Genomic DNA, 41764 nt, shown 5'->3' on the forward strand with positions numbered 1-41764 from the left:
CTGGCGGGTGGGGCCGACTCGACCTGAGATACTCATCGAAACCTAGCGACGGGCGCTGATCGAGGTCGACCCGGGCACGACGTGCACGAAAAGGAACCCATGAGTCAGGACCGCTTGAAGAGGCGCCCTCATCGGCTCGTCCAGGACCTGATCTATCAGCTCTTTCACTTACGTTCGGAGCGGCCGCTCAGCAAGGAGGACGCATCGAGCAGGATCACGGCCTTCGTCTACGGAGACATCCTGATTCTGGCCGCGCTCATCGCCCTGTACCCGGAGGACCTACTCACCAGCAAAGCCCTGATCTACATCATCGGAACCGGTACATCGACGTTCATCGCACACGTGCTGGCCGAACATGTCGGCGTCCGGGTGACTGCACCCGACCAGGCCACGACACCTCACCTTCGAAAAGAGGCATGGCACGCTGTGCCCATCGCGTCCGCAGCGGTTGGGCCCGCGCTTTTCATGACGGCTGCTTTGGTGGGGTGGGTTGATCCGGGACTAGCGCTGCAGCTGGCGATCATCATCACCGTCGTTCGGCTGGCAAGCCTCGGCTGGGTGGTCGGACATCTTCGAGGCGAACGGGCTGCCCCGCAGACATTCATCCTGGGCATCGTCCTGGCCGCACTGTGCCTCGCAGCGGCGTTACTCAAAGCCGTGATCACCGCCTAGAACATCCCCGCCGTCGACGTCTCGGCCCCGCACCGGTCAACCGGAGGCGCGCAACGACAGGCACCACGGCCTGAACTTCCAGCACTGGACGGTCCCCCCGGGCAAGCTCGCCCTCACGCTCCTCCAGTTGATCGGCGCTGGAGGCGGCCCTCTCCCTGTCGGCCTGGCAGCGGAACGTCTCGCGCTACACATCCTTAACTGGCTCTTCGTAAACGAGAGTGTGGGTGGGGTGTAGCCGGGGTGATCGGTGTGGGCGCGTCGAAGGCGGGATAGAGGTCGAGGCCTTCCGATGATGGAAGTTCCTACGCTGCCCATCCGAAAGACCTCGACGTGCTCAACGCTACCTTTCATGCCCCTGATCTGACGACGTTCTGCCGGCTCGACGAACTCGGCTTGGAAGCCGTCGGCCAGCAGCTGTGCCCGGGTCGGGCGGTGATCGAATGCCGTGTCGTTCAGGCAAATCCGTGGTGCCGAGGCTGCGGCTCTGCGGGTGTGCTCCGTGACACGGTGACGCGCCGGTTGGCGCATGAGCCGTTCGGTCACCGGCCGACTACGTTGCTGGTGCGGATACGCCGTTACCGGTGCACCGAGTGCGGTCGCACCTGGCGACAGGACACGGACGCAGCAGCTGAGCCCCGGGCGAAGATCTCGCGTCGCGGACTCAGGTGGGCGCTCGAGGCGGTCGTGGTCGATCACCTCACCGTGTCCCGGGTCGCTGCCGGTCTGGGAGTGTCCTGGCATACCGCCAACAGCGCCGTCCTTGCGGAGGGCAAGCGGCGGCTGATCGATAACCCGCAGCGGTTCGACGGGGTGACCGCGATCGGCGTCGACGAACACGTCTGGCGGCACACCCGACGTGGCGACAAGTTCGTCACGGTGATCATTGATCTGACTCCGATCCGCGAGAAGACGGGCCCGGCACGGCTGCTGGACATGGTCGAAGGCCGCTCCAAACAGGTCTTCAAGACCTGGCTCGCAGACCGCCCGCAGGCATGGCGGGACGGGGTGGAAGTGGTGGCGATGGATGGGTTCACCGGCTTCAAGACCGCGACCACGGAGGAGCTCCCGGACGCGGTGCCGGTCATGGATCCGTTTCATGTTGTTCGGCTTGCCGGCGACGGGTTGGACCGGTGCCGGCAACGTGTTCAGCAGGCGACGCTCGGGCATCGGGGTCGTGCCGGTGACCCGCTCTACCGGGCCCGACGGACCCTGCATACCGGCGCGGATTTGCTCACCGACAAACAGAACGCACGCTTGGAGGCCGTCTTCGCGTCCGAGGAACACCTCGAGGTCGAAGCTACTTGGGGCATCTATCAGCGGATCGTCGCCGCATACAGGGAACCGAATAAGACACAAGGGAAACAGATGATGCAGGCAGTGATCAACTCCGTCACCAGCGGCGTTCCCGCAGCCCTGGTCGAGATCCGCCGAATCGGCCGGACCCTGAAACAACGCGCCGCCGACGTACTCGCGTTCTTCGACCGACCCGGCACCAGCAACGGCCCCACGGAGGCCATCAATGGGCGGCTCGAACACCTCCGCGGCTCAGCCCTCGGATTCCGGAACATCACCAACTACATCGCTCGATCACTCCTGGAATCAGGCGGCTTCAGACCCTACCTACACTCCCAATTACGATGAGCCACTTTAATAGGGTAGATCCGCTTATTTCCGGGGATTTTGGGGCTTTTGAGTGTGTGCGGTGTTGGTCCCCTCCCCCATTGTTTTTGCCTGCTGGCGAAGCATCGCGGAGCTGTTCTCCTCTGGGCTGGTCAACCCGTAGGGCGGTCTGTGTGCCGGGGAATCTGGGAGGAAATAAGCGACGTCGGAGCGCCGATCAGATTGGTTGGTTCCGGCCCGCTCAGCGCAGCTGAGTTGGGCGGTGCAGCGGGGACGCATAATCCGCAGGAATCTCAATGATGTTGTCAACGGATTCCTGCGGGTCGGTTAGGGCCCCGGTCACAATGAGGTGATCCACCAATGGGGCTTTGGAATCACGGGTGGGGATCCCCCCCCTCTGGATCAAGCGATCTCCTGTAGGGTTTCCGACCTGACACGTAGGGCGGCGGCGCAGAAGGAGGGGCAAACGTCAGGGGTTGCAGTAGTCACAAATACTTGGGGGTGCGGACGTTGTATCGGCTATGTCGCGGGTGTCGTGGTAAGGGCATTTGAGGCATCCAAACGTCTCAGCACGCGTCTCGCTGGTCGGCGTACCGCATGCACTGCACTGGAGCCCCGGTACCCGGCCGACTCGCCAGAACCCTGGAGTGCCGCAGGCTGGGCACAAGGAGCGAAGCTTATGGGCAAGGTCTTCGGCCGCGAGGCCGATTACTTCCATGCGTGTTGGGTTTGCGCTGGCACGCATGTCGGTCTCGATTAAGACCAAGCCGTTTGAAGATCGAGTCAACGCTCTCGAAAAGGCGCGCTCCAGGTCCTGCCAGCTCGCGATTCCCTTGCAGATGTACGTTCCGTCCTTGCCGTCAGGGCGAACGACCAGATGGTGTCCAGGAAACTGCACTTCACGGGCGAACGCCTGGGCTGCCGCCCACTCGCCGGTGAGCAGGTGATTGAAGTTTGTTTTCCCTTCGCCTATTCCCACCACCTCGAGATTGCGCTCGTTGTCCATCCAAACGATTAGTTCGATGTTCCACGGGAACATGCCGATGTAGGGATCCGGCCCAAAGGAACCCTCGCTGGCGATACCCAGCAACAGGCCCGATAATTCCATGCCCACCGATGCCTTCTTACGGGCAGTTTCCGATTGTGTTCCTGCGCGGGAAATGTCACGTGTGAAAGTACCGAGCAAGTCCGTGTCGTAACCCGTGACATGTTCAACCCGGCACCCAAGTGCATGCTCCAGCGCGGGTCCTAGCACCCGCTCCTTCCCATGTTGGGTCAGCAGAGCGACGCGTTCACCGGCATAGATTGCATGCGGGATTGGATCATCAGATTCGGCCTTGGTCACAACTCACCTTTCATGGAGCAGCAGAGGCTGAAGTGGCCGGCACCTCATCCCAGGTGCCGAGGCCGGGACAGTCCCCAAACCTTCGAAGACATCCTAATATACGAATTACGTTTCATGAATTGCAATGCGTATGTATGCGGCGATTTGTGAAATGCTGGCAGCACGAGCTTGCATCTGCGGCCAGTGAGTCCAGGGGACCCGGCAGGGTTCATTACTGCTCTTGTTCACTCCGTCGGGAAATAATCAGAGAGTCCTAATGTGGTAGACCCCATCATCCTTTTCTTCATTCTTGGGGCGCTGGCCGGGCTGCTCCGGTCGGAGCTGCGCCTTCCGGCGGCAATCTATGAGTTCGTCACCATCGTGCTGCTGCTGGCCATTGGCCTTAAGGGCGGTGTGGAACTCGCCAAGCAGCCCTTTGGCGAACTGCTACCCCAGATCCTGGCCGTAGTGGCGATGGGATTCTTCCTTTCCCTTCTGGCCTTCCCGGTGCTGCGCTACCTCGGACGCTTCAAACGTGCCGACGCAGCCTCCATTGCCGCCCACTATGGCTCCGTCAGTGTAGGTACCTTCGCCGTAGCCATCGCCTACCTGGGCACTCGACAGGTCGTCTTCGAAGAGCACATGCCGCTGCTTCTGGTGATGCTGGAAGTACCAGCCATCATCGTGGGCATAGTTTTGGCGCGGGGAGTCTCCAAGGAGACCAGGTGGAAAACGGTCGCTCACGAGGTCTTCCTCGGAAAAGGCATTGTCCTGCTCCTGGGTGGCCTGTTCATCGGCTGGATCGCCGGACCCGACGGCCTGTCCTCCATCGAACCCCTGTTTGTGGACATGTTCAAAGGGATCCTTGCCTTATTCCTGCTGGAAATGGGGCTGCTGACAGCAACGCAGCTCGGAGGCCTGCGCAAATACGGCGTGTTCCTAGCGGCTTTTGCCATCATCATGCCGCTGTTCTCAGCCGTCATAGGTGCAGGGCTGGGCTGGGCATTAGGACTGTCGGTGGGCGGAACAGCTATTCTGGCAACACTGGCGGCAAGTGCCTCCTACATCGCGGCGCCGGCGGCCATGCGCATTTCCGTACCGGAAGCCAACCCCACGTTGTCGCTGGCGGCATCCCTAGGGATCACCTTCCCGTTCAACGTGGTGGTGGGGATCCCGCTCTACCACGCCCTGTCCATCTGGATCCATACCTTCGCGAGGGGATAAAGCCATGGAAAGTCACCGACGCAAGCTCCTGACCATCGTCACCGAGGCCGTCCTCGAATCAACCCTCGTCCGCGACATCGAGCAACACCACGCCCACGGATACACCATCACCGACGCGCGCGGGAAAGGCAGCCGGGGCGTCCGCGGAGCAGGCTGGGAAGCGAACAGCAATATCCGTATCGAGGTGGTCTGCGACGCCGTGATAGCGGAAGGCCTTGCTGCACACCTTCGCGAGCACTACTACGAGGACTACGCCATGATCCTGTTTCTGAGCGACGTCGAGGTCCTGCGGCCGGCCAAGTTCTAGGCCTTCGTGCCCTCCGCGGGCTGCCCCTTTTCAGGCACGAGCACAGCAAGGAGTTCGTCAAGCTGATGGCCGGCATCAACAGGGTGCCGGAACGGGCGGCCGAACACCACAGAATAGATGTTCCGCCTGCCTGCCCGTGTCCTGGTGATGTAGCCGGCCTCGACAAGGTCAGCAGCAATCTTCTGGGCGGCACGCTCCGTGACCCCCACCGTGGCAGCCAGGTCACGTAGCCGTATCTGCGGATCACGGGCAATGGTCAACAGTACGTGGGCGTGGTTAGTCAGGAACGTCCACCCGATGCCGCTGCCTGACACTTCGCTTTCCTTTGCTTCAAAATCTTCAGTCGCCACCCCTTGGACAATAGCGGATCTGGGCACGACGAAAGCGCCGCCGGTCCCAATCCACAGCAAGCACCCACAACGCTTATGATCGCCAGGCGCAGGAATCGTCTCGTTACCAAGCCGCCGGTCGTAGACGGCTAGATCAGGCTGTAAGTGGTGGTGCCAGCGATACCAAGGTGTAAGTAGTGCCGTCGCGGAGCATGGCCCAGAGGACATTGGGCCGCCGTCGGGCGAGCGAGAGCATGGCCTGGATGTGAGATTTCCCTTCCACCCGTTTTCGGTCGTAATAGGCACGTGAGGCCGGGCAGGATTTAAGCGCCGAGAGCCCGGAGAGGAAGAAGACGCGGAGCAGCCGGCGATCGTATCGTCTTGGCCGATGGTGGTTGCCGCTGATCCTTCCGGAGTCCCTCGGCGCCGGCGCCAATCCCAACAACACCGGCGAACCGGTCCGCAGACTGAAAAACCGTCATATCTCCGCCGGTGGCACCAAGGAATTCGGCGGCAAGGACAGGGCCAAAGCCGGGCATGCTCAACAGCACCTCGGTATGCCGGTGTTCAGTAACCTTCTCGCTGATCAGCGCATCCAGTTCTTCCAGTTCCTCGTTCAAACTTGCCACTTCGCGGGCGAGGGCTGCGACAATCACCTGCCCGATGCGTTGGGCAGGAACGACGGTCTGCTGGGACTTCGCGGCTTCTACCGCAGCCGCAGCAACCGCTGCCGAGGAACGAGCACCGTGTTTCTTCAACCACGCCTGGATTCGCGCCTGGCCGGCACGGCGGATCCCATCCGGAGTCCGGTACTTGGTCAGCAACATCAGCACGGCTTTGGATCGGCTGTAATCGAAGGTCCGCTCCAGCGCGGGGAAATACTCCAGGAGCTGAGCTTTGAGTCGATTAATCGACCTCACCCGATCCGCCGACTTGTCAGCCCGCCGGGCCGTTAGGAGTCGCAACCCGACGCTGATCTCGTCACCGGCGCGCAAAGGCTGCAGGTCAGTCCGCATCCGGGCCTGGTCGGCGATCACAGCGGCATCCTTGGCATCTGTCTTGCCGTCACCCCTATAAATCTTCGAGGCGTGGTGCACCGTCCGCCCAGGAATATAGAGAAGGTTCTGACCATGACCGACAAGCAACGCGATGAGCAGCGCCGGTCCGCCATGATTCAAGTCCATCGCCCACACCAAAGGACCACCGTCCGATAAGTCCAGGACCGTGCCCAAAAGTTGGATGAGCGCCGCTTCGTCGTTGGGAACCTTCTGCGAGAGCAGCCTGTTTCCCTCGCCATCGATCACAACGCAGTGGTGATGGGCTTTGCCGGCGTCGATGCCGGCCCATAATTGCACCAAGAACAGCCTCCAGTCTGTTGGATGAGAAGAGCCCAGCAGATAACCGCGCCGTCGTGTCCTTATCCGGCGATCATGTCGCGTCTCTCAATCAGCGGTCGGGTCATCGCGGGGTGGCGGGCGGCCAATCCTACGGAGCCGTCACGTGCAAGCGTGCGGTCCACAGCAGCCAAGCCATACCCGCCTCCCCTGGGTGGCCACGACCCTACAATGACCGCGGAACTGAGCCCGGTAACAACATAAGAACAGCAGCAAAAAAGTCTTTACACGGCCAGACGCGTTGCGTATGACGGACACACGATTGCGGGCTTGAGGTCCCACACACAAGCCGGTAAGTGACCAAGACTGATGGAATGAAAAACTATTTGACTCCAGAAAATGGCCGTCAGCTCGTCAAAGTCGAGGGCCGGAACGATATCGGCGAGATCGTAAACGGTGGGCATAACTTCGGATCCGTGCGCGCAATCTATTGCGTCGGTATTCACTTCCCGGAGGACGGTTTCTGCGGCTACTACGACAAAAATCGCGTCACTTCTGTAGAGAAATAAGGGCTCGGACGGCTACGACCAGTGGCCCTGAATGACGGAGATTCCCCGGCCACCCACGGAGCAAAAAGAGGGTTGGCTGTCCGAACGGTAGTGAGGTCCGTTTCTGCGGTGCGAGCTAGCGAGCACCGCTGATTTGTTCGCCTGGGCCGGCTCCGTTCGGGCCGGGCAGCACCCCGCCGGTTTCCGGCGGGGGTGCTACTCCCCCGGTTTAGGCTTCGTCGGCGTAGTCCGCTTCTTCGGCGGTGAGTTCTTCCTCTTCGGCCTGTACTTGCGCGAACGTCTCCCCCGGCTGCTGCACTCCACTGTTTTCTGCCTTCACGGATTCCTGTGTTTCTGTGTTTCCGTGGTTGGTGATGATGGTTTCAACCTCACTGAGGGTGTAGCCCCATGTGCTGAGCTGGGTCAGGTAGTGCTTGGCAGTGCTGGTGGGGTTGCGCCATGACTGGCGGGTGAGGCTCTTCTCAAATCCTGCGAGGATGACGGCGAGGGTGTTGGTTTCGTGGCGTCCGGTGGGCTTGGCGGTGATCTTCGCCAGCTCGCCGTAACCGTCTTTACCTCCGAGTAGTTCGGCGGCGAATCCGGTGTGCTTGGAGAGGCCATCCGCAACGGTGTAGGAGTGATTCCCCATTGACTGGGCAATAAACCGCAGAGCGTTCTTCGGGGCTGTTTTGCCTTTGAGCAGGGTTTTGAGGAAGTCCACGCGGACCGTTTCGGCGGCGTCCCATGCTTTATTGTTTTCGATCACGCGGCGGCGTTCTGCTTTTTCGTCCTCGGTCATGGGCCCTGTCCGGGTGGCGCCGGGTTTGGTGAATCCTGCTGCTTTCCAGTCGGTATTGACCAACGTGATGCTTACTTCCCCGTTGTAGCTGATTCCGATGTGCGCGGCGTCTGCGTCGTCGTCGGTGAGTGGTTCACCTTCGATGGTGCGCAGGTCGCGGATATTCGCCATGGGGCCTTTGTAGTCGTAGTAGTTCAGATCCTCGTCAACGATCTTCAGTCCTTGGGCGGTGACGGTGGCCGCTGCATCGGCCATGAGCGCGGCGCGGGTGCGGTCGTCGCGGAGCCGTTGGGCGGTGTGGTCAAAGCTCTGCGGGTTGTGCGCGGCGGTGGTTTCGAGTTTGGTGATTGCTTCTGCGTCGCCGCTGAATTCCTCGATCACTGCGGTCATGTCCAGTGTCATGCCTTGGGCGAGTGCTGCGCTGGCGGTGTCATTGGCGCGGACTTTCAGTGCCGCGTCCACGGTGGTCTTTTTTGCGCCAGTCTTTTTCGCGATCTGGGTGGCTGAGACTCCGAGTAGGGAAAGCTGGTGGAACGCTTCGGCGCGGTCGTTGTCGGTGAGTCCTTGGCGCTGGTCGTTTTCCACGACCTGCTTAGCTAACCTGTCGGCCTCTGTGAGGCTTTCGACTACGTAGACGGGCATCAGGTCGAGCTTCGCTTCTACGGCGGCGAGGGTGCGCCTCTGTCCGTACAGGACGTGCACTCCCCCGCTGTCGGTGCGGTGGGCGACGACTGGCTGGATTACTCCGTGTTCTTTGATGGAAGCCAGGAATGCTTTGTCGAGCTGCACGTCGGCGCGGACGTTGGCGTCGATGGTCAAGGTGGTGGGGTCGATCATTTCGAGAACAGACATAGCGGTGTGCTCCTAGTTCGCAGGGTGGGTGGGGAACCTGTGGTGACCAGCAGTGTGGGTTCCTCTCCCCCGTTGGTTTTGCCTGCTGGCGGAGCTTGCGTAGCTGTGCCTGACGGAGCAGTGCTCAACGCCGTAGGGGCAAGGGTGGATCAATTCTGGGAGGAAATAAGCGACGTAGGAGCGCCGGACAGGATTGGTATGCGCGTAGCCGGCGGAGCCGGTTGACGCTGTGGAGCAGGTACGTATGATCCGAAGGACAGCAGCAAAAAGACGGTTGTTTAGGTCTTTACAGTCCGAAAGTAGAGAGGTCCCTTTGGGTTTGCTGTCAGCGTTCAGATGTTGAACCCGATGGCGATGACGCTCGGAGTGGTAAACCTGTTGTGCACATATGAACTGTGGGGCGCAGGATCGAGGTTGGAGCGGGCTACCACGCTCAGGGGGTTGTATGTAGCTGCAGGACTGCGGACACCAAGGCACTCCGCGATGGAGCCCGATGGTAAGTAACCTGGTCTTCCAACCAGGCGATCTGCCGATCATCGAGGCGAAGTTGAATCTGTATCCCTGCAGTCCCTCTAGGTCGTCGAATCCGGCGTGGCATTACCGAAGCGGTGGATTCTGTTTCCGGCCTAAACATTCGGCTGATTTCATCTGGTGTGACGGCGTTGAAAGCGTCAACCAGGAGATCGCTGTAGGTGATCTGTTCGGTCTTGGCGGCGTTCTTGACTCGTTCCAAGACATCTGGCGGCAGATAGACACCGACGTTGCGAGGTGCCCCTGCGACAGTCTGGGACGCTGGCGTTGAACTGTTCCTCGGTTGCACCTCTGGGCTTTTGACGGCTGGTGGCTTCGACTCAGACAGGGCCCCGACTTCGGCTTCACTTGCGGAGCCCATTGATGAGGTGCCGGAATTTTCGGCAGAACGTACTCTCGGTTTCAAGAGTCCTTGCAGGCTAGTTCCGCGCTTTATTGATGTTTCTTGGGGCTTGAAGGCTGCGGCCAGGTTTGGGCGGTCGGCGCTCATGCTGCTTGTCCACTTTCGATCTCATTGAGTCGGGAGAGGATCTCTCCAGTAAGGGCTTCGTATTCTTCAGCTAGCCCGCCGGCGTTGCGTGAAAAGAACCCCTCGCTGGGCTTCTGGCCCGCACGTAGGGCTTTCAACCGGTCTTTCTGAGCTTGTGTAACGGCACCTTCCAGTTCATGGAACAGTAAGCCCTTCTTGCGGGCGTCAGCACTCGCGCTCTCTAAGTTTCGGATACGAGTAGTGAATACCGGTGCCACGGTGCCGAGCATTTCTTCCAAGGTGCTGCGGACGCTGCGTTCCAGGCGTAGAGATCGCGGCCCAACCGCGAAGAGTACGATTCCCGCCAGCTCGAGAGCCGGGTTGCGATCGCGGACTGCTAGGAACCGGCGGGCTACGCGTTCGACGCCGTCAATGCTGGCGTCATCAGACTTGGTGGGTATAACGACTGCTGCAGCAATAGCAAAAGCACCTTCGACGAGAATTCGCTCGCCGGGCGGTGTGTCGATAATGATCAGGTCATAGTTGTCGGACAACGGTCGAATCGCCCGGTAGAGCATGTCTCCGAAGTCCCCTGCATCAGCGCGGTTAGCTCGAGAGAACATGAGTCCCTGGATGTCTTCAAGTGCTTGCCCACCGGGTATGACGTCTAGGTTCTCACGAACGTTTGCCAAAATTGGTGCTGCGGTGCCAGTGACAAGTGCGTTGAAAAGTCCTTGTCCGTCGTTGTGTTCGTAGCCGAGGTCTCGTGCCAAATCGCCTTGGGGATCAAGATCGATCATGAGAACTTTTGCGCCCGCGATTGCTGCGTATCCGCCGATGTTCGCAGCCGTGGTGGTCTTGCCCACACCGCCCTTGCCATTGGCGAAAGCTATGGTTCGCTCAATTGAAGTCGAGGCGGCAGCTGGTGCTGCCTCTGGGGTATGGATCGAACGTGCCACAGCTGTCACTTCTTCTCTGGATTGGCGAACTCTTCAAGCATCATTGCTCAAACTACTACCGAACCAGCGGTTGCAACGGTAGGTAACGGGGCGTGTCCCTTCATTACATTAACCGTCTTACTTCTAGTACACGTTACTACTCCTTTTCCTATATGACTTATGGCATGCGTTATGGCATTACGAACACCGTGAACATAAACCTCATGCGTTATTGATGCAGGCATGAGTCGAAGGACGATACGTATCCTCAGAGAGATGGCTTTTTATGCTGACCTATCAACTATTTGCTTCGTCGTCCGGCCAAGAAAAAGATCGGTCAGTGTGTACCCGTTGTCATCAGGCGCTTCTCTATCCCAAAAGGGATACGGCTCGTCAGGTTCCAACAGCTCGAGAGTCTTACCGGCCTGGCGATTGTCGAGCCAATTCCGCCATTGCAGTCGTTCGACACGATAGCGAGCCAGTTGGACAAACAGCTCTTCAAGAACCCCTAGATACTCGGCAATTGCCTTAAGGCTTGTGGCCCCAATCAATGACCAGTGACCATCAATTTTCTGAACGAGATTCCATGCTGCAAGGGTTTCTAAGGCTGAGGCGGTAGCTGCGGGGGAGAGGCCACTGGCTTGGATGATCTGTGACGTGCTTAACGGGACATCGCTGAGCTCTATGGTTTCGTAGGTGAAAGCTGCAGTTACTCCGAGACCTCGAAATGCTGGACGTAACGCATGGGTGTGCCCTTTGCGCCACTTTCGATTCTCTTGCGCTCTTGTGCTGTGGTCTGGAGTCTGAAGTTCATAAAGGTCACCTCGTGTGCCTCGGCCTTCTGCGGCAAGCCTGATGGGGGCATCCTTTGAGTTCGTCAGCCTCCGTAGTAGGCGAGCAACTGTCGTGTGATGGACACCTACTGCAAGAGCTAAAGAACGTACGCCGAATTCAATGAAGCGACTCCCTGCCTTTGCGGCTGCTTCTCCCAGTGCTCGAAGTAGCAAGCGCAAAGTTAGTCCTTCGCGAGTTCCCCTTAACTTCAGCTCGTATGTTTCCCTGGCGAGGTTCCAGTCTTTCAAGAATCGGTATTCGTCAGCAGAGCCAGGTTGCGCCAGGGGAGCAGGACCCCCCTGTGTATTAGGCAGGCTTGTGTAGCTTTTATGGTCGGACTTTTGGTGTGCAGGAAGTCTTCCGTGTTTTTTGCGGCATTCTGCGACGTAGCTAACGGCTTTCATCCAGTCGCGCCGGAGGGCGGCCGACCTCTGTTGGGATGTGTATCTGCTGTAGAAGCTCGTCATGCCAGCCCAGGTGTTGTTGTGCATGAGGCGCTGGACATCTGTGAGTTCCCAGCCGGCTGCCACAGCAGAGGCCAGCACCGCTTGTCTAGCTTCGCTGGGGGAGTCGTATGTTCCGGTGTTGTAGAGGCCGGTGCGGGCGAGTCTGTTTTTTCCCGATGGGAGATTCCGAGGGCCGTTCGAAAGAGGGAGATATTCTGTGTCTTCGATAAGTGCCTGTGGGGCGTTGCGTTGTTGTGTGACGACCGCGAGCTCTTCTTTGAGGGATCCTCTGAGTGCTTCCCAGATTGTCGGTGCGTTCCGGATGATTGCAGCGGCGTAAGCGTCGCTAAGCGACATGGTTAGCACTTGGTAACCGCCCCGTTTATGGGGGCTGCCAGGTGTACGGATGCATCCAACATCAGCGCTGCGGTGTGGGCCAGGGTCAATGCTGGTATGCCGCAGGGACATCGCTTCGACGAAATGGCGGGCCTCAGTGAATCCCACTCGTTTCGTAAGCGGAATGTAGACGTGCCGGCCCCCCGTGGGGGAGCAGTCTTCGATCCAGAGGGCTCCATGGCGGGTCAGCCAGCGTTGGACTGCGGTGACGTCGGTATTTACTTTTGACGTGTCCCCGTTGCTGACGTCGAAGTCGAGAGCGATGGTGGCGACTGTGCCGTCAGTCCCGCAGAGCCTGACGGCTGCGGGCACAGTTGGAAGCGTGTTTTGTAGACGTCGTTCGCCTGCTGTGGGGTAACTTTTGCCGCCGTCTTTGGACAGACGGACGCGGGGCTGACCGGCAATGAGCGTCGCGAGTGCCCGCCATGCGGTCTGAGCTGCTTCCTTGGCGATCGTGGGATTCCGCGACACGCCTCGGACAGGATTTGGGCATGAAGAAGGTGCGCTAAGGGGTGTGTGTATGATTGGATCAACTCCATAGCCGTGAGGGCATAGAAATAGCCCTTATGGTGGACGTTCAGAACCGAGGATCTTGGCGGATAGACGGAACTGAATGAAGACTTCGGGAGGCCCGTTTAGCGACGGGCCTTCTTTGTTTAACTGGCTCGGCTGATTGGCAAAGCCTCCTGACCGTACAGTGTGTCTACGTCGACGTTAATTAGGTGTTTGTGGACTAGGTCAGCGAGGTAGTCGCTGACACTTAGGCCTTCCGCCGCGGCTACGGCTCTTAGTTTTTCGGCCTCGTTTACTGGCATGCGGGTTCCGACGAGATGGCGTGCACCCTTGCTGCGGCGCCCGCCTCCACGATTTCCTGAGATAGCCATGGGTCCATTCAATGTGTAACTGTTTCCATTAAGTGGGAGGTAGCTCACTCGGGCGTGTCGCTTCATCACAGTCCTTCGGCTACGGCGGCTGCTGCTGCCAGCCAGGCACGCTGCGTGGCTGGTTTCAGGGCGGTGTGTCGGATGCGTCCGGCTTTGAGTGCCTGGTCATAAGGGACCGTGACCACGCGGCGGACCAGCGGCGCGAATCCGTCAGCGATCCTACGGGCTTCGTCGCCGTCCTCGGGCTTCCATTGGGAAATGATGACTACAGCGTTCTCGGCCAGCTGGGCTGAGTGCTCATCCCTTGCTGCGAGGGTTTGCAGGGTGAGCTTCGCGGCTTCGGCGCGGTCCTCCATCGTCGTGGTGGGGATGACGAGCTGATTGGTGTGGCCGATCATGGCCCGCCAGTTCGCGGCGCGGGCGGTGTTGCCGGAATCCATGATGGTCATCCGGTAGTACTTCGCGGCCACGGTATGAACAGCATCCACTTCGTCAGCGGAGATCTCGTGATCTCCTTCGTCGTTCTCATCCGAGCGCAGCACGTCGTACTTGGGGTCCGGGGAAGAATCGCCCGGAAATTCACGCTAAGGGCGCTCCGGCTCGGGCGGTGAAATTATATGGATCTAAGCGGCGGGCTCGCCAGCGCGTTTGATGGCACGGTAGACGGTGGACCGGGCTACGCCGAAAAGTTCGGCAATTTCAACAGTCGTGTGCGTTCCCGCCCGGTGAACGGAAACCAGGTGTGCTTCCTGGGCTTTGGAGAGTTTGGGTTGTTTTCCGCGTAGCCGGCCCTTTGCCTTGGCGACGGCCATCCCCTCACGAGTGCGGGCCCGAATCAGGTCTGCCTCGAATTCGGCAACCATGGCCAGGACATTGAAGAGGAGTTTGCCCACGGGATCGGTGGGGTCATGGACGGAGCCGCCGCTAAGCGAACAGAAGGGAAGGAGCTTTTAGGACGTTCTCAGTCGAGCCCCTTGATCAGTGTGCCGTCCCCATGGGCCACCCTGAAGGACGGGGGCATCCCGCTGGTTCCTGGCGCACCGATGGCAGCAGACGCCGTCATGGCCTGCCACTCGCGCCGTTCGGGGCGTGTAGGTGTTGGGGCACGGCCAGCGGTGAGCGTGCCCTGTCCGCGCCGACCCCGAACTCCTGGTCCTGGCGCCCGGCTCGCAACGAATGCAACCGGTCAATGGGTCGGGAAAAGCTGATGCCGGAGCTCCTGTTGCTTGCAAACGCCCGACTAATGCGACTCTTCAGTCGGCCACAGCCACGTCGGTACGTGGTCCCCGATTTCCACCCCGTGCCACAGGCAGCCGGGGTCGACGACGGTCGGGCCGACCCGCGCACTGGTGAGGTCGAGAATGCAGGTGCAGATCGTCGAACGAACAGGATTCATCCGCCGAAGCTATCAAAGTTGCAAGATCGACTTAGAGCGTTACGAACTGTAATCGACCATCGAGCGGGGGTTCGGCGAGGGCCCGGAGAGGATCCAAGTCATTCTTTGATTCTCCAGGCCTGGGGCGCTCGGCTCACGATCTGGTCGATCCCCTCCAAGTGGTGTTTGCGCTCGGGCACGATCACCGGTGTGAGCGGCCCGTCACGGTTCCGCGACGCCTGGATCTCCACCAAACCGATCTCGGTCAACACGGTCTCGAGCTAAGCCACACGTCGGACGTGTTCACACTTCAGCAGCAGTGGCGGCTCTCATCGTGATCGCCGAGGGCCACGTCTTGCTGAAATCGACGAGTACCAGGTCGGCGACCGTTCCCTCTGTGAGGGTGCCGCGGTCGTCGAGACCGACGCACGCGGCCGGTCCCGAGGTGACGAGACGCACGGCTTCTGGGAGTGTCGCGATTCTCTGGCTCACCAGCCGCACCACACTCGGCAGCAGCGACGTTGGAATGTAGTCGCTCGCGAGCCCATCCACCAGGCCAGCAGATACAAGCTCAGCCGCAGAAACATTTCCCGTGTGGGACCTACCCCGAACGACGTTCGGCGCTCCAGCGATGACGAGCATTCCCTGGTCTCGGGCGGCGCGCGCCGCTTCTAACGTCGTCGGGAACTCTGCCACCGAACATCCGAGCGCGGCCGCCGCTTCGACGTCGTCCCGCGTCGCCAAGTCATGACCGAAGAGCCGGATCAGGCCCTTCCGGGCAAGGCTTTCCAGCCATGCAAGCACGCGATCCCGCACGCCCTGTCGTTTCTCGCGGCTGCTGCGCCACCATTCGACGTGGTCGGCGGCGTCATCCTGCGACATTCCCTCGTTCAGCACGAGCCAGCGCTGCATCGTCATCGGATCTGCGAATTGCCCCTGTCCGGGCGTGTGGTCTTCATATGACACGACCGGCACACCTGCGCCCCGGCCCTCAGGCGCCGGGCTTCCGGAGCGGTCAGCAGGACGGGATAAGAGCTCGGCTCGCGGCTCAAGTTCCTTCTCGAGCAGTTCGCGGCCGTATTCGCAGCGTACGTCGAGCCGATGCAGGACCTGGTGGTCGACTTGCCTGTCGTCCGTGCAAGCGAGGGCTTCCGAAAGCTCGGACGCGGCAGGAGAGTCAATGGCGGTCCCTACAATCGATCGCTCCTGGAACGCCAGCCCGTGGAGGACCGTGGTGGTCCCCGCAGCTCGAAGGCGCGCACCAGCCGATGCAATGGCAAGACTCGGATCGAGGACGACTCCCGGCCGGGGCCTCATCTCGCGCGACAACATGTCGCTGTGGACGTCGATGAGGCCCGGCAGCAGGTATGCCCCGCGCACATCGAGGTCACAGGAGGCCCCGGGAGGATGCGGCCCGACGTGCGCAATCCGGCCACCACGCACGACTAGCCTGGCGTCCTCGATGACCACGTCCGGCAGCACGGCGGAGGCATGGCCGATCACCAGATCGCTCACTGCGCCGTCCGGGGTAAAGGGTGTCATGGCTGATCAGCCTGACATTTGCTTCTTGCCTGGATGTGTACGCCGCCTTAACTGCTGTGGGTTAACGGGCTGTTTCATCGGGGTTCACAAACCGTTGTCTCCCACAGCGCCCGGACTTCACAAGTCCTCTATACGTTTTCACTCGTACAGCGCACTCGTATAGAGGACTTTCATGATAGAGCTCGTCGATGTCAGCAAGACTTACGAAGGCGGCGTTCAAGCATTGGCCCGAACCGATCTGTCGATCGAGCGCGGAAAAGTCACCGTGCTGCTCGGCCCGTCGGGTGCCGGCAAGTCGACCTTGCTGCGATGCATGAACCTGCTCGTCAAACCCACCACCGGCTCCGTGCGGGTTGACGGGACGGCGTCACTCGACTCCCGCCGCGAATTGCGTCGACACCGCCGCCGCACGGGGATGGTATTCCAACACCACCAGCTGATCCCACGCTTCTCGGCCTTGCGCAACGTGCTCCTCGGCCGGGTCGGTTATCACAGCTTCTGGCAGAGCATCCTGCCCTCCAGTCGCGGCGACCAGCGCATCGCGCTCGAAGCGCTCGAACGCGTCGGACTGCTGGACAAGGCCCTGACCCGGGTAGACAACCTGAGCGGTGGCATGCAGCAGCGAGTAGGCATCGCTCGAGCGCTCGCGCAGCAACCGGACCTGATCCTTGCCGATGAGCCGGTCGCCAGCCTCGATCCCAACTCTGCGCGTCGCGTGATGGAGCTGCTGCGCCGAGTCTGTCAGGAGAGCGGCATCACCCTGGTTGCCAGCCTCCACCAGGTCGACCTCGCGCTCGAGCACGCCGACCGCATCGTCGGCCTGGCACACGGGGAAATCGTCTACGACGGCCCTGCAGCCGGGGTCACCGATGAGGATTTGCTGGTGATTTACGGCGGCGTGCCCGCCGACGAGCAGGCCGATGCCCTTCCACTGTCGGCACAGACCGTTTCGCTGCCGACTTCTGCTGACTAGCAAACGCTCAGGACTCAATAACCTCGACCGCCACCCCCGAGATCGACCACCTTCCGAACTGCTGAAACAGGAGTGAATTCCCATGCCTAGACCCACCCGCTTGGCGACTGCCGCGATCGCTGTAACGACTGCCTTCACCTTCGTCCTCTCCGGTTGTGGTGCCAGTTCAGAGGCAACCACCGCCCCGGAAACCCTCCGCGTTGCGCTGCTTCCCGACGAGAACGCGTCGGAGGTGATCAAGAACAATGAGCCCCTCAAGGAGCACCTCGAAAAGGAACTCGGGCTTGACGTCGAGCTCGTGGTGACGACCGATTACTCCTCGATGATCGAGGCGATGGCCCGCGGCCGCATCGACCTCGGCTACTTCGGCCCTCTGTCCTACGTCCTCGCCCAGGAGAAGGCCGACATCGAGCCCTTCGCCGCCCTGCAGGAAGTCGAGGGTGAGGACCCGACATACCAGGCAGTGTTCATCGCCAACGCGGATTCCGGCATCGAGGACCTCGCGGATGTCGCCGGCAAGACCGTTGCGTGGGGAGACCAGGCCAGCACGTCCAGTCACCTCATTCCCAAGGCCATGCTCGCCGAAGAGGCGGACCTCCGAGTAGACCAGGGTGACTACGAGGAACAGCACGTCGGCTCCCATGATGCTGTGGCCTTGGCAGTGCAGAACGCCAATGCGGACGCGGGGGGCATGAGCTTGCCCATCTATGAGCGCATGGTCGAGGAGGGGCTCATCGACTCCGAGACTGTCGTGAAAGTCCAGGAATCGGATCCCTATGCCAACTACCCCTGGACGATGCAGTCCAATCTGCCCGAGGACCTGAAGGAGAAGCTGCGGGCGGCGTTCCTGGAACTCGACGATCCCGAGGTGCTCGAACCATTCGGAGCCGCCGGCTTCGCAGAGGTTGCCGATTCGGACTACGATCAGGTTCGCGACCTCGCTCCGCTGCTCGACATCGATCTCGAGGATTACCAGTGAGCAGCCCCGCGGTCAGCGTGCCGCGCGAGGATCGCAGAGAGCAGGAATACCAGCGAATCACCGACCAGGCACAATCCGGCTGGAGGCGCTCGTTCTCCATCACGGGCTTGATCCTCGTCGCGGTGATCCTGAGTGCCTGGGCCGTGGGTCTGCTCGACGCCAACCGCATGGTCACAGGCCTCGCCGACATTGCCGACCTGCTCAGCGAGATGTGGGTGCCGGACTTCACCCATCTGAACAGCTGGTGGGGGCCCCTGCTCGACTCGATGACAATGAGCATCGCGGCCACAGCACTGGCTGTGCTGCTCTCCGTCCCTCTCGCATTGCTCGGAGCACGCAACACCTCACCGCACCCGGCGATCTACTGGGTCGCGCGGCTCATCCTGAACGTGCTGCGATCAGTGCCCGAACTGATCATGGCGATCGTATTCGTCGCCGCCGTCGGCTTCGGCGCGCTGCCCGGGGCTTTGGCATTGGGGATCCATTCTGCCGGCATGGTGGGAAAGTTCTTCGCCGAAGCGATTGAGCACGCTGCCGAAGCCCCTGTCGAGGCCGCCAGGGCGACAGGAGCCGGCCCGGCCCAAGTGATTCTCCACGGCATCCTGCCCCAGGTGCTGCCGCAGATGGCCGACGTCACCGTCTACAGGTGGGAGTTCAATTTCCGAGCGTCGGTCGTCGTCGGGGTCGTCGGCGCCGGCGGCATCGGCTTCGAACTCATCGCCGCCCTGCGAACCCTCCAGTACGACGAGGTCGCCGCAATCCTGCTCGTCATCCTGGCCACCGTGACCGTAGTCGACGCTCTCGGCGGAGCGTTGCGAAAGAGGTTCCAATGAAACAACACAGTCGACGTCCGAAGGTCGTACTGACGCACCGCGTGCATGCGCCGATCCTCGAATTGCTCAGCGAAAGCTGCGAAGTTGTCGCCAACCAGAGCGACAGCAGTCTCCCGGCCTCCGAGGTGCGGCGCCGCGCAGCAGAGGCCGAAGGATTGATGGTGTTCATGCCCGACCGGGTCGATGCAGAGCTCCTCGACTCATGCCCCAACCTGAAGGTGGTCGCGGGAGCCCTCAAAGGGAACGACAACATCGACGTCGAGGCTTGCACAGAGCGAGGCATCTGGCTGACCAGGGTCGAGGACCTCCTGACCGAGCCCACCGCAGAACTGGCGGTCGGACTGCTCATCGGGCTCGCGCGGAACATCACCGCCGGGGACCGCCGGGTGCGCTCGAATTTCGCCGGGTGGCGGCCGACGCTCTACGGGAGGACCCTCGTAGGATCGACGATCGGCATCGTAGGGGCAGGCAACCTCGGCCGGGCTGTTGCACGGATGTTGCGGGGATTCGCACCCGAGTTGCTCTACTTCGACCCTGAACCGCTATCGGCGGCCGATGAAGCACTACTCGACATCCGGCGTGCGGACCTGTCCGACCTGCTGGAGCGCAGCGACGCCGTTGTGGTCTGCGCCCCACTGTCGGCGGAGACAGTCCACTTGCTCGACCGGAATCGGCTCGAGTCAATACGACCGGGGGCGCTACTCGTCAACGTCGGCCGCGGCTCCGTCGTCGACGAATCCGCGGTGATCGAGCTCCTACGCGCCGGACAGCTCGGTGGCTTCGCGGCTGACGTTTTCGAGTTCGAGGACCTGTCCCGACCGGACCGGCCCGCTGCCATCTCCGCCGAGCTGTTGGCGATGCAGGACCGCACGCTGTTCACGCCACACCTGGGATCTGCCGTGGCCGCGACTCGTCTCAAAATTGAGGAGCACGCCGCCACTGCCATACTGCAGGCCCTTGCAGGGCATGAACCACACGGAGCCGTCAACCGCCCGTGTGGCGTGGGATCTGCTGGAACGCCTACTGCCCTATGATCGGTCCTATCGGGGTCCGGGGAAGAATCGCCCGGAAATTCACGCTAAGGGCGCTCCGGCTCGGGCGGTGAAATTATATGGATCTAAGCGGCGGGCTCGCCAGCGCGTTTGATGGCACGGTAGACGGTGGACCGGGCTACGCCGAAAAGTTCGGCAATTTCAACAGTCGTGTGCGTTCCCGCCCGGTGAACGGAAACCAGGTGTGCTTCCTGGGCTTTGGAGAGTTTGGGTTGTTTTCCGCGTAGCCGGCCCTTTGCCTTGGCGACGGCCATCCCCTCACGAGTGCGGGCCCGAATCAGGTCTGCCTCGAATTCGGCAACCATGGCCAGGACATTGAAGAGGAGTTTGCCCACGGGATCGGTGGGGTCATGGACGGAGCCGCCGATGCTGAGCTTGACCTCGCGACGGGTGAGTTCGTCAACGATGTCCTTTGCATCGCGCAGGGACCGGGCCAGGCGGTCAAGCTTGGTCACGACCAGGGTGTCCCCGCCCCGGCAGGCCGCCAACGCTTGCCCCAGTCCGGGCCGTGCCCTGTTCGCGCCGGTGAGGCCTTGGTCGGTGAAAGTCTTTTCCGGTGACACTCCGAGGGCAAGCAAGGCGTTCTTCTGCGCCGTGAGGTCTTGGTCATTGGTGGATACGCGCGCGTATCCGATCAGGAGTCCGGTCATGGTTTTGAGTGTACCGTTTAGCCCCCCATCACCGGGCTTAATTGCGGGCACGGTATACGGGAATCTGACATGTGCGGAAACACGCGGTTTTGAAAAAAGTCCGAAGTCGTCTGCACACGCTCCGCTGGCCGACCCTGTATTGAAGGGCCACTCCCCCGTCATTCCGTCGCTCTCCTTGTCTTGGAAACGTGTCTCGACGCTTTCTGTCTTAGACAGAGCCGCTTCCGAGCTTTGTGAGCCGCATTATCGGATGAGGTATCTAGAGATCGCTGTGGGCGAGCCGAACATGCTCAAAGAGCTTAGCCTCACGACCCCCGGCTGATATTGCCGAAACGGTGCAGGGGTGGGTGGGTCGTGGTGCGTCAGTGCTGCACATCATTCGTGACAGCTCGGTCATCGGCACGGTCAGGCTCGAGGACAAGGTTCGCGAGGAATCCCGGGCCGCGGTGAAGGCTCTGCAGGCGCGCGGAGTGAAGGTCGCGTGGTTTAGGTGAGCCTATCCTGCGTGGATGGATCCAACCGCCGGGTGTTGACTGCTTCCATGACTGATGCGCAAGCCCCTATTGAGCCCCATGACAGTGGTGTGGCGGCACGGTTGAACTGGTTGCGGGCTGCCGTGCTGGGCGCCAACGACGGGATCGTGTCCACAGCGGCCACGGTGATCGGGGTCGCCGGGGTGACGAACACTCTCGCGCCGATCCTGATCGCCGGTACCGCCGCCGTGGTGGGCGGATCGGTCTCGATGGCCCTGGGCGAATACGTGTCGGTCAGCAGCCAGAAGGACAGTCAGGAAGCACTGATCGAGAAAGAGAGGCAGGAGCTGCGGGAGGATCCCGACGGCGAACTCGACGAGCTTGCCGGGTTGTACGAGGCAAAAGGGCTCACGCCTGCCACGGCCCGGCAGGTTGCTGTCGAACTGACCGGCCATGATGTCCTGGCCGCCCACCTCTCAGCGGAACTGAACATCGACGAACTCGAAGTCGCAAACCCCTGGCATGCGGCGTTCGCGTCCGCTGCAGCGTTCGCGGCCGGTGCCGTCCTGCCGATGCTCGCGATCCTCCTGCTCCCGGCGGACGTCCGCATACCCCTGACCTTCGTCGCGGTCCTGGTGGCACTGACGATCACCGGGGCTGTCAGCGCCCACGTCGGCGGGAGCTCCCGGCGCCGCGCCATGCTCCGACTCGTCATCGGCGGGGCGCTGGCGATGGCATTCACCTACCTCGTCGGAGCCCTCCTTGGCACCACTGGCATCGCATGATCAATCACGCGCCGATCTGAAGTCACCCAGGTAACTCCCTGCAGGTACTCAGCCAACGCAGCCCCGTCGAGGCCTAGCTTCATAAGCAGGGCTCACACTAACCGCACGTCCCATTCACGTTGAAGGAGTCATCCCATGATCGAAATCGGTGGTCTACCGGCGCACATCCTGCTCATCCACGCCGTCGTGGTCCTCGCGCCGATCGCCGGACTCCTGGCAGTCCTGTTCGCAGTCGCACCCCGGCTGCGCCCCCGCCTGGCGTGGCTCTTGGGTATCCTGGCGGTCCTCCTCGCACCACTGTCCCTCCTGACAGCGGAAGCTGGCGAACAACTCGAGCGCAGCATGCCCGAATCTGCGCTCATCGAAGCGCACGCAGAGCAAGGAGACCTCTTCAAAGCCCTCGCCCTGGTATTCCTCGTCGTCGTCGCAGCCCAACTCCTCACCGCATTCCCTCAGGCCTTGATCCGGCCCCAGCGGCTTCGTGGTCTACGAGGTCTTCTCAGCACACGCCCGGTTCAGATCCTCGCCGTCGTCCTCGGCGTGGCCGGCGGACTCGTCATCATCTACCAAAGCATCATCACCGGACACTCCGGCTCTGCCTCCGTTTGGGGCGGATAGACCTGTGCGACTGACCGTCTCACAAAAACAGGTCACCCTTACCGGTGCGGTAGGGGTGACCTGTTCGTGTTTCGTGGGGGAGGTTAGGCGAGGGTGGTGGCGTCGATGACGAAGCGGTAGCGGACGTCGGAGTTAAGGACTCGCTCGTAGGCGTCGTTGATCTCGTCGGCTCCGATGAGCTCGGTCTCGGGGTGGATGCCGTGCTCGGCGCAGAAATCCAGCATGTCCTGGGTTTCGCGGATCCCGCCGATCATGGAACCGGCCCAGCTGCGTCGGCCCGGGATGAGGGCGAACGCGGGGACCGGGAGGGGCTCGGACGGCGCCCCAACGTTCACGAGGGTCCCGTCGACCTTGAGGAGGCCGAGGTAGGCGCCCATGTCAACGTTGGCTGAAACCGTGTTGATGATCAGGTCGAACGAGTTCGCGAGCTCCGTAAAGGTCTCCGGATCCTTCGTGGCGTAGTGGGCCTTCGCACCAAAGCGGAGGGAATCGTCCTTCTTGGAGGTCGTCTGCGAGAGCACGGTGACGTCCGCGCCGAGCGCTGCGGCGATCTTCACACCCATATGGCCCAGACCACCCAGGCCCACGATGGCCACCTTCGTGTTCGGTCCTGCCTTCCAGTGGTGCAGCGGCGAGTAAAGCGTGATCCCTGCGCAGAGCAGCGGGGCCACCTTATCGAAGTCGAGGCTCTCGGGGACGCGGAGCACGAAGTCCTCCGTGACGATGACGGCCTGCGAGTAGCCGCCCTGGGTGATGGTGCCGTCGACGGGATCGACGCCTCCGTACGTCTGGATGTTTCCCTTGCTGCAGTACTGCTCGTCGCCGCGAACGCAGTACTCGCACTCACCACAAGAATTGACCATGCAGCCCACGCCCACACGGTCGCCAACCTTGTGCTTGGTGACCTCGGAGCCGATTTCGCTCACGGTGCCGACGATCTCGTGGCCGACGACCTGGGGGTACTGAATGTCTCCCCACTCGCCGCGGACGGTATGGATGTCGGAATGGCAGACGCCGGAGTAGGCGATGTCGATCAAAACATCCTTCGGGCCGACGGCGCGGCGCTCGATGGTGGTCCTGATCAGCGGTTCGGTGGCAGACGGTGCCGCGATGGCGTTGACGGTGCGCATGATTCTCCTACGAGGGTGGTGCGGGAATGATGGACGTGCGGGTCCGGCTTCAAAGGATGTCGAGGCCGATACGTCAGCAACTCCACCGCGTCCGAGGTCGGGGCCGCCGCGGACGCCAGTCCCAAGCATATCGACCGCTGTGAGCTCCTCACGGGCGAGGGTGAGGTCGAACACATCAAAGTTCCACGCGATGCGGCTAGGAGTGCTCGACTACGAGATGGTCTGTCGCCCCCGCTACAGGTGCCAGCGAAACATCAGCGGCTCAATGCATGATCAGCGGTGTTGCCGGCGTCCGCTGAGGAGTCCCGGCAACACCAGTACTACTCACGTGTTTCGCTGTAGTTTGGCCAGCTGTCAGCGGAAGTCACCTCATCATCCAAGGCGATTTTGGATGCCAGCTGACTCAGATTCGGATCCATCGCAGGAACGACGCTTCTCGTCTAAGCACTTCCGATCGCCAGATACCTATACACCGTCGCCCGGCTGGCCCCGATGATCTTCCCAATATCGGCCGGTGCTACCCCTTGAGATTTCAAATCAAGGGCGCGCTTGACCTTCGCATGGTCCGCGGTGACTTCCCGTCTGCCAGCTTTCCTCCCATACTCCGCCGCTGCAGCCATACCTGCCCGTGTCCGCTCAGCCAGTTGATCACGCTCTAGCTGCGCAAAAGCTGACATCACCGTCAGCATCGCCCTACCCATCGAACCGGTCGTGCTGATGCCCTCGGTAACACTGCGGAAGTGCACTCCCCTGTGCTCCAAATCATCGATGAGGGCCAGCAGGTTCCGGGTGTTGCGTCCCAGCCGGTCCAGTTTCCACACCACCACCTCATCCCCCGCGCGGAGATGATCCAGGAGCTTGTCGAGCTCGGGGCGGCTCGCCCTCGTCCCACTCACCCCGTGATCGGTAAAAACCCGCTCACACCCAGCCGCTTTCAAAGCCGCGTGCTGCAGATCCGCGTTCTGCTCCAACGTGCTGACCCTCGCATACCCAATACTTCCCATAGCCATGTCTCTCATACTCAACAAACGTCACTTTCATTATTGATGAGAATATACCTCGTGAGACACATTGCTGGGACGCCACGCCACTTCCAACTCCCCCGCGAACACTGAACACCACCGACCGACCGCCGACCCCAGCCGTAAGTCCAGTCAAACGATCCTTTGTTAGGACAGGACAGCCAGCCTTGGTGGATCGAAGGTGCCCAGTATCGTCTGAGGATTTTATACGCTTCGTGGCGACGCTCAGTGTGATCGCTACTTTGCTGGCTTACGGCGGAAGTTATGGCCTGGGACCGAATTAAAGACGCATTCCATTCACGCAGATACTGCTACGGCCGCCAGACGACGAAGTCGCGGCCGTAGCAGTCGTTGCAGTCGCATCTGGGCCAGCCTAGCTTCTCGTCCCAGAAAAGCGCCGATGACGCAGTGGGACCAGCATAGATCTCCCAATTGCGGTGGTCGTCCACGAGCTCCTCAATGATCATCCGGCCGATGTGAGCTCCGCTGCGCTGCAGGTCTGCACGAACCTCGATTGCGTCGAGTAAGACGGCTCGGGTTGCCCGTCTATGCGTGTGACTCGAGTACGTGGGGGTGAGCAGCATGCGCGCCACTTCGTCGTCTCCGTCGAGCGAGTACGACCGCCACTGGTGATCGGTACGTCCCATCGAGCGCTCTAACCACATCGAGGGGGTGAAGCCGATATCATCGCCGTAGTTGGGCTGCCACAGTCCATTGACGAGGGTCGTTTCCACCAGCACCCACCTAAGCTTAGTCATGCGTCGAGTCTCGCCGCCCGATCTGGGTGGGGTGGTAGGACGCGCCGGTCGAACGGTACTCTCTTCGATCATCAAGTATCTTCACGCGCTGGGGTTTCCACTGGCTGCCATCCCAGTTGCGGGCCGAAGTCAGCTGATGGGTTCTTCGCCGGAGCTGGCCGTGTCGCCGTCGCTCTCGCCGACCTCAAGCTTGAAGTCTCCCGACCAACTCACGACGGGTCCGTGCCAGTCGTACCGCGAAAGACCCTTCAGGTCGGTTAGTACCATCGCCCCGTTGATCACCTCCAGTACTCGGAAATCAGCAGATGTCTGGCGACTCTGGCCTCGCAGCGTTACCTTCGCGAGTTCACCCTCCTCAAAGACCCACTCATCACCGTCGGACATCCATGTCGTCTTAGTAGCCATGTCGCGATGCTACAGCAGCCCACATACATGCCTTGAGCGCCAAAGCATCCCCATGAGCACTTTGCTGGCACAGTGAGGGACCGGCTTACGGGCAACCGGGGTGGCGCAAAAGCTGCATCCCTGAGGTGTATGGAGCAAGGAGGTGAAGTTGCTGCGTCATTGACGCAGCAACTTCACCTTGTGTGGCTCGCACGTGTATCTAGAACCTGGGCAGGGCCAATAGGTTGTTGTTCCACTGGCGATCGGCATGGTCAAGTCCATTTGCGTGGTGTAACGCGTTTGCCGCGTGATTCTTGGGTTGCTTAGGCGCTGAGCGCCAGGTCGGGCTGGGTGTCCTCCTTCTTGTCCGTCTCGGCGGCGGGTGTGGTGCCGACGGCTTGTGATTGCTGGATGAGGTCGAGGCCGAGGTAGCGGCGGGACTCGGTCCATTCATCGTGCTGCTCGGCCAGTACTGCGCCGACGAGGCGGATCAGGGCGGGGCGGTCCGGGAAGATCCCGACCACGTCTGTGCGCCTACGGATCTCCTTGTTCAGCCGTTCCTGGGGGTTGTTGGACCACACCTGGCGCCAGAGTCCCTTGGGGAAGGCGGTGAACGCGAGGATGTCCTCGCGGGCGGCCTCGAGGTGGTCCGCGGCCTTGGGCAGCTTCTCGGCCAGGGCCGCCAAGACGCGGTCGAACTGGGCGTGCACGGACACCGCGTCGGGCTGGTCGTAGACCGAGTGCAACAGGGTCTTGACCCACGGCCAGCTGCTCTTGGGCGTGGCGGACATCAGGTTGGCCGCGTAGTGGGTTCGGCAACGTTGCCACGCGGCACCGGGCAGGGTCGCGCCGATGGCGGCGACGAGCCCGGCGTGGGCGTCTGAGGTCACCAGCTTCACCCCGGTCAGGCCGCGGGCGCTCAGGTCGCGGAAGAAGCCCAGCCAACCGGCCCCGTCCTCGGCGGAGGAGGCTTGGATGCCCAGGACCTCCCGATGGCCGTCGGCGTTGACCCCGACGGCGACCATCGCGTGCACGTTCACCACGCGGCCGCCCTCGCGGACCTTCAGGACCAGGGCGTCGGCGGCGACGAACGTGTACGGTCCGGCGTCGAGCGGGCGGGTGCGGAACGCCTCGACCTGGGCGTCCAGGTCTTGGGCCATGACCGAGACCTGGGACTTCGAGAGCTTGGTGATCCCGAGGGTCTCGACGAGCTTCTCCATCCGCCTGGTACTGACGCCGAGCAGGTAGCTGGTGGCGACCACGGTTGTCAGCGCGGCCTCCGCGCGGCGCCGGTGCTCGAGTAGCCAGTCGGGGAAATACGACCCCGAGCGTAATTTCGGTATCGCCACGTCCAGCGTCCCGGTCCGGGTGTCGAAGTCCCGGTGGCGGTACCCGTTGCGGGAGTTCGTCCGGTCCTGGGAGCGGGCACCGTAGTCGGCGCCGCAGACAGCGTCGGCCTCGGCGCTCATCAGGGCGTTGACGAAGGTGGTCAGCATCTGGCGCATCAGGTCCGGCGAGGCTTGTTCGAGCTGTTCTGACAGGAAGCGGGCAGGATCGATAACATGGGGTGCGGTCATCGCGTGGTCTCTCTTTCGAAACGTACTTTGGTAGGTCGTTTCAAGAATCACGCGGTGGCCGCCTCACGTTCGGGATCAACACGCCCGAGCCCGGGCTGTTACACCACGCTAATGGGCACTACTTCGGCATGGGTGCGGAGGTATGGGGCCGCGTTTTCAGGGTGAACCACACCCACCTCTACCCGCGAAGAGCCGGTCCCTACATATGCCCGGCCCTTTTTCACGTCAATCCACTCGACCATCGCCGGCTTGTCGCTAGTTCCAGCGCCGTTGGTCTCTTCGTTTGTCCACTTGTAGCTGGTGATGTGCTGGTGATCTTCCGGGAATCCCTCGACGTGTACGTGTGTAATTCTTACTGCCATGGCTTACTCCTAGTTTGGACTTATGTCTTGTGCGTGTAGTTCCCGTCGCTGTCGAGTGTGCGGGACCAGGCAGGGGGGAATATTGAATCCGCCCCTGAGCGTCAGACCTGCTGTGTGATTGTTCCGCTGGGGTTCCTGCGCACGGTTGAGTCGGTGACGAACCTGCCCGTCGCGGCCGAGCGATTCACGCTGCGTCCATTCCCTGCCCCAGCGCCTACTCGCTCCGTCGTCGTGGTCCGCGGAGACCGCGCAGCAGTGGCTTTCGTGACAAACCGTCCCGTCCGGGCGCTGCGGCTAACTGATCGTGCCATGGTGTCCTCCTCAGAACACTCATCCGAGGGGGAGGGTGACCATTCTTGGCCGCCGATGACTCCGTTAGAATCGCTAGTACCACTAACCATGGAGCTTGCGGTCCTGACCTCGAGTTGCTGGGCGGATCCGCTGTAACGGGTCCGCCCTTTTTGCGTGCCGGGACATCCCGACATAATTAGTGTAGTCGCATCATGCTTAGGGCGCAAGGGTGATGTTAGTAAGCGAGTTGTGGGCTATAGTTACATCTACTAAGTGGGCGCTTCCTGTAGGGTGTTATTCACATCAGGGGTGAAGGACGGCTTACGGAATGCAGGTGGACTACGAGGACGAGGATCTCCGGAAACTCGCCTACGAGCCAGACCATCGCACTTCTCGTTGGGCACCAATCGTTACAAAGGCTTTTCGGCGACGGATCCAACAGCTGCATGCGGCGGTTACTGACCAAGATCTCAGAGCATTGAAGTCCCTCCACCTAGAGAAGCTGAAGGGTGACCGTGCTGGAACATGGTCGATTCGAATAGACAAGCAGTACCGGCTTATTCTTCGGTTCCAGACGCAGGATGGCGGGCGAATAGCCATCGTCGTTGAAGCCGTTGACTACCACTGAAGGACTGATAGTTATGGCCCCCGAGCTCATTGAAGCTTTCCCTCCTGGGGATTTTCTTTCCGAGGAGCTTGAAGCACGTCATTGGTCCCAGAACGACTTCGCCCAGATTCTCGGACGTCCGGCGCAGTTCGTTTCGGAGATAATCGCAGGCAAGAAGGAAATCACCCGAGAGTCAGCGGCTCAGATCGGAGCAGCTCTCGGTACTGGCCCGGAGTACTGGCTAAACCTTCAAAACTCCCATCTTCTGTGGAGCCAGTCTCAGAATGTCGACGCTCGCAGGGACTTGGATGAGGTCAAGCTCCGTGCTCGAATGAACGAACTCGCCCCGGTATCTCTACTTCTCAAGCGCGGCATCCTGACTGGCAGGTCTTTGGCGGAGCAGCAAAGTGAACTAGTCGATCTGTTCCAAATTGAAAACATTGAAGACGCTCCGCGCTTTCTTGCAGCAGCACGCCGTTCTAACCGTGATGAAGAACCCACCCCAACTCAAAAGGCCTGGCTGGCCTGTGCTCGTAAGCATGCGCAAAAACTTGCGGTTAGTGAATACGACGTCGAAGGACTCACGAAACTGGCTGAACGCTTGTCCGGAATGGTCTCGGTCTCAGATAATTTCGCAAAGCTTCCCGCCGAATTTGCTGCCGTTGGAGTGCGTCTTGTCTACGTCGAAGCATTCCCTGGAAGCAAGCTGAACGGGGCCTCGTTTCTTCTTGATGACGACAACCGAAAACCGGTAATTGCTCTGTCGGGCCGAGGTAAACGACTCGATGTAGTCCTCTTCACTTTGCTTCACGAGGTGGCACACATCGTACTCGGGCATGTGACACCCGAACGTCTCGTTATTGACGAAGAGTCATCCAGCGAACCGACAGAGCTCGCGGCCGACGAGAGGGCCGGCGAATGGCAGATTCCAGGGGGACTCCCTACTCCGCCAGCAGCCGTGCGTAGGGGCTGGATCGATTCCACCGCTCAGCACTTAGGTGTTCATCCAGTGGTTGTACTCGGAAGACTACAACGCGATAAGGTCCTTGACTACCGAACCGCTTTAGCAAGAGGAGCGCCGACCGTGAGCGCGCACCTAGACAGCTGGAGTTAGATAGACATCGACCGTGCCAACGACTAAAACTTGTCTACTTCGGGCCGTACGAAATCGTGGCTCGACGCTACCGGGTTTTGTAGACGTTTGTGCAGCTTCCTAAATGCGGCTATTCGCCATAGAGCCACTTCTTGGACTGGTGTGGCCGACGGATTGGTGCCAGCAGCAACCGTCCGTTAAGGGTTCCCTTGCGGGCGGGGATATGTTCAGGGAAATGTTGCCTCGTTTAGGTCTCCAGGTCCTCATCGGGGTTCCTCAATGGCCGAAGTTCCGTTCCTGTGGCGCCTGCAGTGAAAGAGTAGCGGCCCAGCATATTGATGTGTTCCGAGACCAGCGGCGAGAGCCGTTGCACGTCCTCGTCTGCAACGATGTGGCCGCGGTCGCGGAGCCCGGTGAGTGCGGCTTCCAGGTAGCGGGTGTTCCATAGGATGACGGCGTTCAGGACCAGGCCAAGGGTGCCGAGCTGGTCTTCCTGGCCTTCCCGGTAGGACTGCCGTATCTGGCCCCTCCTGCCGTGGAAGATGAGTCTGGCCAGGGCATGCCGGGATTCCTGCACAGTCAACTGGGTATGGATTTGCCGGCGGTACCCCTCATCGGCATCGATGAAGTCCAACAGATGCTCGGTCTTGGCAATCCTCCCGTACTCCGCCAACGCCTTCCCGAGCAGCGTCGGTGCCCCGCCTCCCTGGGTGACCCGCAGGACTTCCGAGGCACGCACGGTCCCGGCAGTCAGGGACCCGGCAAGGCGGAGCATGTCCGGCCAGTTCGACGTGATGAGATCCAGGTTGATGCGGTTGCGGCCGGCCACCGCGTTCAGCTTCCCATAATCCGCCGTGGCGTCGATGCGCCAGAACCGTTGGTCCGGCAACCCGGCCAGTCGGGGTGAGAACCGATATCCGAGCAGCGTGAAAAGCCCGAAGACCTGGTCCGAGTAGGAGGCCGTGTCAGTGGCGACCATCTCGGGGCGTTGGCCGCCGTCAAGATCGAGCAGCCCATCGAGAATGTGCAGGGAATCGCGGACCGTTCCCGGAACCACGACGGCGCCCAGGCCGGAGACCTGGTCGTTGAGATAGTTCAGCCAGGTCAGGCCGCGGCCCTGGCCGAAGTAGCGCGGATTTGCCCCGGCATTGACGGTGGCCACCGGCACCACGAACCGCATCCCGTCGACGGACGCCAGCAGGCCTGTGCCCCAGCGTTGCGCGAGTCCGAGACCGGACTGGGCCTTGATCAGGCGGGCGTTGGCCGCGCGCAGCGTATCGGCACGCACATAGTTTTGGTCGACGTGGCTCAGGCGTCCACGTGTCAGGGCGGGGTGGCCATCCCTTACCACCGGTGTGAGTCCGACGTTGCAGGCCTCGGCCACCAGGAGGGCTGCGACGGAGACATCGAGCTGGACCATCCTCGCGGAGGCCTCCGAGACGTGGCTGAATTCCGAGAGGAATCCCGTCCAGGAATGTACTTCCAGCAGCACATCGGGCAGGTCCACCCTCGGCAGTATCCCGGAGACCATCCCCCGCAACTGCGTCAGGGACTCCGGGACCTTTTTGGCTTCCAGGGGTGAGAGGTGGACTTTGCCGGCATCATCAATCCGTACCGTTGGATTGTCGGCCAACTGCTCAGCCACCGCACGATATCGGGCATCAAGGCGGTGGCGCACACCAGCCAGATGCTCCGTTGGCTCTTCCGGCAGCTGGAGTGCCCTCAAGGTCTCTTTTTTGGTGGCCTGCCACGCCGGATCGGTCAGCAACCGCGCCCGAGGGTCTCCCCAGCGCCGCCCGCCCACCACGAAGATGTCCCGGCGCCGCAGCGCCTTGTGGACGGCCACCGTCACTGCCACCGTGTAGGCCTTGCGGTCGATTTCCTCCGAAGCCGTGACAAGGCGATGCCAAGTTGGAGAGAGTACGGACAGATCAACCTCGGCGGGGTCTTTCTTGCGGCCGTCCAGAACTTCCGGCAGTGCCGTCAGCGCCGCCAACGTTGGCGTCCCGCCCGCGGTGGCCCCGAAGGGTGCCGCCTCGGCCAATGCTGGCAGGAACGAGCGCACGGTGGCGAACCGGCGCAGCATCTCGGCCGCGGTGTCAGCCTCGGCACCCTCGGGATTCACCACTTCGTTCACCACCTCGAGCGCGGCGCGTAGCTCGGACAAGGAAACCTGATCGGCCAGCACCGAGGCGGCCTCTGCGCCGGAATATTCCGTGTTGTCCAACACCTCGACCAGTGTTTTCGCGGCCTTCGCCAATTGCAGTGAGGCCTTGGACAAACGGGGCAGGGACTTCAACCGGGCGGCAGTGGATTCCCTGGTTGCCTTGCGCAGAACGCGTTCGTTGACAATGGCGTCCAGGGCATCACACAAATCATCGGCAACCTCCGACGTCAATGCGCGCACGGCACAAAGCAGTGTCGCACCCCGGCGCTGTCCCGATAGTCCTCGAAGCGATGAGGCCTTGCCCGCCAACCCGTAGCGGGCAAGGGCGTTCATCCGGCCCTCGGGGATCATCTCCACATCGATGGTCCCGGCACCCAGGGCCCGCAGGCGTGCCAGCCGCTCCAACTGCCGCAGCAATTCCGGCACCGAGACCCTCGAGGGCCCGGTCCGCAGCCGTTCCCACGCGGTCAGCCGTGACCCCTCCCCAACGCGAAGCAGACCTTCCAATTCCAGAATCAATGCGGGGCCGGCCGCGTCCACCAGCATGGAATGGAGGCGGTCATTTGCTCCGGAGCGGACCTCTAAAACCAGTCGTGTCAACGTGGAGACGCCGGGGAGAAGGACCTTGCGCTCACGCAGCCAGAGAGCTGCCCGTTCAAACAAACGCACCGGTCCCTCCGACGAAGTCCAGGCCCGGGCCTCCAGAAACAGCCTCAGCTCTTCGTACCTGGCCGGATCGGAGAAATCCGCATACCCGTACTCGGTGGAGATTTCCGCGGCGTGCTCGTACCCGGTCTGTCCCCGCTGCGCATACAGCTTGAGCACGGAAGCATCGGCAATGCCCAGCTGCCCGGCCAGGGATTCCACCACCGGCCACGGAACAGCCAATGGATCCGTCAAAAAACGTCCGACTACCCGCACCGTGATCAGTTGAACAGCAAATCCCAGGCGGTTGTGCATTCCCCGGCGGCGACCAACCACCGACAAATCGGCATCGTCCAACCAACAGAAACGTTCCAGGTCCTCCGCTGGTACCTCGTCGGGGAATCCGCTGAACCCTGCGACCTGCTCATCACTTAGAAAATCGACCGCCATGTCACCCATTCAACAGGCCGCTGACTCCTTAGCGTGAATTTCCGGGCGATTCTTCCCCAGACCCCTACTTGTCCTCGGTCTGGTGATGCACGTAGTGCGCCAGCAGAGCGTTATGGGCCAAGGGGGAGAGCAACTGGTCCTGATCGCGCAGCAGGTCCAGCACGCTCGATGAATGCGGGCCTTGCTCGGTGCGCCAGCCTAGAGTGCCTTGGTTCTCGTTGTTATCCCACGCAAGCACACCGCCGCCGCCGTAGCGGGCGAACACAGCCGCCAGGGCTGCAACGGTCGGGGTCTTGTTCGCACCGCCCTTGCGGTTCACGACGGCGATAGTGCGCGGTCCCGGCCAGTGCTGGGAGACGGCGTGAATGTCGGCGCGTTCGGCCACTTCAGATTCAGAAGGGCTCATACGCAAACCCATCCGGCTCATAGCACCACGGAATCCCAGGGCGCTGGCTGAACCACGGGATCACAGACCAATCTAAAGCCGGGCCTAGGGGCGACGTGTCGCGTGGTACTTCCCGGCGCAGTTGGTAGGGCTGCATCTGTCTCCTTATCGAGTGAAGGACTGTACCAATATGGCACAGTCCTTCGATTCACAGCAATTAGTTCGACACTAGCTCTTCCATGCCCATTGAATCAGCTTCTCCTTAGCATCCTCTGCTGGGACGTCGATCGACCTTGAGTGGAATGCCTCTCTAAAGAGGGTTCTGACCGACTTAGCGGTACGGAAATACTGGCCATGTCTGTCGATTCGACGGGCAGAGACGCCGAGGTACCGGGCGGTCTCCTTGCGGTTCATGCCGGCCTCGATGCAGATTCTGACGGCACGGAAGATGACGGCGTAGGAGGCCTCGTTCTCGGAATTGGCCTTGGTCAAGATGCGCTCTACAGCGATCTTGGCCTCTGGTGGTGTCTGACTCATGTTCTACTCCTCACTTGATCGACAGGCCGGTGTCGAATGTCTTGCGTGCCAGCTGGCGTGACCTGGCGAAGGCGAAAGCCCACAGTCCGAGGACGACGCAGGCTGTCGATACGTGCGTGACCAGCTCGAAAATGTAGAACGCTTCGGCCCCTGCTCGTAGTTCCAGCGGGTAGCCGATGACGCGTGCCATCGAGAGGACGAAGCCGACGAAGATCAGCCTCGAGGCCAGCCGGCCGAAGCGCAGCGGGTTCCTGCGGCTGTCCCGGAGGACCGGCAGCAGGAGGGGCCCGAGCACGTAGGCGGTGTAGGCGAGGACGATCCCCTCGTTCCATTCCACCGCGGGCTGCTCTTGGTATAGCTCCAAGCGGGGTGACGCCTCGGGAGTGTCCGCCATGAGGAGCGTGATGAGCACCCCGGAGGCCGCAATCACGCCCGCTAGGGCGCCGCGCTTTCCAATGATCCAGCTGGTGGCCGTCTCTGAGCCGTAGGCGATAGCAAGGTGAAGGCCGAGGACCGCTACGGCTGTCATGGCACAGCATTTGGCGATGAGGTCGGTGCCGTTGGAAATGGGCACGAAGATTTCTAGGAACTGGTAGATGCCGGGCATGGAGAAGACGTAGGCCGCGGTTAGCAGGATTCCCATGAGGGCCAGCCGGCCGCTGGGTCGCAGCAGTGCCCGCGCCCCTTCTGGGGTCGTTTTAGACGTCAGTCGGTGGAATGTGAGGCCGCCGAGCAGGATCAGCATGAAGCTGACTGAGATGGCGTAGATGCTGTCGTTCATCCGATCAGATCCGTAAGTTTTTCCGCGTATTCGAAGGCTTCCTTGCGCTGCCGGAGGCGGCGCTGGAGGAGATTCAGCCGTTGCTGGATGAGTTCGACCAGGTCCTCGTTTTTCATCACCATCAGGGCCGTCTCCCGGACGTCCTCGGGCCAGTCGCCCTCTTTCATGGTGATGAGTCCGACGACGACAAGCCCCGCGACCATCGACGTCCCGCTGACCCGGGCAGCAGTAACCGCCTGGATGGGGGTGAGCTTGTTCTCCGAGATCTGGCTGAACAGGTAGGTGATCGCCGTTCCCGTCTTCTCGGTCACGTCGTGCCGGACGTCGCCGGTGTCGATGGCGTCGATCCACGCGCGATGGGAGCCGTCGTGGGGGAAATCGATCTTGACCTTGTCATTCCGTGGGAACAGGTCTTCGTGGAAGCGGTGCTGCAGCTCGACCATGAGGTCGGCGTGGTGGACCTGGCTCAGGACTTCCGCGGCCGTTGGTGTGCGGGGCCGACTGTCGAGGTCTTGGTACTCCTTGAAGTCTGCCAGTGCCGCGATGGGATCAATCCCGACGCTTCGGGCCACACCGACGACGGTCGATTCCGGGACGTTACCGCGCCGGATCTGGTTGCCCACCGTGACGCGATGCAGCCCGGTCAGGCGGCCCAGCTCGCTCGCTGATGTGGTGATACCGCGTCGTTCGAGCCATTGCTTGAAGTCAGAACCAGAAACAGCCACGGCACCTCCTTCAAGAGAGCACTAGATGGGCACGGCATACACGCATAGCCGTGATGTCAGAATCTAAGCTATTATAAGAACTAAGGAATTGGCATCAGCCTTCTTCCTCACCGTCTCAATTTTACCGGGCAAGTCCTAACCAGTCTGTGCCCGTCACACCCCGGGGAGGTAATCGTGGACGAAGACGAGAAGCGCGGAGCGTCACCGCTACTGGCCCTGGTGATCCTTGTACCTCTCCTGGCGGGACTGCCTGTCGTCGGCATCGCGGGAGCTGCGATACTCATGCAGACCGAGGAAATGCCTGCTGGGTGCGCCGTCTCCGCAGTAGGTGAGACCGCCGGGGGCATTACTTCGACACCGGCGATCCCGAACGGCTGGGGTGATCTGGTCGACGCCGCCGCGAAGACTGCCGGTCTGCCGGTGAGTGTGGTGGCGGCGCAGTTGAAGCAGGAATCAGGCTGGAACGAAGGTGCACGGAGCCCTGCAGGGGCTCAGGGCGTGGCTCAGTTCATGCCCGGCACCTGGGCCATGTACGGGGAGGGTGGGGACCCGTTCTCGGCCGAGGACGCCATCCCTGCCTACGGCCGCTATATGGCGGCCCTGAAAGAGCAGGTGCAACCGCTGGCAGGTGACGACGCCGACCTACTGGTGCGCCTAACCCTCGCCGCCTACAACGCCGGCTTCGGTGCTGTGCAGGCAGCCAAGGGCATTCCGGCGTTCACGGAGACCCAGCAGTACGTCGAGAAGATCCTTTCCTCCGGACAGAGCAAGTTTTCTGCCGACTGCACGGCGCCTGCGGGCACTATCGCCTGGGACGGCGACCTCGGCGATGGCGAGTGGACCAACCCACTACCGGGTGGTGTTTTCACCTCCGGATACGGACACCGAAATATCCCGGGCCTGCCCGCGTGGGCGCAGGACCACGTCGGGGTAGACCTCGCGACCCCGGGCGCCGGAACCGGCACTGGCGGCCCGGTGATCGCACTGACTGACCTGCGGATCACGGGTTTCAACGACAAGGACGGGTGTGTGATCGCCAAGGAGGACGGCGACGATCCCGATTTCGGGTTCGCGTTCTGCCACCTCAACGCCTACAGCGTGGCCGTGGGCGACAGGTTAAAGCGCGGCGACGTCGTCGGCACCGAGGGCAACAAGGCCGGTCTCGGGCTGGTCGCCACGCACCTGCACTTCGAGATTTACAAGCCGGAAGCACCGGAGGTCGTCTACCCGAACCAGGGCTGGAACCTCGACCCGGAGCCGATTCTGAAAGAGAAAGGAGCGTGGGTACGATGACCCGTCGCTCACACACCTACCCGTACCGGGCCACCGCTCTCGCGGTCTCGATGATCGCCCTGACCAGCTGCGCCGCTGACGCGCCCGCATCGGAAGACGCGGCCCCGATTTCCGCTCCCACGGAGGTCTACGAAGGCTCCCACACATCGCTCCCTGCCGATGAGGTCCTAGGTAGGAACACGTTCGCCTCCCCGGAGGATGCCGACCGTTCCGACGTCGACTCGACCGCCCGCGTGGCGGCGCTGATGCTGCACTCGTGGGATACGACGGTGGACCGCACGGAGACAGCGGCCGCGGTGCGCGCCATACCCCTGATGAGTGCGGAGTGGGCGGCGAACCAGGTGGAGCCTGAGCGCAACGCGAGCAACGGCGAATGGCTAGAACCAGCCGAATACGGCGCTTACAGCGTTCCCCAGGCAGTTCCCGCGATCGGTGACGCCGCGCAGGACGTCGCCCCGGACAAGGCCATTCGGGTCCTCGACGTGACGTGGCGCTGGGTCGCTCGCGACGAGACGCCGCTAACGAGCGGCGGTCCCCGGCAGGTAACCGTCTACCTCGAGAAGACAGAGGACCAATGGGACGTCGTCGGACACCAAACCCGCGACATGACCGCCTCAATCACCGGGGTGGGCAAGTGACTCCTGCAGTACATTCCTGGCCTGTCATCCGCCTCACCATCGGCGAGGGCCAAATTGTCGCGGACGCGAACGGCGACGTCCTGATCTACCCGGTGCTCGACGAGGCGTCCGCAGCCGACGTCGCAGCCGACGCAGCCGCGGAAGCGTGCCGACGTCTGGGCCTTACTGTCTGCCGAGTGCAGGGCCACACCGACGACGGCGAGGTCTACGAAATGATCGTCGACGCCGAACTGGGCACCCTCGAAGAACGAGAGGACACCACCCCCGTCGGCGGCGGCACAAATACGGGCACTGCGCGTAGCGGCTCGAAGGCTGCACGCCGCCGCACTCCTGCACGCCGGAAGGCTGTGCTGTGGGGGAGCGCGGGCGTCCTGGCGGTCACGGTCGGGTTCAGCGCCTTCTACACATTGCAGGACAGCACGGCCGAGCCGGTAGCGACGGTCTACACGCCGCCTCCCGCGCAGCTGCCGATCCCGGCTCCTGCCGGGTGGGACACCTACGGCGACTGGACGACACCGATGACCGGCTCAACCTTGAAGGCGATCCTTGATCCTTCGGGACAGCCGGTAAGCGTGGACGGATCGAAGCTGATCGGCCATGACCCTCGGACAGGCGTGGAGAGGTGGACGCGCACCGCCCCATTCACGGTCGCGCAGCTCGCCCTATTCACCCTCGATGGGCAGTCGAGGGTTGCGGCCGCAGCGGCCCGCGAGCTGGTGCTGTTCGGCGACGAAGCAGACCCGATCCGCGTCGACGTTCCCAAAGACGGAACGATCGTCCTGGACGGCGGTACAGCTCCTCGCGTGGACCTGCCGAACAAACGGACCCTGATCGTCGCAGCCGACGGCAGTACGGCGGCACGGGTGGTCCCGGCGTCCGCGGAACCCATAGAAGCCCTCGACGATGACCTGGTGGCGGCCGACTCGCGCTCCGGACGGATTTGGCGTGTCACGCAGGACTCGGCAGCCCTCCCAGCCCCGGCGAAGCTGCTTGCACCGTCAGCCGGAGCGGAACTGGTCACGGTCCTTGGATCCGTGAACGGGACGGTCGTCGCGGCATGGAAGACCGACGACACCACCACCATCGGCTTCTATGCCCTCGGGGACACCACCGACGCGACGGAAGCGACGCAGGTGGGCATCGTTGACGTCGAAGGAACCGACGTCGCCACCTCCGGTATCCAGGTGGACCGGGAGAACGGCCTGCTAATGGCCGGCACCATCCTGGTCGACGTCGACGCGAAGCAGGCCCACCGCCTGCCCGGAGCCGGGAAGCTCGCCGCCGGCTACGCCTGGGTGACCACCAACACCGAGCAGCTGCGCATCAACGCGCAGGGCGTCACCGAGACCACAACCGATGCGGCCCGTGCGGCGATCCCCGACGTCATCACCGACAACGGCAAGGCAATCACCCGGGCCGAAGGATCCTCCACCGGCCTGCTGTATGCGCTGACACAGGTCGCACCCCGACCCACAGCAACACCGAGCCAGTCCCCTAACCCGTCTTCTACTGCGACTTCAACTCCGAGCCCCACCTCGACCGTTTCCCCGAAGGAGAACCCCTGATGAGAATGACCGCTGTCATCGACCCGGCCGGCACCCTCGAGCTTGATTTGGGAGGCGAGAAAACCACCTCCCCATACCTCTCGGTTATGGACGCCCGCCGCTCCGTCATGAGCACCGCAACCGACCTCGCGGCCGAGACGAGCACCGCAACCGAACTGCACATCGAGGACCCGTCCGGCTCCCGCACAATCCTCGTCCAGACCGACGGCGCCATCGTCGAGCAGCCCGCCGAAAGTGAACCGACAGAAAGCGGCCCAGTACAGCCCGCCGAAGCAATCGAGCCTGCGACGTCCCCGATCACGCCAGAAGTGCCGACCGTGCCGGAGGCCGCGGTGGAAGCAGCAGCACCCTTCGCCACTCCTGTTCCTGTCCCTTTTCCCTCTCCCGTTGAGGTTGAGGCTCCGGTAGTTCCTAAGACCACCGCATCGGAAACGGTCGCTTCATCAGCCGTCGTACCGGCAAAGACAGTGGATCCTCTGACGACCCGCAGGACGGCGATGCCGTCGTTCGTCGACCGGCCGGACGCCGATTCACCGGCACAAGTCGGGGTACGTGGTCTGCTGAATCAGTTCGGGTTGAAGCTCGCACCGTCTCCAGTGGAGCTGGAGCAGCGCCGGGACGAGAAGACTGTCTCTCAGCACTGGGCCGGGCCCCGCACGATCACGGTCCTGAACCCCAAGGGCGGAGCGGGCAAGACGCCGACGGTGATCTGCCTGTCCGCTGTGTTCGCCCGCCTCGGCGGATCCGGTGTCCTTGCGTGGGACAACAACAACTCGCTTGGCTCCCTAGGTTGGCGGACTTTCGACGCCGGCCACGAGGCGACGGTGGTCGACCTCCTCGAGCAGACGGACTACTTCATGACCGCCGGCGCACGGGCCGGGGATCTGGCGTCCTACGTCCACCACCAGCCCTCGGACCAGTACGACGTGCTGCGAAGTGATGACCGGTCGGGGGCAAAGAAGCGGCACGAAGTCACCGGCGACGAGGTCCACCGCCTCTACACGGTGGCTGCGAAGTATTACCGGCTGATCCTCATGGACTCGGGCAACACCGAGCGCGGGGACAACTGGGAGGCCATGATTGGGCACTCCGACCAGGTCGTCATCCCGGTCAAGTCCGTCGATGACGCCGCCGAAGGCGCATCCCGCGTCCTCAGCGCCCTGCGGGCAGGCGACGAGCACGCGCAGTCGCTGGCGGACCGCGCCGTGGTGATCGTCCTAGGGTGCACCCCATCGCACGGTCCGGCGAAGCTGAACGAGCTGGCGGAGTCCTTCCGCCCCTTCGTGAAGTCGGTCGTCACTGTGCCCTACGATCCATCACTGATCGAGGGCAGGATCCGGTTCTCCTCGATGCTCCCGCAGACCCGCCGCGCATGGCTCCGGGCCGCCGCGCAGATCGCGGAGGGACTGTGACCGTGACCCCGCAGCGCAATCCGTTCGTCCACGAACCGGAGGTCGAGCCGCAGGAAGACCCGATCGACGATGACCCGATCCTCGGGCAGCGCGAGTCACTCAGGGGCCCAAAGAACATTCAGCAGACCCTCGCCGCAGAGCCTGTCGAGGAAGAGGAACCAGCGGCCCCTGTCGCGGTGACCAACGCGACACTGTGGTTGGTCGGCGCGTCCGGCGGTGTTGGCACCAGCACCCTGGCGGGTTTGTGCTCGGAGAACGTCGTCGATGAATCCGAGCGGAAGCCGACCTGGGCAGGCCGGGCCCTGTTGGTCTGCTCCGCCAGTGCGTCCTCCCTCGAGGCCGCGCAGCAGCTCGCCCGCAAGTCCGCTTCGGGACAGCTGCCCTACGAACTGGTGGGCCTCGTGATCGTCCACGACCGACCCAAGAACCGGCTGACGAAGCCGACCCTGGACTTCGCGCGCGGGGTCGCGCGGATGTTCCCGGTTGCCATGACGGCACCGTATGAACCCTCGTGGCGCGAGGTTGGCGTCACCCCACAAGCTTCCGGGACACGGCTGAAAAGCGTGCTCCGGAAAATCGAAAAGATCGCCCGCTCCGGGCACTGAGAAAGGGAACTCCCATGTTCGGAAACACTCTGGCAGCACACACCCTGACCACCATCAACGCGCTCACTCCGGTTCGTGAAGGATCGCTCTCGGCTCAGACCTTTACCCCGACGCAGCCTCCCGGCACCGAGGGCCTGACGCAGGTTATCGGCTGGGTTCTGTGGGGCGCGGGCCTGGTCCTGTTTGTGTTCTTCATCTTCGGTCTCGTCTCCGCCGGTAGGAACCGCCGGCAGGGCAACGAGATCGAGGCACCGATCTGGCCTATGGTCGCTGCCTGCCTGCTGGGCGCTTCGGGCGCAGTGTGGACTGCAATCACCTGAGCGAGAACGCCCACCCATTTGATCGAGAGAAGGACACACGATGAGCACACAGGACACCACCCACCAGCCCAAGGACCGCCCGAAGTGGTTCGGAGCGGCGCTGATGCTACTGGCCCTGATGCTGGTCGGCATCCTTGCATGGAGCCTACGGGTATTCATTTTCCCCAGCAACGACGAACCGGCAGCGGAACCCACTACCTCTGCCTCGCAGACAGCACCGTCGCCTGCCT

Annotated in this window: 39 protein-coding genes and 3 pseudogenes; 20 read left to right on the top strand and 22 right to left on the bottom strand. The window is 62.0% G+C overall.

Annotated features, from left to right (window positions below; genetic code table 11):
- Nucleotides 1–99 precede the first annotated feature (99 nt).
- Both B384_RS0100180 and B384_RS0100185 read left to right on the top strand, forming a co-directional pair.
- The gene (locus B384_RS0100180) at nt 100–672 is read left to right on the top strand and encodes a hypothetical protein (protein WP_019481126.1); all 573 of its coding nucleotides are present in this window, start codon (nt 100–102) and stop codon (nt 670–672) included.
- A gap of 330 nt (nt 673–1002) precedes the next feature.
- A complete protein-coding gene (locus B384_RS0100185; protein WP_019481127.1) occupies nt 1003–2313 on the top strand; it encodes an ISL3 family transposase in 1311 nt (436 codons plus the stop codon).
- A gap of 448 nt (nt 2314–2761) precedes the next feature.
- On the opposite strand, the gene B384_RS0100195 is transcribed toward B384_RS0100185, so the two are convergent.
- The gene (locus B384_RS0100195; RefSeq protein WP_019481129.1) at nt 2762–3637 is read right to left on the bottom strand and encodes a DUF6671 family protein; all 876 of its coding nucleotides are present in this window, start codon (nt 3635–3637) and stop codon (nt 2762–2764) included.
- A gap of 258 nt (nt 3638–3895) precedes the next feature.
- Here B384_RS0100195 and B384_RS0100200 point away from each other — a divergent pair, with 258 nt between their 5' ends.
- A complete protein-coding gene (locus B384_RS0100200; protein WP_019481130.1) occupies nt 3896–4840 on the top strand; it encodes a sodium-dependent bicarbonate transport family permease in 945 nt (314 codons plus the stop codon).
- Between the two features lie 4 nt (nt 4841–4844).
- The gene (locus B384_RS0100205) at nt 4845–5147 is read left to right on the top strand and encodes a P-II family nitrogen regulator (RefSeq protein WP_019481131.1); all 303 of its coding nucleotides are present in this window, start codon (nt 4845–4847) and stop codon (nt 5145–5147) included.
- On the opposite strand, the gene B384_RS0100210 is transcribed toward B384_RS0100205, so the two are convergent.
- Nucleotides 5144–5497, bottom strand: a complete 354-nt coding sequence (locus tag B384_RS0100210) for a helix-turn-helix transcriptional regulator (RefSeq protein WP_024475961.1) — start codon at nt 5495–5497, stop codon at nt 5144–5146. The two genes, B384_RS0100205 and B384_RS0100210, sit on opposite strands and share 4 nt — an antisense overlap.
- A 133-nt stretch (nt 5498–5630) precedes the next feature.
- Nucleotides 5631–6834, bottom strand: a pseudogene (locus B384_RS17180) (IS110 family transposase).
- A 350-nt stretch (nt 6835–7184) separates the two neighbouring features.
- Between B384_RS17180 and B384_RS0100220 the strand changes: the two are divergent.
- The gene (locus B384_RS0100220; RefSeq protein WP_019481133.1) at nt 7185–7379 is read left to right on the top strand and encodes a hypothetical protein; all 195 of its coding nucleotides are present in this window, start codon (nt 7185–7187) and stop codon (nt 7377–7379) included.
- 208 nt (nt 7380–7587) lie between these two features.
- Here B384_RS0100220 and B384_RS0100225 read toward each other — a convergent pair whose 3' ends face one another.
- The 7 genes and pseudogenes from B384_RS0100225 to B384_RS0100265 form a co-directional block, all read right to left on the bottom strand.
- The gene (locus B384_RS0100225; RefSeq protein WP_019481134.1) at nt 7588–9009 is read right to left on the bottom strand and encodes a ParB/RepB/Spo0J family partition protein; all 1422 of its coding nucleotides are present in this window, start codon (nt 9007–9009) and stop codon (nt 7588–7590) included.
- 1017 nt (nt 9010–10026) lie between these two features.
- A complete protein-coding gene (locus B384_RS0100230) occupies nt 10027–10968 on the bottom strand; it encodes a ParA family protein (protein ID WP_019481135.1) in 942 nt (313 codons plus the stop codon).
- Between the two features lie 263 nt (nt 10969–11231).
- On the bottom strand, nt 11232–12584 hold the full coding sequence (locus B384_RS20395) for a MarR family transcriptional regulator (RefSeq protein WP_133185547.1): 1353 nt from the start codon (nt 12582–12584) through the stop codon (nt 11232–11234).
- 988 nt (nt 12585–13572) lie between these two features.
- Nucleotides 13573–14049: a hypothetical protein gene (locus B384_RS0100250; RefSeq protein WP_019481139.1), complete on the bottom strand. Its 477-nt coding sequence runs from the start codon at nt 14047–14049 to the stop codon at nt 13573–13575.
- 81 nt (nt 14050–14130) lie between these two features.
- Nucleotides 14131–14430: pseudogene (locus B384_RS17190) on the bottom strand (recombinase family protein); the annotation flags it as partial.
- A 317-nt stretch (nt 14431–14747) separates the two neighbouring features.
- The gene (locus B384_RS20400; RefSeq protein WP_156808908.1) at nt 14748–14903 is read right to left on the bottom strand and encodes a hypothetical protein; all 156 of its coding nucleotides are present in this window, start codon (nt 14901–14903) and stop codon (nt 14748–14750) included.
- Between the two features lie 282 nt (nt 14904–15185).
- Nucleotides 15186–16424, bottom strand: a complete 1239-nt coding sequence (locus B384_RS0100265) for an alpha-D-ribose 1-methylphosphonate 5-triphosphate diphosphatase (RefSeq protein WP_019481141.1) — start codon at nt 16422–16424, stop codon at nt 15186–15188.
- 172 nt (nt 16425–16596) lie between these two features.
- Here B384_RS0100265 and phnC point away from each other — a divergent pair, with 172 nt between their 5' ends.
- From phnC to B384_RS0100285, 4 genes are all read left to right on the top strand, one after another.
- A complete protein-coding gene (gene phnC, locus B384_RS0100270; RefSeq protein ID WP_019481142.1) occupies nt 16597–17397 on the top strand; it encodes a phosphonate ABC transporter ATP-binding protein in 801 nt (266 codons plus the stop codon).
- Between the two features lie 82 nt (nt 17398–17479).
- Nucleotides 17480–18376, top strand: a complete 897-nt coding sequence (phnD, locus tag B384_RS0100275; protein WP_050994815.1) for a phosphate/phosphite/phosphonate ABC transporter substrate-binding protein — start codon at nt 17480–17482, stop codon at nt 18374–18376.
- Nucleotides 18373–19209: a phosphonate ABC transporter, permease protein PhnE gene (gene phnE / locus B384_RS0100280; RefSeq protein WP_019481144.1), complete on the top strand. Its 837-nt coding sequence runs from the start codon at nt 18373–18375 to the stop codon at nt 19207–19209. Before phnD ends, phnE begins: the two co-directional genes overlap by 4 nt.
- Nucleotides 19206–20243 carry a phosphonate dehydrogenase gene (locus B384_RS0100285; protein ID WP_019481145.1) on the top strand — a complete coding sequence of 346 codons (1038 nt, stop codon included), beginning with the start codon at nt 19206–19208 and terminating at the stop codon, nt 20241–20243. The genes phnE and B384_RS0100285 overlap by 4 nt, the downstream gene beginning before the upstream one ends.
- 83 nt (nt 20244–20326) lie before the next feature.
- Here the strand turns inward: B384_RS0100285 and B384_RS0100290 are convergent, their stop codons facing one another.
- Nucleotides 20327–20911, bottom strand: coding sequence for a recombinase family protein (locus tag B384_RS0100290; protein WP_019481146.1), 585 nt, complete (start codon nt 20909–20911; stop codon nt 20327–20329).
- Nucleotides 20912–21173: 262 nt separating this feature from the next.
- On the opposite strand from B384_RS0100290, the pseudogene B384_RS19895 reads away from it, so the two are divergent.
- The 3 genes and pseudogenes from B384_RS19895 to B384_RS0100305 form a co-directional block, all read left to right on the top strand.
- Nucleotides 21174–21393: pseudogene (locus tag B384_RS19895) on the top strand (heavy metal translocating P-type ATPase); the annotation flags it as partial.
- 59 nt (nt 21394–21452) lie between these two features.
- Entirely contained in the window at nt 21453–22169 is a 717-nt protein-coding gene (locus B384_RS0100300) for a VIT1/CCC1 transporter family protein (protein WP_026040850.1), read from the top strand.
- Between the two features lie 135 nt (nt 22170–22304).
- Nucleotides 22305–22787: a hypothetical protein gene (locus B384_RS0100305; RefSeq protein ID WP_019481149.1), complete on the top strand. Its 483-nt coding sequence runs from the start codon at nt 22305–22307 to the stop codon at nt 22785–22787.
- Nucleotides 22788–22870: 83 nt separating this feature from the next.
- On the opposite strand, the gene B384_RS0100310 is transcribed toward B384_RS0100305, so the two are convergent.
- From B384_RS0100310 to B384_RS0100340, 6 genes are all read right to left on the bottom strand, one after another.
- Nucleotides 22871–23917 (bottom strand): NAD(P)-dependent alcohol dehydrogenase, encoded by a 1047-nt coding sequence (locus B384_RS0100310; protein ID WP_026040851.1) that lies wholly within the window; start codon nt 23915–23917, stop codon nt 22871–22873.
- Nucleotides 23918–24357: 440 nt separating this feature from the next.
- Nucleotides 24358–24927, bottom strand: a complete 570-nt coding sequence (locus tag B384_RS0100320; protein WP_337459667.1) for a recombinase family protein — start codon at nt 24925–24927, stop codon at nt 24358–24360.
- A 323-nt stretch (nt 24928–25250) separates the two neighbouring features.
- Entirely contained in the window at nt 25251–25697 is a 447-nt protein-coding gene (locus tag B384_RS0100325; RefSeq protein ID WP_019481153.1) for a hypothetical protein, read from the bottom strand.
- Between the two features lie 129 nt (nt 25698–25826).
- Nucleotides 25827–26102 (bottom strand): hypothetical protein, encoded by a 276-nt coding sequence (locus B384_RS0100330; protein ID WP_156808909.1) that lies wholly within the window; start codon nt 26100–26102, stop codon nt 25827–25829.
- 302 nt (nt 26103–26404) lie between these two features.
- Nucleotides 26405–27658 carry an IS256 family transposase gene (locus tag B384_RS0100335; RefSeq protein ID WP_019481155.1) on the bottom strand — a complete coding sequence of 418 codons (1254 nt, stop codon included), beginning with the start codon at nt 27656–27658 and terminating at the stop codon, nt 26405–26407.
- A 98-nt stretch (nt 27659–27756) separates the two neighbouring features.
- On the bottom strand, nt 27757–28020 hold the full coding sequence (locus tag B384_RS0100340; RefSeq protein ID WP_019481156.1) for a DUF3892 domain-containing protein: 264 nt from the start codon (nt 28018–28020) through the stop codon (nt 27757–27759).
- 619 nt (nt 28021–28639) lie between these two features.
- Between B384_RS0100340 and B384_RS0100345 the strand changes: the two genes are divergently transcribed.
- Nucleotides 28640–28939 (top strand): type II toxin-antitoxin system RelE/ParE family toxin, encoded by a 300-nt coding sequence (locus tag B384_RS0100345; protein ID WP_019481157.1) that lies wholly within the window; start codon nt 28640–28642, stop codon nt 28937–28939.
- Nucleotides 28940–28952: 13 nt separating this feature from the next.
- The gene (locus tag B384_RS0100350) at nt 28953–30032 is read left to right on the top strand and encodes an XRE family transcriptional regulator (protein ID WP_019481158.1); all 1080 of its coding nucleotides are present in this window, start codon (nt 28953–28955) and stop codon (nt 30030–30032) included.
- Nucleotides 30033–30258: 226 nt separating this feature from the next.
- On the opposite strand, the gene B384_RS0100355 is transcribed toward B384_RS0100350, so the two are convergent.
- The 5 genes from B384_RS0100355 to B384_RS0100375 form a co-directional block, all read right to left on the bottom strand.
- Nucleotides 30259–33273 (bottom strand): Tn3 family transposase, encoded by a 3015-nt coding sequence (locus B384_RS0100355; RefSeq protein ID WP_083850785.1) that lies wholly within the window; start codon nt 33271–33273, stop codon nt 30259–30261.
- Nucleotides 33274–33337: 64 nt separating this feature from the next.
- Nucleotides 33338–33679: a hypothetical protein gene (locus B384_RS0100360; protein WP_019481160.1), complete on the bottom strand. Its 342-nt coding sequence runs from the start codon at nt 33677–33679 to the stop codon at nt 33338–33340.
- A gap of 207 nt (nt 33680–33886) precedes the next feature.
- On the bottom strand, nt 33887–34195 hold the full coding sequence (locus B384_RS0100365) for a hypothetical protein (RefSeq protein ID WP_019481161.1): 309 nt from the start codon (nt 34193–34195) through the stop codon (nt 33887–33889).
- 10 nt (nt 34196–34205) lie between these two features.
- Complete coding sequence (locus B384_RS0100370; protein WP_019481162.1) at nt 34206–34976, bottom strand: hypothetical protein; 771 nt, start codon at nt 34974–34976, stop codon at nt 34206–34208.
- Nucleotides 34973–35701, bottom strand: coding sequence for a hypothetical protein (locus tag B384_RS0100375; protein WP_019481163.1), 729 nt, complete (start codon nt 35699–35701; stop codon nt 34973–34975). The genes B384_RS0100370 and B384_RS0100375 overlap by 4 nt, the downstream gene beginning before the upstream one ends.
- A 174-nt stretch (nt 35702–35875) precedes the next feature.
- On the opposite strand from B384_RS0100375, the gene B384_RS0100380 reads away from it, so the two are divergent.
- The 6 genes from B384_RS0100380 to B384_RS17205 are packed head-to-tail and all read left to right on the top strand — an operon-like array spanning nt 35876 to nt 41534.
- Entirely contained in the window at nt 35876–36994 is a 1119-nt protein-coding gene (locus B384_RS0100380) for a transglycosylase SLT domain-containing protein (RefSeq protein ID WP_019481164.1), read from the top strand.
- On the top strand, nt 36991–37632 hold the full coding sequence (locus tag B384_RS0100385) for a hypothetical protein (RefSeq protein ID WP_019481165.1): 642 nt from the start codon (nt 36991–36993) through the stop codon (nt 37630–37632). The genes B384_RS0100380 and B384_RS0100385 overlap by 4 nt, the downstream gene beginning before the upstream one ends.
- Complete coding sequence (locus B384_RS0100390; RefSeq protein WP_019481166.1) at nt 37629–39197, top strand: hypothetical protein; 1569 nt, start codon at nt 37629–37631, stop codon at nt 39195–39197. The genes B384_RS0100385 and B384_RS0100390 overlap by 4 nt, the downstream gene beginning before the upstream one ends.
- Complete coding sequence (locus tag B384_RS19495; RefSeq protein WP_019481167.1) at nt 39197–40609, top strand: MinD/ParA family ATP-binding protein; 1413 nt, start codon at nt 39197–39199, stop codon at nt 40607–40609. The genes B384_RS0100390 and B384_RS19495 overlap by 1 nt, the downstream gene beginning before the upstream one ends.
- A gap of 2 nt (nt 40610–40611) precedes the next feature.
- Complete coding sequence (locus B384_RS19500) at nt 40612–41214, top strand: DUF6668 family protein (protein WP_156808910.1); 603 nt, start codon at nt 40612–40614, stop codon at nt 41212–41214.
- A gap of 14 nt (nt 41215–41228) precedes the next feature.
- Nucleotides 41229–41534 carry a hypothetical protein gene (locus B384_RS17205; RefSeq protein ID WP_019481169.1) on the top strand — a complete coding sequence of 102 codons (306 nt, stop codon included), beginning with the start codon at nt 41229–41231 and terminating at the stop codon, nt 41532–41534.
- Nucleotides 41535–41764: the final 230 nt, after the last annotated feature.

The organism is Arthrobacter sp. TB 23, from assembly GCF_000294595.1.
Taxonomy (GTDB): domain Bacteria; phylum Actinomycetota; class Actinomycetes; order Actinomycetales; family Micrococcaceae; genus Arthrobacter_D.

Bases quoted from the DNA above. Each gene is read 5' to 3' on its own strand.
- B384_RS0100180 (WP_019481126.1), top strand. From the start codon at position 100: ATGAGTCAGGACCGCTTGAAGAGGCGCCCTCATCGGCTCGTCCAGGAC.
- B384_RS0100205 (WP_019481131.1), top strand. From the start codon at position 4,845: ATGGAAAGTCACCGACGCAAGCTCCTGACCATCGTCACCGAGGCCGTC.
- B384_RS0100220 (WP_019481133.1), top strand. From the start codon at position 7,185: ATGAAAAACTATTTGACTCCAGAAAATGGCCGTCAGCTCGTCAAAGTC.
- B384_RS0100225 (WP_019481134.1), bottom strand. From the start codon at position 9,009: ATGTCTGTTCTCGAAATGATCGACCCCACCACCTTGACCATCGACGCC.
- B384_RS20395 (WP_133185547.1), bottom strand. From the start codon at position 12,584: ATGTCGCTTAGCGACGCTTACGCCGCTGCAATCATCCGGAACGCACCG.
- B384_RS20400 (WP_156808908.1), bottom strand. From the start codon at position 14,903: ATGAATCCTGTTCGTTCGACGATCTGCACCTGCATTCTCGACCTCACC.
- B384_RS0100265 (WP_019481141.1), bottom strand. From the start codon at position 16,424: ATGACACCCTTTACCCCGGACGGCGCAGTGAGCGATCTGGTGATCGGC.
- phnC (WP_019481142.1), top strand. From the start codon at position 16,597: ATGATAGAGCTCGTCGATGTCAGCAAGACTTACGAAGGCGGCGTTCAA.
- phnD (WP_050994815.1), top strand. From the start codon at position 17,480: ATGCCTAGACCCACCCGCTTGGCGACTGCCGCGATCGCTGTAACGACT.
- B384_RS0100285 (WP_019481145.1), top strand. From the start codon at position 19,206: ATGAAACAACACAGTCGACGTCCGAAGGTCGTACTGACGCACCGCGTG.
- B384_RS0100290 (WP_019481146.1), bottom strand. From the start codon at position 20,911: ATGACCGGACTCCTGATCGGATACGCGCGCGTATCCACCAATGACCAA.
- B384_RS0100300 (WP_026040850.1), top strand. From the start codon at position 21,453: ATGACTGATGCGCAAGCCCCTATTGAGCCCCATGACAGTGGTGTGGCG.
- B384_RS0100305 (WP_019481149.1), top strand. From the start codon at position 22,305: ATGATCGAAATCGGTGGTCTACCGGCGCACATCCTGCTCATCCACGCC.
- B384_RS0100310 (WP_026040851.1), bottom strand. From the start codon at position 23,917: ATGCGCACCGTCAACGCCATCGCGGCACCGTCTGCCACCGAACCGCTG.
- B384_RS0100320 (WP_337459667.1), bottom strand. From the start codon at position 24,927: ATGGCTATGGGAAGTATTGGGTATGCGAGGGTCAGCACGTTGGAGCAG.
- B384_RS0100325 (WP_019481153.1), bottom strand. From the start codon at position 25,697: ATGACTAAGCTTAGGTGGGTGCTGGTGGAAACGACCCTCGTCAATGGA.
- B384_RS0100330 (WP_156808909.1), bottom strand. From the start codon at position 26,102: ATGGCTACTAAGACGACATGGATGTCCGACGGTGATGAGTGGGTCTTT.
- B384_RS0100335 (WP_019481155.1), bottom strand. From the start codon at position 27,658: ATGACCGCACCCCATGTTATCGATCCTGCCCGCTTCCTGTCAGAACAG.
- B384_RS0100340 (WP_019481156.1), bottom strand. From the start codon at position 28,020: ATGGCAGTAAGAATTACACACGTACACGTCGAGGGATTCCCGGAAGAT.
- B384_RS0100345 (WP_019481157.1), top strand. From the start codon at position 28,640: ATGCAGGTGGACTACGAGGACGAGGATCTCCGGAAACTCGCCTACGAG.
- B384_RS0100350 (WP_019481158.1), top strand. From the start codon at position 28,953: ATGGCCCCCGAGCTCATTGAAGCTTTCCCTCCTGGGGATTTTCTTTCC.
- B384_RS0100355 (WP_083850785.1), bottom strand. From the start codon at position 33,273: ATGGCGGTCGATTTTCTAAGTGATGAGCAGGTCGCAGGGTTCAGCGGA.
- B384_RS0100360 (WP_019481160.1), bottom strand. From the start codon at position 33,679: ATGAGCCCTTCTGAATCTGAAGTGGCCGAACGCGCCGACATTCACGCC.
- B384_RS0100365 (WP_019481161.1), bottom strand. From the start codon at position 34,195: ATGAGTCAGACACCACCAGAGGCCAAGATCGCTGTAGAGCGCATCTTG.
- B384_RS0100370 (WP_019481162.1), bottom strand. From the start codon at position 34,976: ATGAACGACAGCATCTACGCCATCTCAGTCAGCTTCATGCTGATCCTG.
- B384_RS0100385 (WP_019481165.1), top strand. From the start codon at position 36,991: ATGACCCGTCGCTCACACACCTACCCGTACCGGGCCACCGCTCTCGCG.
- B384_RS19495 (WP_019481167.1), top strand. From the start codon at position 39,197: ATGAGAATGACCGCTGTCATCGACCCGGCCGGCACCCTCGAGCTTGAT.
- B384_RS17205 (WP_019481169.1), top strand. From the start codon at position 41,229: ATGTTCGGAAACACTCTGGCAGCACACACCCTGACCACCATCAACGCG.